This window comes from Lysinibacillus sp. FSL K6-0075 (genome assembly GCF_038592945.1).
Taxonomy (GTDB): Bacteria; Bacillota; Bacilli; order Bacillales_A; family Planococcaceae; genus Lysinibacillus; species Lysinibacillus fusiformis_F.
In genome coordinates this window covers 1,612,115-1,669,785 of the sequence record NZ_CP151947.1, presented here as the reverse complement: position 1 = coordinate 1,669,785, position 57,671 = coordinate 1,612,115, and the positions used below count along the sequence as shown (strand labels likewise).

Annotated in this window: 57 protein-coding genes (2 of these 57 running past the window's edge); 7 read left to right on the top strand and 50 right to left on the bottom strand. The window is 39.4% G+C overall.

Features of this window, described 5'->3' with window-relative positions; all coding sequences use genetic code 11:
• The 5 genes from MHB65_RS08030 to MHB65_RS08010 form a co-directional block, all read right to left on the bottom strand.
• Positions 1-273 carry the 5' portion of a DUF378 domain-containing protein gene (locus MHB65_RS08030; RefSeq protein ID WP_205442399.1) on the bottom strand. It extends 45 nt beyond the left edge of the window, so only the first 273 of its 318 coding nucleotides appear in the window; the start codon lies at positions 271-273; its stop codon lies beyond the left edge, outside the window.
• Between the two features lie 182 nt (positions 274-455).
• Entirely contained in the window at positions 456-941 is a 486-nt protein-coding gene (locus MHB65_RS08025; RefSeq protein ID WP_342443043.1) for a methylated-DNA--[protein]-cysteine S-methyltransferase, read from the bottom strand.
• The gene (locus tag MHB65_RS08020; RefSeq protein WP_342443042.1) at positions 928-1,842 is read right to left on the bottom strand and encodes a DNA-3-methyladenine glycosylase; all 915 of its coding nucleotides are present in this window, start codon (positions 1,840-1,842) and stop codon (positions 928-930) included. Before MHB65_RS08020 ends, MHB65_RS08025 begins: the two co-directional genes overlap by 14 nt.
• A 14-nt stretch (positions 1,843-1,856) precedes the next feature.
• Positions 1,857-2,414 carry an Ada metal-binding domain-containing protein gene (locus tag MHB65_RS08015; protein ID WP_342443041.1) on the bottom strand — a complete coding sequence of 186 codons (558 nt, stop codon included), beginning with the start codon at positions 2,412-2,414 and terminating at the stop codon, positions 1,857-1,859.
• Between the two features lie 25 nt (positions 2,415-2,439).
• On the bottom strand, positions 2,440-3,207 hold the full coding sequence (locus MHB65_RS08010; protein WP_342443040.1) for an isocitrate lyase/phosphoenolpyruvate mutase family protein: 768 nt from the start codon (positions 3,205-3,207) through the stop codon (positions 2,440-2,442).
• Between the two features lie 175 nt (positions 3,208-3,382).
• Here MHB65_RS08010 and MHB65_RS08005 point away from each other — a divergent pair, with 175 nt between their 5' ends.
• Entirely contained in the window at positions 3,383-5,203 is a 1,821-nt protein-coding gene (locus tag MHB65_RS08005; protein WP_342443039.1) for a diguanylate cyclase, read from the top strand.
• A 626-nt stretch (positions 5,204-5,829) separates the two neighbouring features.
• Here the strand turns inward: MHB65_RS08005 and MHB65_RS08000 are convergent.
• Positions 5,830-7,275, bottom strand: a complete 1,446-nt coding sequence (locus MHB65_RS08000; protein ID WP_342443038.1) for a M20 family metallopeptidase — start codon at positions 7,273-7,275, stop codon at positions 5,830-5,832.
• Between the two features lie 30 nt (positions 7,276-7,305).
• Positions 7,306-8,526, bottom strand: a complete 1,221-nt coding sequence (locus tag MHB65_RS07995; RefSeq protein WP_342443037.1) for an MFS transporter — start codon at positions 8,524-8,526, stop codon at positions 7,306-7,308.
• Between the two features lie 183 nt (positions 8,527-8,709).
• On the opposite strand from MHB65_RS07995, the gene MHB65_RS07990 reads away from it, so the two are divergent.
• Positions 8,710-10,017, top strand: coding sequence for a winged helix-turn-helix transcriptional regulator (locus tag MHB65_RS07990; RefSeq protein ID WP_342443036.1), 1,308 nt, complete (start codon positions 8,710-8,712; stop codon positions 10,015-10,017).
• Positions 10,018-10,120: 103 nt separating this feature from the next.
• On the opposite strand, the gene MHB65_RS07985 is transcribed toward MHB65_RS07990, so the two are convergent.
• Together MHB65_RS07985 and MHB65_RS07980 are read right to left on the bottom strand one after the other, a co-directional pair.
• On the bottom strand, positions 10,121-11,419 hold the full coding sequence (locus tag MHB65_RS07985; protein ID WP_342443035.1) for an MFS transporter: 1,299 nt from the start codon (positions 11,417-11,419) through the stop codon (positions 10,121-10,123).
• A 22-nt stretch (positions 11,420-11,441) separates the two neighbouring features.
• Entirely contained in the window at positions 11,442-13,475 is a 2,034-nt protein-coding gene (locus MHB65_RS07980; RefSeq protein WP_342443034.1) for a CocE/NonD family hydrolase, read from the bottom strand.
• A 293-nt stretch (positions 13,476-13,768) separates the two neighbouring features.
• On the opposite strand from MHB65_RS07980, the gene MHB65_RS07975 reads away from it, so the two are divergent.
• Complete coding sequence (locus MHB65_RS07975; RefSeq protein WP_342443033.1) at positions 13,769-14,452, top strand: TetR/AcrR family transcriptional regulator; 684 nt, start codon at positions 13,769-13,771, stop codon at positions 14,450-14,452.
• A 598-nt stretch (positions 14,453-15,050) separates the two neighbouring features.
• On the opposite strand, the gene dinG is transcribed toward MHB65_RS07975, so the two are convergent.
• The 5 genes from dinG to panB all read right to left on the bottom strand — a co-directional run bounded on the left by dinG (position 15,051) and on the right by panB (position 22,439).
• A complete protein-coding gene (dinG, locus tag MHB65_RS07970) occupies positions 15,051-17,822 on the bottom strand; it encodes an ATP-dependent DNA helicase DinG (RefSeq protein ID WP_342443032.1) in 2,772 nt (923 codons plus the stop codon).
• Positions 17,823-18,001: 179 nt separating this feature from the next.
• Complete coding sequence (locus tag MHB65_RS07965) at positions 18,002-20,134, bottom strand: 5'-nucleotidase C-terminal domain-containing protein (RefSeq protein WP_342443031.1); 2,133 nt, start codon at positions 20,132-20,134, stop codon at positions 18,002-18,004.
• Positions 20,135-20,363: 229 nt separating this feature from the next.
• Positions 20,364-20,747, bottom strand: a complete 384-nt coding sequence (gene panD, locus MHB65_RS07960) for an aspartate 1-decarboxylase (RefSeq protein ID WP_205442390.1) — start codon at positions 20,745-20,747, stop codon at positions 20,364-20,366.
• A 1-nt stretch (position 20,748) separates the two neighbouring features.
• On the bottom strand, positions 20,749-21,603 hold the full coding sequence (panC, locus tag MHB65_RS07955) for a pantoate--beta-alanine ligase (protein ID WP_342443712.1): 855 nt from the start codon (positions 21,601-21,603) through the stop codon (positions 20,749-20,751).
• The gene (gene panB, locus MHB65_RS07950) at positions 21,603-22,439 is read right to left on the bottom strand and encodes a 3-methyl-2-oxobutanoate hydroxymethyltransferase (protein WP_342443030.1); all 837 of its coding nucleotides are present in this window, start codon (positions 22,437-22,439) and stop codon (positions 21,603-21,605) included. The genes panC and panB overlap by 1 nt, the downstream gene beginning before the upstream one ends.
• A gap of 429 nt (positions 22,440-22,868) precedes the next feature.
• Between panB and MHB65_RS07945 the strand changes: the two genes are divergently transcribed.
• From MHB65_RS07945 to MHB65_RS07935, 3 genes are read left to right on the top strand one after another with little or no spacing between them, the layout of a single operon-like run.
• Positions 22,869-23,189 carry a PadR family transcriptional regulator gene (locus MHB65_RS07945; protein WP_036124518.1) on the top strand — a complete coding sequence of 107 codons (321 nt, stop codon included), beginning with the start codon at positions 22,869-22,871 and terminating at the stop codon, positions 23,187-23,189.
• Positions 23,182-23,787 (top strand): DUF1700 domain-containing protein, encoded by a 606-nt coding sequence (locus MHB65_RS07940; protein ID WP_205442388.1) that lies wholly within the window; start codon positions 23,182-23,184, stop codon positions 23,785-23,787. The genes MHB65_RS07945 and MHB65_RS07940 overlap by 8 nt, the downstream gene beginning before the upstream one ends.
• A complete protein-coding gene (locus MHB65_RS07935) occupies positions 23,788-24,624 on the top strand; it encodes a DUF4097 family beta strand repeat-containing protein (RefSeq protein ID WP_342443029.1) in 837 nt (278 codons plus the stop codon).
• A 661-nt stretch (positions 24,625-25,285) separates the two neighbouring features.
• On the opposite strand, the gene MHB65_RS07930 is transcribed toward MHB65_RS07935, so the two are convergent.
• The 6 genes from MHB65_RS07930 to MHB65_RS07905 all read right to left on the bottom strand — a co-directional run bounded on the left by MHB65_RS07930 (position 25,286) and on the right by MHB65_RS07905 (position 30,321).
• Complete coding sequence (locus MHB65_RS07930) at positions 25,286-26,269, bottom strand: biotin--[acetyl-CoA-carboxylase] ligase (RefSeq protein WP_342443028.1); 984 nt, start codon at positions 26,267-26,269, stop codon at positions 25,286-25,288.
• Positions 26,270-26,426: 157 nt separating this feature from the next.
• A complete protein-coding gene (locus tag MHB65_RS07925) occupies positions 26,427-27,599 on the bottom strand; it encodes a CCA tRNA nucleotidyltransferase (protein ID WP_342443027.1) in 1,173 nt (390 codons plus the stop codon).
• Positions 27,586-28,731, bottom strand: coding sequence for an N-acetyl-alpha-D-glucosaminyl L-malate synthase BshA (gene bshA / locus MHB65_RS07920; protein WP_205442383.1), 1,146 nt, complete (start codon positions 28,729-28,731; stop codon positions 27,586-27,588). Before bshA ends, MHB65_RS07925 begins: the two co-directional genes overlap by 14 nt.
• Before the next feature lie 33 nt (positions 28,732-28,764).
• Positions 28,765-29,169: a methylglyoxal synthase gene (gene mgsA / locus MHB65_RS07915; protein ID WP_342443026.1), complete on the bottom strand. Its 405-nt coding sequence runs from the start codon at positions 29,167-29,169 to the stop codon at positions 28,765-28,767.
• Positions 29,170-29,188: 19 nt separating this feature from the next.
• The gene (gene dapB / locus MHB65_RS07910) at positions 29,189-29,986 is read right to left on the bottom strand and encodes a 4-hydroxy-tetrahydrodipicolinate reductase (RefSeq protein WP_342443711.1); all 798 of its coding nucleotides are present in this window, start codon (positions 29,984-29,986) and stop codon (positions 29,189-29,191) included.
• Positions 29,986-30,321, bottom strand: coding sequence for a nucleotide pyrophosphohydrolase (locus tag MHB65_RS07905; protein ID WP_036077682.1), 336 nt, complete (start codon positions 30,319-30,321; stop codon positions 29,986-29,988). The genes dapB and MHB65_RS07905 overlap by 1 nt, the downstream gene beginning before the upstream one ends.
• A gap of 115 nt (positions 30,322-30,436) precedes the next feature.
• Between MHB65_RS07905 and MHB65_RS07900 the strand changes: the two genes are divergently transcribed.
• Positions 30,437-31,306, top strand: coding sequence for a YitT family protein (locus MHB65_RS07900; RefSeq protein ID WP_342443025.1), 870 nt, complete (start codon positions 30,437-30,439; stop codon positions 31,304-31,306).
• A 55-nt stretch (positions 31,307-31,361) separates the two neighbouring features.
• On the opposite strand, the gene MHB65_RS07895 is transcribed toward MHB65_RS07900, so the two are convergent.
• The 30 genes from MHB65_RS07895 to MHB65_RS07750 all read right to left on the bottom strand — a co-directional run.
• The gene (locus MHB65_RS07895; RefSeq protein WP_342443710.1) at positions 31,362-32,042 is read right to left on the bottom strand and encodes a zinc metallopeptidase; all 681 of its coding nucleotides are present in this window, start codon (positions 32,040-32,042) and stop codon (positions 31,362-31,364) included.
• 54 nt (positions 32,043-32,096) lie between these two features.
• On the bottom strand, positions 32,097-32,693 hold the full coding sequence (locus tag MHB65_RS07890) for a DUF1405 domain-containing protein (protein ID WP_342443024.1): 597 nt from the start codon (positions 32,691-32,693) through the stop codon (positions 32,097-32,099).
• A gap of 263 nt (positions 32,694-32,956) precedes the next feature.
• Entirely contained in the window at positions 32,957-33,730 is a 774-nt protein-coding gene (locus MHB65_RS07885; protein ID WP_205442378.1) for a menaquinol-cytochrome c reductase cytochrome b/c subunit, read from the bottom strand.
• 41 nt (positions 33,731-33,771) lie between these two features.
• On the bottom strand, positions 33,772-34,446 hold the full coding sequence (locus MHB65_RS07880; RefSeq protein WP_036123184.1) for a cytochrome b6: 675 nt from the start codon (positions 34,444-34,446) through the stop codon (positions 33,772-33,774).
• Between the two features lie 19 nt (positions 34,447-34,465).
• A complete protein-coding gene (locus MHB65_RS07875; RefSeq protein ID WP_205442376.1) occupies positions 34,466-34,972 on the bottom strand; it encodes a ubiquinol-cytochrome c reductase iron-sulfur subunit in 507 nt (168 codons plus the stop codon).
• A 154-nt stretch (positions 34,973-35,126) separates the two neighbouring features.
• Positions 35,127-35,576, bottom strand: a complete 450-nt coding sequence (locus tag MHB65_RS07870) for a DUF2487 family protein (protein ID WP_342443023.1) — start codon at positions 35,574-35,576, stop codon at positions 35,127-35,129.
• A gap of 142 nt (positions 35,577-35,718) precedes the next feature.
• Entirely contained in the window at positions 35,719-36,276 is a 558-nt protein-coding gene (locus MHB65_RS07865; protein ID WP_205442374.1) for a ReoY family proteolytic degradation factor, read from the bottom strand.
• A 14-nt stretch (positions 36,277-36,290) separates the two neighbouring features.
• Positions 36,291-37,559, bottom strand: a complete 1,269-nt coding sequence (locus tag MHB65_RS07860; protein ID WP_205442373.1) for a tetratricopeptide repeat protein — start codon at positions 37,557-37,559, stop codon at positions 36,291-36,293.
• Between the two features lie 96 nt (positions 37,560-37,655).
• Positions 37,656-38,942, bottom strand: coding sequence for a 3-phosphoshikimate 1-carboxyvinyltransferase (gene aroA, locus MHB65_RS07855; protein ID WP_342443022.1), 1,287 nt, complete (start codon positions 38,940-38,942; stop codon positions 37,656-37,658).
• A gap of 59 nt (positions 38,943-39,001) precedes the next feature.
• A complete protein-coding gene (locus tag MHB65_RS07850; RefSeq protein WP_342443021.1) occupies positions 39,002-40,099 on the bottom strand; it encodes a prephenate dehydrogenase in 1,098 nt (365 codons plus the stop codon).
• Positions 40,096-41,196 (bottom strand): histidinol-phosphate transaminase, encoded by a 1,101-nt coding sequence (hisC, locus tag MHB65_RS07845; RefSeq protein WP_342443020.1) that lies wholly within the window; start codon positions 41,194-41,196, stop codon positions 40,096-40,098. The genes MHB65_RS07850 and hisC overlap by 4 nt, the downstream gene beginning before the upstream one ends.
• Positions 41,197-41,214: 18 nt before the next feature.
• Positions 41,215-41,583: a chorismate mutase gene (gene aroH / locus MHB65_RS07840; RefSeq protein ID WP_342443019.1), complete on the bottom strand. Its 369-nt coding sequence runs from the start codon at positions 41,581-41,583 to the stop codon at positions 41,215-41,217.
• Positions 41,580-42,671 (bottom strand): 3-dehydroquinate synthase, encoded by a 1,092-nt coding sequence (gene aroB, locus MHB65_RS07835; RefSeq protein WP_342443018.1) that lies wholly within the window; start codon positions 42,669-42,671, stop codon positions 41,580-41,582. Before aroB ends, aroH begins: the two co-directional genes overlap by 4 nt.
• A 3-nt stretch (positions 42,672-42,674) precedes the next feature.
• A complete protein-coding gene (gene aroC / locus MHB65_RS07830; protein WP_342443017.1) occupies positions 42,675-43,856 on the bottom strand; it encodes a chorismate synthase in 1,182 nt (393 codons plus the stop codon).
• A 287-nt stretch (positions 43,857-44,143) separates the two neighbouring features.
• A complete protein-coding gene (locus tag MHB65_RS07825; RefSeq protein ID WP_205442364.1) occupies positions 44,144-44,917 on the bottom strand; it encodes a protein-glutamate O-methyltransferase CheR in 774 nt (257 codons plus the stop codon).
• Positions 44,918-45,001: 84 nt separating this feature from the next.
• Positions 45,002-45,232 (bottom strand): hypothetical protein, encoded by a 231-nt coding sequence (locus tag MHB65_RS07820; protein WP_205442363.1) that lies wholly within the window; start codon positions 45,230-45,232, stop codon positions 45,002-45,004.
• Between the two features lie 125 nt (positions 45,233-45,357).
• Positions 45,358-46,983, bottom strand: a complete 1,626-nt coding sequence (locus MHB65_RS07815; RefSeq protein WP_342443016.1) for a long-chain fatty acid--CoA ligase — start codon at positions 46,981-46,983, stop codon at positions 45,358-45,360.
• A 71-nt stretch (positions 46,984-47,054) separates the two neighbouring features.
• Positions 47,055-47,822 (bottom strand): 3-hydroxyacyl-CoA dehydrogenase, encoded by a 768-nt coding sequence (locus tag MHB65_RS07810; protein WP_342443015.1) that lies wholly within the window; start codon positions 47,820-47,822, stop codon positions 47,055-47,057.
• A 15-nt stretch (positions 47,823-47,837) separates the two neighbouring features.
• Positions 47,838-48,989, bottom strand: a complete 1,152-nt coding sequence (locus MHB65_RS07805; RefSeq protein ID WP_342443014.1) for a thiolase family protein — start codon at positions 48,987-48,989, stop codon at positions 47,838-47,840.
• 239 nt (positions 48,990-49,228) lie between these two features.
• Positions 49,229-49,645: a nucleoside-diphosphate kinase gene (gene ndk, locus MHB65_RS07800; RefSeq protein ID WP_004232627.1), complete on the bottom strand. Its 417-nt coding sequence runs from the start codon at positions 49,643-49,645 to the stop codon at positions 49,229-49,231.
• An 86-nt stretch (positions 49,646-49,731) separates the two neighbouring features.
• Positions 49,732-50,706 carry a heptaprenyl diphosphate synthase component II gene (hepT, locus tag MHB65_RS07795; protein WP_205442358.1) on the bottom strand — a complete coding sequence of 325 codons (975 nt, stop codon included), beginning with the start codon at positions 50,704-50,706 and terminating at the stop codon, positions 49,732-49,734.
• Positions 50,707-50,725: 19 nt separating this feature from the next.
• Positions 50,726-51,430, bottom strand: a complete 705-nt coding sequence (locus tag MHB65_RS07790; protein ID WP_342443013.1) for a demethylmenaquinone methyltransferase — start codon at positions 51,428-51,430, stop codon at positions 50,726-50,728.
• 15 nt (positions 51,431-51,445) lie between these two features.
• Complete coding sequence (locus tag MHB65_RS07785) at positions 51,446-52,213, bottom strand: heptaprenyl diphosphate synthase component 1 (protein WP_342443012.1); 768 nt, start codon at positions 52,211-52,213, stop codon at positions 51,446-51,448.
• Positions 52,214-52,477: 264 nt separating this feature from the next.
• Positions 52,478-52,696: a trp RNA-binding attenuation protein MtrB gene (mtrB, locus tag MHB65_RS07780; RefSeq protein ID WP_004232621.1), complete on the bottom strand. Its 219-nt coding sequence runs from the start codon at positions 52,694-52,696 to the stop codon at positions 52,478-52,480.
• Positions 52,697-52,758: 62 nt separating this feature from the next.
• Entirely contained in the window at positions 52,759-53,328 is a 570-nt protein-coding gene (gene folE, locus MHB65_RS07775; RefSeq protein WP_205442354.1) for a GTP cyclohydrolase I FolE, read from the bottom strand.
• A gap of 222 nt (positions 53,329-53,550) precedes the next feature.
• Positions 53,551-53,823 (bottom strand): HU family DNA-binding protein, encoded by a 273-nt coding sequence (locus MHB65_RS07770; protein WP_004232618.1) that lies wholly within the window; start codon positions 53,821-53,823, stop codon positions 53,551-53,553.
• Positions 53,824-54,021: 198 nt separating this feature from the next.
• Complete coding sequence (gene spoIVA, locus MHB65_RS07765; protein WP_342443010.1) at positions 54,022-55,500, bottom strand: stage IV sporulation protein A; 1,479 nt, start codon at positions 55,498-55,500, stop codon at positions 54,022-54,024.
• A gap of 92 nt (positions 55,501-55,592) precedes the next feature.
• A complete protein-coding gene (locus MHB65_RS07760; RefSeq protein ID WP_342443009.1) occupies positions 55,593-56,375 on the bottom strand; it encodes a hypothetical protein in 783 nt (260 codons plus the stop codon).
• A gap of 22 nt (positions 56,376-56,397) precedes the next feature.
• Positions 56,398-56,610: a DUF2768 domain-containing protein gene (locus MHB65_RS07755; protein WP_004232605.1), complete on the bottom strand. Its 213-nt coding sequence runs from the start codon at positions 56,608-56,610 to the stop codon at positions 56,398-56,400.
• Between the two features lie 224 nt (positions 56,611-56,834).
• Positions 56,835-57,671 carry the 3' portion of an NAD(P)H-dependent glycerol-3-phosphate dehydrogenase gene (locus MHB65_RS07750; RefSeq protein ID WP_342443008.1) on the bottom strand. 180 nt of this gene lie beyond the right edge of the window, so only the last 837 of its 1,017 coding nucleotides appear in the window; its start codon lies off the right edge, out of view; the stop codon is at positions 56,835-56,837.

Below are 57,671 nucleotides of genomic sequence, written 5' to 3'. Positions count from 1 at the left end.
ATCTGCTTCCTCCCCAGCCTCCATACCATAGCTAGGATTTCTATCCATACGAGTGAATGTATCCACATCATCCTCGTCTTCAAATCGCTTTACAAGAATTGGTATCGTAATCAGCCCAGCAAGCCCAACGAGTGCATAAATCCATCGAGATAAGACCGCCGTTTGTCCACCAAATAAATAAGCCACTAAATCAAATCTAAAGAATCCAATGAGTCCCCAGTTGATTGCACCTATAATGACTAATACTAAAGCGATTCTATAAAGCACGCTCATGTGTACACCTCCTTTATCGTCAATACTCCAAGCTATATTTCTTAGCAGGGAGGTGTCATAAGAAGCGATAAAATGACAAAGACTAGTCATTACAACCGCCATTTTGACGGTCTTATTTTTTGCAATAACGTCTTTTTTATACTGTGTACAAATGGCGTAAGGATATACGCCGATGAACGGCATTACTTGGATGGATTTTTATGTGTTTGCTCGTGCTGAAGCAACCATTCTTTGCGCCACATCCCGCCACCATAACCTGTCAACGTTCCATTGGAGCCGATAATTCGATGACATGGCACAACAATGCTGATATTATTTTTACCATTTGCACTACCGACAGCCCTTACAGCTTTTTCATTGTTAATAGCAATGGCAATATCCTTATATGAAGCCGTTTCACCAAAGCCTACACTCGGCAAGACATGCCAAACAGCTTGTTGAAAATCTGTACCTTGAAATACATAAGGAAATGAGAACTCCTGACGTTCACCTAAAAAATACTCGTGCAATTGCTTAACACATTCTAATAAAACTTGAGGTGTGTCTTGCTGAGGAATATTGATCATCTGCTCTCGTTCTGCAAAGTTAATGGCATCAATTGCAGTAGCACTTCCCTCTACTTCAATAATTCCAATGGGTGATTGATAATCTAATTTATATCGTTTCATACAGTGACCTCCATAAATAAAAAGTGGCATAAGCTTGCCAGCCTTGCCAATGTTTCGCATAGTTCTTCATTTCTTCAATCGTTGGTTTTCGTTCTAATGCTAGTTGGATTTTCAAAGCATTATGCAGACCAACATCTGCTATTGGAAATGCAGTCGGTTGTTGTAAACATTTCATAAGCACATAATCTGCTGTCCATGCACCAATTCCTCGAATGTCCATTAAACTTTTTTTCATGGCTTCGTAGTCTTTTTTTTGACGCAACAAATCTTTTGTCAATTGACCATTTGCTATACTCTTGGCAATATCAATAATATATTCTGATTTCCTTAGTGTAAATTGGAGTCTTTGCAAATCATCCGTCTGAATAGCAGCTATTTTTTCTGGGGTTGGAAATAGCCAGTAGCTTTGTCCTTCAAAGTGAACATGCTCTCCAAAATGCTCGACAAATCGCTTTTTTAACGTATAGGCGAATGTTAAATTAATTTGTTGTCCGATAATGGCCCAAACCAAGGCCTCAAATAAATCAGGAATTCCGATTAATCGTAATCCTGCATATTTTTTCGTAAGTGGCTGCAAGATTGGATCTTTTTCAGCCATCTGATAATAGCCCTGCAAATCCTTTGTGAAATCAAACCACTCTGTGACATATTGTACGATTGTTGCGTGTTCATGGCTAGACGGCTGATTCATCGGAAATATCACTTTTATATTATTTGCTTGCTCCGTTATTTTACATAAAATTAGCTGCTCATTAATCTTTAGTAATTTATAGAGCACATCATCTTTCATATGATGAAGAACTTCTTGATTTGAACGCTTTAAGAACTGCAAACACTCCGTATAATTGAATTCTTTTGGTGGCTCGATGACTATACAACAATCTTCATTCTTCCATTTCATCTCATGGTTCCTTCCTATGATAGGTTTCGATATTCTGTAGGGGAGCAATTTTTCAACCGTCGAAAAACTTTATAAAAGTTAGATGGACTTTGAAAGCCTGCTTCATAACAAATTTCTAAATTTGTATAGTCTGTATGTTTTAATAGATGTGCAGCCTTATCAATTCGTATTTTCTCTAAATACGTTCGGGGTGTTTCAGCAGTTTCTTGCTTAAATAGACGTTCAAGATGAAATGGACTGATGCCTACATGCTCCGCCATATCCTGCAATGTCACGCTTTGCTTATATTCGTTAATGATAAAAGCTGTCACATTTTTAATCAATTGCGTATGTGGTGAATATTCGATTTCAGGTTGACATCGTTTACATGCCCGATAGCCAGCCGCCTCTACCTCTCGGATATCTTCATAAAATTCAACGTTTATCTTTTTTGGTTTTCTGGATTTACAAGAAGGACGGCAATAAATTTTAGTAGTCTTAACCGCAGTATAAAATAGCCCATCATAGGTTTGATCACAAGCGATGATTTTTCCCCACTTCTCCTCAAAGGATAAATTGATTGCATTGTCCACGAATATATCACCTCATTTTCATCGATTATACATATAAAGAAGAAGTATCTTGTTCTTTTAATAATTGTGCGGCATGCTGAGTTAAATGCGCAATGATTTTATCTGAAAGTGCATTGCCAAAACTAAAACGCTTTACCCCTAATTCTTTTAATAACTTGACATCCGATAAACCAGGTAAAGAAAGGAGATTAATAGGTGCATTTACAGTACGAGTCATCGCCCTTATTTCATTGACATCTGTTAAGCCAGGGATAAATATACCACTTGCTCCACTCTCAATATACGCTTTTGCTCTTGTTATTGTTTCCTCAAATGGTTGCTCCAACTGAAAATACGTATCTGTTCGGGCATTAATAAAGAAATCTTTATAGCCATGGTTATCTAATTCTTTCCTCATGTTTGTTAACAAATGACCATGTTTAGTTATGCTTCTTAAGCCTGTTTGCTGTTTAAGGGAATCTTCAATGTTAATCCCTGCTACCCCAACATCCGCCGTTCTTAAAACATTGTCGATAATACTCTGTTCATCATGACCATACCCCGCTTCAATATCTGCCGACACGGGTATGTTCACTTGCTCTGTAATCGATTGAATAATGGTTAGATGTCGTTGAAAATCAATCTGTTCACCGTCCGCATAGCCAAGCGAGTTAGCTATACCCCAGCTTGTTGTGCCAATTGCTTGAAAGCCTGCTTTTTCTAATGTTAATGCCGATAACACATCCCAGGCATTCCCTATAAATAATAGCTCTTGTGAAAAATGTAAGTCATTGAATTCCAGAATTTTTGACATAATGAAAGCCTCCATACTGTTTGTTAGACCTCATATTATCAGGAACTATCCGTTTATTTCGTCCTCAATCTTGCTGTTATGGTCTATAATAATGTTGTGATAATTTTCTTATAATAGACTATCCAGTTGTTTGCATATAATCTAGTAACTGTAGAATAGGAGCAATTGCCCTTTCATGGAAAACAAAATAATCAGAAAAATAAATTTCTTTATTCTTTTTATCCTATTCATGTTCGCCCTGATCCCCCCTGTCAGCGCAATGAGCCCAACGGATGAACTGCTCGATCCTATTATTTTAGGACAACATTATGATATTTTTCGAGACACTTCCAAAAAGGTCTCCATCGAAGATTTATTAAGTGGTGTCCATGACCATTCTTTTGTGGCTAGTAATCATCCATATCCATTCTTCTGGCATACAAAGGATACCATTTGGTTACGGTTATCCATGGATAACATTTTAATAAATAAAGAGGAATCCTATTGGCTAGAGGTAACAGATAAATTAGATCGCATTGATATGTATGTAGTGAAAGCAGATGGCACCTACGATGTGCAAAAAAGAGGAATCGCCAATCTTGGGGAGCAATCGATTCCCTCACGATCTAATTTATTTCAAATCAATGATCCTGCTGTTCGTGAAATTTATATGAAGTTAGACGGGGCTTTACCATTAAGTTTAACATCCTATCTTTATACTGAAATCAGTTTTACCAACAAGATTAGTGAATATAAATTTTTAACAGGGATCTTTTATGGTTTTTTATCCGCCCTCTTAATTTATAATTTATTTTTATATTTTTCATTAAAAGATAAGGCGTATTTCTTCTATGTTTTATATATGCTGAGCTTTATTTTCTATCAAGCTACGTTAAATTCATTAGACATCGAATTATTGGGATCATGGTTGCCTCAAGTGTTCTTTATCAAATCTTTAACAGTCAGTGGGAATCTTTTGCTTGTATTTATGCTTCTATTTTGCATTCAGTTTCTAGAGTTAAAAAAATATTTACCGTTGTTCCATAAAATAGGGAAATTGCTTTTATGGATCACACTCTGTTCTTTAATGGCCTCTTTTATCATTCCTGATGTGTCCATCACCAATAATTTTACAACTAGCTTTGCTGTTGTTATCTTTATCTTTTTATGGTCGTCAGGCATTTTCGTTTTAGTAAAAGGCCAAAAAATGGCTCGATTTTATTTAATTGGTTGGACGGTTTTACTAGGCTCCATTATCGTTCAAGCATTAGCCTTTTTAAGTGTGATCCCGTTCCATCCACGTATATTTGAGGAGGTTCCGGCCATTGGAGCTATTTTTGAATCGATCTTTTTATCTTTAGCTTTAGGAGATAAAATCAACATTATTAAGAAAGAACATCAAATCATGCAAGAAACGTTAAATGAGCAACTTGAAGAGAAAGTTCAAGAACGCACTCAAGAGCTTGAATTAGCAAAGCTTAAGTTGGAAGCATTAGCTAACACGGATCGTCTGACACAAATTCCAAATCGTGTACGTCTAGATGATGTATTAGAAAAAGAATTGGAACAAGCTAAAAGAAATGGAACACCACTCTCTATTATTCTTTTAGATATTGATTACTTTAAAGCCGTCAATGATGAATATGGGCATCAGGTAGGCGATATCGTATTACAAAATGTAGCAGAGCTATTGAAAAATAATGTACGAGCTGGAGATATCGTTGGTAGATGGGGTGGTGAAGAGTTTTTAGTCATTTGTCCGTATACTCGTTTAAAGGATGTTGTGCAGCTGTCTGAAAAGCTAAGACAGCTACTTGAACAGCATTCATTTCCAGTTGTTCGTCACAAAACGAGTAGCTTTGGTGTGACATGCTTTGTGATGGGTGATACAATTCATTCCTTATTATCAAGATGTGATAAAGCTTTATATCAGGCCAAACACCATGGTAGAAATCGTGTAGATTTTTTACTGGATGATACAAATTTCGAGACAAAAACAGAGGCGTCATTATCGTGACGCCTCTTCATGTTGTTGAAAAAAGATCATGTCATTAGTAGAAAAAGACCTTTTAGCAAGGTGAGGGGTTGATTTCCGTTCCGCCAGCGTCCTTTCCAGGGGGCGTCCGATGAGCCGCTTCACTCACTTCCGTTCGCTCCAGGGTCTCCTCTGTGACGCTAAATCCCCTAGGAGTGACGCTGGCTCCACTCCAATCAACCATTCTGCAAAGTGTCTTTACTTTTTTCATAGTAGCATAGCGATTAAATAGCCCATTATTTGTATTTTTAGAGGGGATAAGCTCTTATTTTCAATGTGGAGAAGTGATGCGTGACAACACCTCTTCATAAAGAGTCGTGAACACCTTCACTTTATGTGAAAACCTTTGCTAAAAAGGTAACACTTTTGTGGGTTGGAGTGGAAGGCTACTTGACTCCCGTGGGATAGCGAGACAGGCAAGCCACTAAACGGAGCGGTAGCAGAGGAAGCGATTCGGCGCTCGCCCACAGGAAAGCAAGTAGCCTGCAACGGAAATCCGTTTTCACCTTTCACAAAAATTCTATTGTTAGTTTTGTTTTTCAACACTATGCAGAGGCGTCATTATCGTGACGCCTCTTTGTCTTTGTTTACTTATTGATTTAAGATGCCTATTGTTTACTGTGTAAAGGTTTTATTTCTTTAGGAATTGGATTTTGATAAACCTCATTCCCTAAGCGCTCTTTTAGCTCTTGCTTAGCTTGTTCCATTAATTGTGGTTGAGCAAGCATGGCAGCAGCGGTAGCAGCCATTACTTTTCCTGCGTGGAGCATCCCTTTATGAGCAATGGACGTTGTGCCCGTAGCAACGGCCTGCCAAGAATGAAGCTGCGTTCCCTGTGCATGACAGGTCGTTGTACACTGTACAGTAGGAACAACCCAGCTTACATCCCCAACATCCGTTGAACCCGGCATCGTAATATTGGTAAATGCCTGATAATAAGGGAATAAAACGGTCGATAATGGTGAATCTATTTCTTTCGCCATTAATTCTTTATAAGCTGGAATAGCAGCTAGTCCTCCCCCCTGTTTCTCTTGTTCTGAAAGTGTCTCCCTAATGGTAGAAGCAAATTCGTAGTCCTCTTCGCTAAACGTCGGGGTACCTAACTGTGTAAACTGTTCAAACATCACCTGCTGCATGGTATGATTCGGAACGAGATTTGAGCAGGCTTTATCAAAGATTACTTCCACCTTTGTTCCCGTCATTAATGCCGCTCCTTCGGCAATTTGACAGACACGCTCATAAATTTCATTTACTTGACTTGTTTTTGGTGCACGTACTAAATAGAGAACACTGGCATCAGCCTGCACAATATTTGGCGAAAGTCCACCAGTATGGGTGATAGCATAATGCACTCGTGCTTCAGGAATAATATGCTCTCGAAGATAGTTAACCCCAACGTTCATTAATTCAACGGCATCTAGTGCACTACGTCCTAAATGAGGCGCTTGAGCAGCATGTGCTGAACGTCCTGTAAATTTGAAAGATGCTTGTATATTAGCTAAGGAGCTTGTACACATCATTAAGTTTCGATCGGCTGGATGCCAGCATAAGGCGAAATCTACATCATCGAAAAGCCCTGCACGCACCATCAATGTTTTACCTGAGCCTCCTTCTTCTGCTGGACAACCATAATAACGGATGGTACCTGGAATATTGTGCTTTTTCATATGCTCACGTAAAGCTATTGCTGCCGCAAGTGATCCTGTCCCAAGTAGATTGTGCCCACAACCATGTCCATTTCCACCTTCTTGAATAGCTTTCTTAGTGGCAGTACCTGCTTGTTGACTTAAACCTGACAATGCATCATATTCTCCAAGGAAGGCTATGACGGGCTTTCCGCTCCCATAGCTACCAATAAAGGCTGTTTCAAGTTCAGCTACTCCTTTTTCAACATGAAAGCCCTCACTTTCTAAAGCCTTACATAGTAGCTCAGCCGATTGAAATTCCTCAAAGCGAATTTCAGCAAAATTCCAAATTTGATTGCTAATATCTATCAATTGTTCACGTTTTTCTTCAATAGTTTTAGAGATTTCCTCTAGAAAAGTAGACATCATCTTTTATCACTCCATTGTTGTATGTTTTCATTATTGAACAGAAACATTTGTTAATGCTTCATTTTTTGTACGTAGCGTCATAGCTGTCACGATTGGAATAATAATCATCACCATTAAGAACAAAAATGCTGCTGAGTAAGAGCCATTAAATAAAGTAATCACAAATCCCATGACAGATGGAGAAATGGCTCCTGCCATTTGACCTCCGAAATACATAAAGCCAGTTGCTGTCCCAATAACATCATGAGAAAAATATTTAAGTGGTAATGTGAGAATCGTTGTTGTAGCAAATAGGCATCCTGCAGTAGTGATTGATTGGAATAACACGACCATGACAATGGAAGAAGCATTTGTCATAAAAAATAAACTAATTCCTGCAATGAAGGCACCGCCCATTATTAAATACTTCTCCTTGCCCACTGCATGTTTATCGATTAACCAACCTGTAAGCACTACAGCTACAAGAGCTGCTAGCGCAGGAATAATCGATACTGCCCCCATCGCTACCATATCCAAATGTTTCGCTTTTACCATATAAGTAGGCATCCATGAAGTGAGTCCCCAATTGACAATACTTACGCCAAAATACATCAGCATTAACTGCCACAGCATGGGCATTTTGAGTAATTTCTTTAAAGGGACTTTTGTTTTTACTGTCTGTGTGTTTTCCCTATATTGCGTATTTGGCTTTAATAAAAAATAAAGCGCAATGGTTAAAAAGAAGCCTAGTGTACCAAAAATAAAGAACAAATTTCGCCATCCAATGGACATGATTAAAGCGGCAGCTACAATAGCTGAAATCATACTACCTACTGTTGTAGCGGCAGTAAGTGTTGACTTTGCCCGACCGCGCTCTGCTTTCGGAAAATTGTCTGCAATGGCTAACGAACTCGCTGCAGGAAAACTTCCTTCTCCAATGCCGAATAATAAGCGGATGGCAATAAGAGAAATGAATGACCAAGCAAACCCAGTCATGATTGTAAAAATGGACCATAATACAACTGAAATGAGAATCATACTTCTCGCCCCATATTTATCTGAAAGAAAGCCCCCCACTAATTGCATCACCGCATAACTCATGAAAAAAACACTAATAACTAATCCTGCTTGTGTTTCATTTAAGTGAAATTCCTCCGCAATCGGAATAATCGCCACATTCATAGATAACTTATCTAAATAATTTACGATCCATGTAAAAAACAAAATACCTAGAATTATGTACTTCTGTTTACTTACAGTTGATTTTTCCAAAAAAAGTCCCCCTTTGTGAATGTTCTTTTATTTTTGGACATATTTAAGACTGTCCTTAAATGATTATAGTCGATAGTTATTTAAAAAATCAACAAAATTCAAAAAATTCACTTCAATATTGCTATCAACTGTGACTGTCCAATATACTAGAGCTAATAGAAAAACCTAGGAGGAGAATTCATTTTGATTCGAATCGGTGTGATTGTGGCGCATAATTCGCTACAAGATGTTTTACCAGTTAAAGAAAAATTAACAGATCGTTGCGAGCTAACTTTTTTTACATATAAGAAGCTATCTGAAATAAAGCCACTCTATTTAGAAAACTATTTATTTTTCGATGCCATTGTGATGAATGGACTTGCACATTTAGTCCTACAAAATGCAAACGTACATTATCAAATTCCCACTCATTATTACATGGCCAATGAACGAGATTTTTATAAAAAGCTCTTTCATATCAGCAGAAAATATCCTAATCTAGACTTCTCTAAAGTAACGTTTGATTTTAGTGGCTATACAGGTTTAATTAAGCTTGAGGAACTCTACGCTAAAGACGAAGAGGCACATCTGATTCATTTAGATATAACAGACAATTTTTATGAGGAGTTATTAGAGAGGCATATTGAATTAAACCATTCAGGGAAAGCGGAATTATCCATTACAGCTTTTAGTAATATATTGGATAAACTTTCCGAGCAAGGTGTGAAAGCGGAGCTAATTACTGCTTCACCTGAAACGATTTTGGAGATATTTGAAAAGGTTATTCTAGAGGTACGTCATAAACAATTGACTGAAAGTATTATGGTGATTGGTAAATTGACAAGTGATGCATTAATTCCTAAAGAAGAAAATACACATGCGGAACTGAATCAGAGCCTTTTGCAAACTGCCTTATTGGAATATTGTAAAAAAAATCATCTAACAATGATAATCCAAAAGCAAAGTGTTCATTTTGAAATCATTACCTCACAAAAAGAATTACTTTTTATCACTAATAATTTTGCTCAGGATACATTAATCGATACTTTATCCGAGCATTTGTCTTTTAGTCTTCATCTTGGCTGGGGAGTTGCACAAAATATTGATGATGCGCGTAAAAAAGCACACACTGCGAATCATGAGGCACAGCAACAAGACATATCATCCTTGATTATTACAGAAGATGGTCAATTTATTAGTCTAGATACAGAGGAAAAAGTTGTTTTACAGAAAATAGAAGATACACCTGAACTGCAACGACTAAGCGAAAAATTAGATATCTCTATTTTGTTCATTCAAAAAATCCTTGCAGTCATTGAAAAAACAAATACCAATGAACTTTCTTCCGCAGATATTGCCCAGCATTTAGGTATTACAATCAGAAGCTCTAATCGCATCTTGAACGAGTTAGAAAGTAAAGGTATTGCCGAACTAATCTATAAAAAGCATGAGAAACTTCGAGGAAGACCAAAAAAGTTTTATAAAATAAATTTTCACAAAAATAAATCTTGATAGCTTCTAAACGTAAAAAAAGATGACCTCGGTTCAAACCAAGGTCATCTTTTTTCTTATAAGAAGGTATCCCTTTATTTTGGACATACCTTTTGAAACTAAATTAAGTAAGGGCCTGTTCCTTCGCAAGCTTTCGCTGTAAGGCAATTTCTTGCCGCTTTTCTTTCGTTACACGTTGCCAAATGACTACTGTAATGAATCCAATAATAGCTAAGCCTAATAAAATACCGAAGAATACTTTATAGCCCGCTGTGCCACCCCAGTAATCTAAACAAGCGCCTGCAATAATCGGCATAAAGATTTCACCACTATAACCAATTATCATCAGTGGCATGGAAACAGTTCCTGTTGATTCTACAGGATAATCGCCTTCTACTAGAATCGCAAAATGCATAGCTTGCAAAGCATACATAGATGTATAGATAATCCCAATGAACACTAAAAGCATAAGGATTAAAGAAGCTTTGCCTGGCAATAGAATAAGCCCTACTAAACCAAGCGCTAATAAAATATAGCCAATTAACACCATATTCGACACACCAATGCGATCGCCTATGATTCCTGCACTAAAACTACCAATTGGACGACAATATTGTGAGAAGTAACCCAAAGCTGCAGCAATTAACGTAGAGGCACCAAATGCGGCTGTTGCATAAGGTGTGATGTAATAATAGCTAATAATCATCGCATAGGACGTAAAGATAAGGATCGTTGCAAGCCAAGTAGTTGGCATCTTCAACACTTTCCAAAGAACTGCCCAATCAAACGATTTACTGCTTTCCTTGTCTTCGGAACTGACAGTTGCTTGGTCAGGATCTTTATACAGCATCATTATCATGAAGCCCAACAAAAGACAAATAACAGAATACACCGTAATAACTGCTGAGAGAGCCATTTTATCACTCATATGTTTCGCAAAAAAAGCAAAGATTCCTAAAATCACAGCAGATTGAATGATATTGGTTACGCCACGTCCACCTTCAAAAAATCCAAAAGCTTTTCCTTGTTCATTTTCAGAGCCTAAAGAACGAACTGCTTTTACTAATGCTCCCCAGAATGTCATAATCGACGTGATTCCCCAAGCAGCATGAATCAATAGAAGGACAGGATATGGTGGATACAATAATAATGTAAACCCTAATAATCCTGTGGCTACTAAAGAAATGGTTAATAAATATTTCGTTTTCCAACGATCTGCACAAAATCCTCCAAAAATATAGGAAATTAAACAACAAACACCATACGCACTACCAAGTGTCCCCATTTGTGTATTGGTTAAATGAAACGCATCCAGAAAGACATCATAATAGTAGTTTCTAAAATAAGGCAATGCGTAAATTAATGCACCTGAAACAGCTAAAATAACTAAAGTAGCTGTATTCTTTTTTAACTTAGCCTCCATATGTTTACCCCTTATATGTTATTTACAAGCCATGACGTTTAATTTTTTGATCCCATTCCTTATGGAAGACCTGTTTATCATTTTCTTTAATAGCCATTTCCCCAACAATTTGGAAGTTTTCTTGTTCAGATTTTTTCGTAACGGTTATATCTGCGTCAATCCACCAGCCTTCACGACCAATTTTCATCTTTTGATAGATTGTATACTGTGCTGACAGTGGATCAGCATTCGTTAATGTTAATTCTCGTTTCAAATTATGTTCTACAGTGATATCAATATCATCAAAGCGATAGATACCTTCACCAAATACGCCTCCAACCCCATCTGTAATACATGTCCATGTATCAGTTAAAATATCATAGGATATAGAACGATCGACTCTTCCTTCTTGTAGCGTTGTGATTGGTGTTAACGGTGCACTTTCAGGATTCATATTAGGTCCTACTACTTGCTGACCATGGAAGGTTGGCAATGATAAGGTAGCCGTTTCAAGATTCAATGTCAATGTAGCATCTTCCGGCATTGGCCAAAACATCGGCCAAAACGTTGTCGCTAAGGATAAGCGTAAACGATGCCCTGCTTTAAATTGATGTCCACAGCAATCTAACTGAACAAAGGCCTTCACTTTTTCACCAGGTGTTAACAGGTCAACACGATCATGCCCATTTAAGTGTGTTAAATTCATCACGCCATAGGATACACGTGTGACAGCTCCATTAGGCGCTACATCTGATAGCTGTGCAAACAGCATTGCATGTGGTTTGTCACTCATTAATTCCACTTCAAATTTTGGATAGCCCACAATCTCTAATGCATTCTCTAGCCTATCCGTTTCAAAAACCATTGCCATTCCATCATCTAATCGTTGGTCTGCTGGACTTTCTCCTAATACGCCAGCTCCCATCCATTCACCTGATAAAAGACCATGATTTTGAGGAGTTTTTAAGAGAACTTGCTCTTGTTGATCGCCGCGATTTTCTACTAGTTTGCCATGTGTCAGTTGATATCCCTTTGTTTGTACCGCTTCCGCAGTTGGCCACGATTCTAATCCAACCCAATAGCCTTTGCTGATTGGTTTCTTAACGGATGGCTCCATGCTTTCTTCTACCCAGACATTCACCATTGGTCCATCCATTACATCATTGTCTATTCCTTTTAACCAATGATCCCACCATTTCACAGCTTCTTGCAGAAAGCCCATTGCTGGACCTGGCACGCCATCATGTGGATAAACATGTGCCCATGGGCCAATGATGCCTTTTCTAGGAACAGAAAGCCCTTCCATTAAACTTAAGACTGTGTTTGTATAAGAATCTTCCCAGCCATCTAACGCAAAAACAGGGATTTCTATGTCATTATAATTCTCACAAACCGAACCATGTTTCCAATAGTCGTCTCTTGTTTGATGCTCCATCCATTGTGCCATCCACAAAGGCATATTTTCTAATCGTTCCATCCATTTATCACGCCAGCTATCGCCAACAATATGTGGATCAATCGGACGAAGCTGGTAGGCTAACATAATAGCGCCCCACCAGAAGTTATCGTTTAATAAACAACCGCCCTTATAGTGAATATCATTATTATAACGATCATCTGTAAAGCCTACTGTAATAATCGCCTTTAACGCCTTTGGTCGACGAGCTGCTACTTGTAGAGAATTAAATCCGCCCCACGATTTCCCCATCATCCCGATATTGCCATCACACCAGCTTTGGCTAGCAATCCATTCAATGACTTCAAGAGCATCATCCTGCTCTTGCTTTAGATATTCATCTTTTAATAAACCGTCTGACTCACCTGAACCGCGCATATCTACTCGCACAACAGCATAGCCATGTCCTGCAAAATAACCGTGCATAGGTTCATCTCTCGCTCTTGTCCCATCTGTTTTACGATAAGGAATATACTCTAAAATGGCTGGTACTTTCTCTCCTGATTTCACTGTCGGAAGCCAAATACGACTAGAAAGCTTTGTGCCGTCTGCTAATTCGATCCATGTGTTTTCGATTGTTTCATATGTACACTCAAATTGTGTCACAATTTTTTTACTCATTGCATAATCCTCCCCTTGTGTCTAAGCACATGATTCTTTGTTCCAACATCCTCTTCGTCTAATTATTCCGAATCTTGATTATTTAGTAATCATGATTATAAAATAATTGTGATTAGTATATCACCTGAAAATCTAATGCACAACTCTGAAATTGACAAAAGCTAATGCTATAATGGAAGCAGGAAATTAAAATTGTTTTGCTATAATAAGTTTAAATTAGCTATAATAAGGTAAATATATACATTTAATTAATGATTTTACATTACTTATTTGTTCGTTAGGGGGATATTACTTTGAAAAAAAAGGAAATACAAAGGAGTCGTATGTGGAAATACTTTGTAGACGCCACTGCGGAAATAATCGAAGAAGAAGGACTGGAAAACGTTACGATCCGAAAGGTTGCCGATAAAGCTGGTTATAACAGTGCAACCATCTATAATTATTTTTCAGAAATCTCGCATCTTCTATTTTTTGCATCGATGAGATGTATGCAAGAATATACTAACGAAGTTGCTCACTACATAGAAAAAGGCAAAGATCCCATTGATAAATACCTATTGGCATGGGAATGCTTTTGCCAGTATTCCTTCAAACAACCTCAGATTTTTCACGCGGTCTTTATCATGGACTTAGGGGAAACACCAGAAGCACTATTGGAAAACTATTATAATTTTTACCCCAATGATTTAATCAATATTCCTGAAGATTTAAAGACCATTTTATTTCAACACAGTCTGACAAAACGAGGACGTTCAATGTTAGAGATCGCTTTAAAAGAAGGCTACTTAACCGAGGGTAATGTAGATGCCATCAATGAAATCACATTATTAATTTGGCAAGGCATGTTTACGAACCTATTGAATAATCGTAAAAGTTATGATGCCGAACAAGCAACGGAAATCGTCATGAAATATATTACTGAAATTGTTCGAAACGCCAACCTTTTTGATGAGCAAAATAAAAACAAGCAACGATAATCATGCTAGCAATATAACATTTCCACTCTTTAACTGCTTAGTATGTATGAAAAAAGATGATATCAACGACAGAAAAAGCAACTTTGCAAGGCGAGGGGTTGATTTCCGTTCCGCCAGCGTCCTTTCCAGGGGGCGTCCGATGAGCCGCTTCACTCACTTACGTTCGCTCCAGGGTCTCCTCTGTGACGCTAAATCCCCTAGGAGTGACGCTGGCTCCACTCCAATCAACCATGCTGCAAAAGTGTCTTTACTTTTTTCATGCTAGTATAGCAATCAAATAACCCATTATTTGTATTCTTAGAGGGGATAAGCTCTTATTTTCAATGTGGAGAAGTGATTCGTTACGACACCCCTCAAAAAATGAGTAGTGAACGCCTTTGCTAAAAAAGTCAGTGGGTTGAAGTGGAAGGCTACTTGACTCCCGTGGGATAGCGAGACAGGCAAAACTCTAAACGGAGCGGTAGCGGAGGAAGCGATTCGGCGCTCGCCCACAGGAAAGCAAGTAGCCTGCAACGGAAATCCATTTCTACCTTTCAATTGACTGTTTTGTTTTTCAACACTAAGAAACCCCTTCTAGCAATGCTAAAAGGGGTTTCTACTATTTTTGCCAATGATTTAGTTCTTTTAACAATTCGGGTAGCTGTAATTTCTTTACATCGATAGGTGGCAATGCTTTAATAAATTCTTTCCCATACGACTTACTAGTAATTCGTCGATCTAGGACAATAAAGGCGCCCTTATCCTGAGAAGAACGAATTAATCGACCAAAGCCCTGTTTAAAGCGCATGATGGCTTCTGGTAAAGAAAGCTCAGTAAAGGAATTGCGCCCTTGAGCAGTTAGATGCTTAGCCCTTGCCTTAAAGACAGGCTCTTCTGGTGAAGAGAATGGTAATCGTACGACAATGACAGAGGCAAGGGCATCCCCTGGAACATCTACACCCTCCCAAAAACTGTTTGTACCAAAAAGAACGGCATGACTAAATTTTTGAAACGATTTTAGAATACGCATACGGCTACCGCCTGTTACACCTTGTGCAAATAGCATGTAATCATCTAAAAGTTCACTATCTTGGATAAGCTCGACTGTTTTTCGTAGCATATCCTGTGCTGTAAAGAGCACAAAGCAACGTCCCTCTGTCATTCGAACAGTCCGCGTAATTGCATGGGCAACAGCCTCAATGTATTCTTCCTGGCTGACATGCTGAATATCTGGCATATCGGTGACAATAAATGCCTTTGCTCCAGCATAGTAGGCTGGCGGAGCTTGCAGTTTCAAGACTTCGACATTATCAGCGATACCTAACTGGCGTGTAACAAAACGCTCATTGCCTGGTACCGTTAATGTGCCGGATGTCCAAACAATACTTGCTTGTTGACGTAATGGTGCTAATACTTGTTCAATTATCGGCGTGACATTGACAGGCTTTTTAAAGACATGGAGACTACCAGGAACACTCCGTACATCAAATTCTAACCAAACAGAATTGCCTTCCTGTGGTGATAGAAAAATATCGTCCCATTCAGCAATTTTTATCTTCACTTCTCGAATCCAATATTGCCATTCTGATAATACATATTGATCGTTTTTATCTAGCTGCTCAATCGCATTTTCGAATGACTGCGTAATGCTAGTAGCGAGATCCAGCCATTGCTGGGTTAGTTTGCTTACTTGTGCAAACGATTCTTTCGCAAGTGAGACATCCTCTAAGAACAAGGTGCATTTACTACCTGCTTGTTTGCCTTTCATTTGCTGTTGCATTTTTTGAACAGCCCTCTGAATGGTTTCATCAAATGTCCGCTGTAAACGTATAAATTGTGCGTCTAGATGCTGCAAATTTTGCATGGCCACTCGCTGTTTTTTCTTCGCTGCTTGGCAAAATTGTTGAAATAGAGCGGTGTCCTCCATCGTGCCAATTTGCCCAAAAATATACTTCCACTGTGTATAGGAGAAGACCACTTCATCCTGCTGCATAGCAGCCTGAATAAATTGATGCGCCTCGTCAATAATCCAGCCATCTATTTCTGTAAAGAGTGGTGTTTGACGCACTAAATCACTTAACACCATGGCATGGTTCGTTACAATACAGTCAGCAACTGCACTGTTCTTTAAAGCTTGCTCATAGAAATCAAAACCCTTTGAAGGCTTGTCATTCGGTATTTTTCGAATTTTTTCTAAAAATAGTTGTCCGCCACCAGAAACATTGAGCTCGCTCAATACACCTGTCTCTGTTTTTGTCAGCCAAACGAGTATTTGTAAAATAGTAAATGTATCATCATAGGATTCATCAGCATGTGCCATACATTGCTCAAAGCGTTCGAGATCAATATAATGCTGCATGCCCTTTAGCACACACAAATTCACTTTTGTTCCAAGGATTTTTTCGATCTTTGGTAACTCCTCTTCTACAAGCTGTTCTTGTAAATAGGAAGTATAAGTGCTGATGGCAATCTTTTTATCGACAGCACGGGCAAATAAGATCGCAGGGAGTAAATAGCCAGCAGTTTTACCAATGCCCGTAGAAGCTTCAATCACGCACTCCTGTTGTTCATGGAATGCCTGCCAAATCGTGTCCATCATGTCAAATTGTGCAGGACGTTCCTCAAAATTCGGCATTGCCTTTGACATTAAAGATATTTTCTCAGCTACTGATTGAGGGTAGGGAATCGTTTCTGTCATATGTTCATGCTTATTTCGGCCATTGCCAATCGCAAAATTACGATAATAATGCACATTCTCACGGCCTGTAATATGCTGGCGTTTAATTTGCAACGCCTCAAAAAAAAGCTGAGAAATATTTGATTTCAAGCGAAATGAACGCTTATGCATCTGTTCAAGCGTTAGCTGTGGCAGACTTAACAGCTCCTTCCAGCAATGCCTGAATAGCTCTGCTGTCGCGCGTGCATCGTCATCCGCTCGATGTGCATTTGCTAGCTCGATATTTAAATCAGCCGCTAAATCCCCTAGCTTAAAACCGAGAGACATAGGAAACAAAATTTTAGCCAGCTCCACCGTATCCATTTTTTTGCCTTGCCATTTCGGAAGTCCGGCACGTTTAAACTCTGCTTGTAAAAAGGATAAGTCAAAATCTGCATTATGTGCGACAAATACACAGTCAGCAAGTAGCTCATATATGTAATCCGCATGCGCTTCAAATGGTAAAGCATCCTTTACATCCTCATTCGTTATATGCGTTAAATCTTGAATGAAAGTTGGAATTGCTTTCCCAGGATTAATGAACTTAGTATAGGTACGCTCAATTTCCCAATCCTTCATAATAACAACGGCAATTTGAATCATCCGGTCCCCATTGGCTGGTGAATGACCAGTTGTCTCCAAATCTACAATTGCATATTTTTGACTTTCCATCATACATCTCAACTCACAGTTCACATTAGATAAGTTGAATTTTATCATATAATTGGCTCCTAGGCATCCTTTCTCCCCTTTGTTAAATCACTGCATCCATACAAAAAAACGCAGCCTTAGAGAAAGCCTCTAAGGTTGCGTAAATGAATAGTACTTGATTGTTTACTTAAAGAATGTCAAGCTTATTGTTTTTTTGCAACATCAACAATACGACCTTCTGATGTTGTTTTCACTTCTTTAAGTGATAGTAATTGCTCTTGAAGGTTTTCCCAATCAGATAAGCCTAAATCTGTAACACGACCTTCTTCATATGCTTTAGCAAACATATCTAGGCCATCTCCACCTTTAGCAGTATAGGCATTTGTAGCTACTGTGTAAGTTTTACCATCTTCAATAGCAACGTATTTACCTGTTGCTTTATCTAAATATTCGATAGATACAACACGTGAGCCTACTTCTTTTGACGAATCATATTGTAATTTCGCTCCAGCAATGTGTAAGAAGCCACCATTTTCTTTAGGTGCATTTTTCAAGGACACTTCAAATGCTGCTTTTAGCTCAGCACCTGTTGCATCCATTAATGCTAAAGTGTTACCGAATGGTAATACTGTAATTACTTGACCAACTGTAATATTCCCAGCTGGAATTGCTTCACGAATACCACCGCCATTTTGTAATGCCATTACAACCGTTTTATCAGTATATTTTTGTGCCTTTGCTAGCATACCGTCTGTAATGATATTACCTAGGGCTGTTTCATTACTACGCACACTTTCAAGACTTGTTTCACTTGCACGTGGGTTAGCTAAAGCTTCTTTTAGTGTTACACCGATTTCTTTGTTGTTCACTTCATCTACTTTTGCTTTATAAGGTGCTAGTAATTTCACTAATGTCTCGTCTTCAGCTACCTTACCAAGGTCGATTAACTCGCCACCATATTCAGTAACTACACCATCTCCATCAAATGTTACATCAAGCGTACCTAAGTATTTTACATACTCATTGGCCTGTACAATTAATGTAGCATCCTTTGCTTCACCTACTGTATTTGTATCAACAACAAATGGCTCGTCTAATTTTGTATGATCATGTGCACCAACAATGACATCAATGCCTGGTACATTTTTAGCTAGTAAAATATCATTATCAACATTCGGATTATCATTGTAGCCAATATGTGTTAAAGCGATAATTTTGTTGACACCCATTCCTTCAAAGGCTGCCACTGCTTTTTTCGCTTCCTCAATATAATTTGTAAATGTTACTTTATCAGGAGAAGCAATATCAACCGTTTCCTCAGTCGTTAAGCCGAAAATACCTACTTTTTCTCCATCAATTTCTTTTACAATACCAGAATAAATTTTACCATTTTCAGGCTCACTTGAAATTAAATCAGTAAATAAACCTGTGAATTTAGCATCTGCTGAGAAATCAGTATTAGCATCTACAAATGGGAATTTAGCCCCTTTAACAAAATCCGCTAATGCTTGATGACCTTCAGGAGAGGCACCTAAATCAAATTCATGGTTACCAAATACCATTGCATCAAAGCCAATTTCATTTAATAGCGCTAGGTCTGCTTGTCCATGGAATTCATTAAAATATAAAGTACCATTGAATGCATCGCCAGCATGTAATGTTAAAACATTTTTCTTTGCTTCTCTTTGTTCTTTTACAGCTGTCGCCAATTTAGGTAATTCATTTGCACGAGCATGTGTATCGTTCACGTGTAAAATCGATAATGAGAATGCATCTTCTGGTGTTTCAGGAGTCTCTGGTGTTTCTGGGTTTGATTTTGTTAGAGCTTCTGCAATGAACGTTGCCAGTTGTCCACGTGTAACTTTTTCACTAGCCTCATGATTTTTTGCACTTTCTAGCTCTGGTAATGTTGGAATAGATGCTAAGATTTTTGCTAAATCACCATGTGTAATAGTTTGGTTTGGACGGAAAGTATTATCTCCATAGCCTGTAATGACATTTAATCCTACAAGCGCTGCAATCGAGCCATAATAAGGATTTGATGCACTAATATCCGTAAATTTTGGATCCTCTACTTCTTTAGTATCCAATTTTAATGCGCCTGCAATCATTTTTGCAGCTTGTCCACGTGTGACATTTGTATCTGGTTTGAATGTACCATCTGGGTAACCACTGATAATCCCTGCTGCATAAAGTGTAGCAATGCCTTCAAAATCTGCATGACTTTCCTTTACATCTGAAAAAGGACTTGCTGCCGATGCTGGTACTACCGCTACCGCTGTTACGGCTAATGCTGCCGCAGTAACTGTTAAAAATTTGTTACGTTTATTTTCCATGACAAATGATACCTCCACTAGTAAAATGATGTACTAACAACTAAATTCTACATAAATATTACACAAAATACTAGAACATTTGTAAAATTATAATTTTAAAAACTAGTTTAATAGTAATGAAAGCAAAATTTTACCAGTTGCTTTTATTACAAATTCAATCGTAAAAAAGGAGGATTGGCTATGATTTGCCATCCTCCTCTCTGGTATTAAATTTATACTATGGCTGAATTCACATCACTGTTGCCTCTGGTTCGTGTGCAATCATTTCCTTAATCGTATTGCCCTCTCCCATGATGGCTACAGTTGGTTGATGATCTTTAGCCTCCTGATTATCTACATACACATAGGAAATAATGATGACAATATCACCACGCTGTACAAGTCTTGCTGCTGCGCCATTGACACAAATCACACCTGAACCTCGTTCACCAGCAATAATATATGTTTCAAAACGAGCGCCATTATTATTATTAACGACATGTACTTTTTCGTTTGCCAGCATACCTACTGCATCTAAAATATCTTCATCAATTGTTATGGAGCCTACGTAGTTTAAATCCGCCTGTGTCACTGTTGCACGGTGGATTTTACTATTCATCATCATACGTAACATTTTATAGTCCCTCTTTCACAGTAAAAATACAATTGTCGATTAAGCGTGTTTTACCTATATAAACAGCTGCTGCCAACAGAACTTGCTGTGTTGTAGCTGTCACTGGTGTTAAATCGGGGTATGCCAATAATTCTATATAATCAATTCGTCCATGTGTTCTTGCATGAATATGAGCTTTTGCTTTTGCAAGTGCGCTATCAGCATCACCATTCGCTAAAAAGCTATCGCGTGCCAATTGTAATGCTTCATTGATCGCTGGAGCCTCTTGTCGCTCTGACGCACTTAAATAGACATTACGTGAAGATTTCGCTAAACCGTCCTGCTCACGCACAATTGGGACAATGCGCATTTCTAAAGGGAAATTAAAATCACGTATCATCGTCGCAATAATCGCAACCTGCTGTGCATCTTTTTGACCGAAATAAGCCCGTGTTGGCAGTGTTAAATGGAATAATTTAGAGACAACCTGTAAAACACCGTCAAAATGACCAGGGCGACTCGCACCACAAAGAATCGTGGCCTGCTCACCTGCATGTAGACGAATGCCTCCATCTTGGGGATACATTTCGTCCACACTTGGCGCGAACACAATATCAACACCGACAGATTCAGCTAATGCCGTATCCCTTGGCAAATCACGAGGATAACTTTCAAAATCTTCATTTGGCCCAAATTGCGTTGGATTGACGAATATACTCATCACAACGACATCATTTTCTACACGAGCTGTTTGTGCTAATGTTAAATGACCTTCATGTAAATAGCCCATCGTTGGAACAAGTCCAATCGTTTTTTGAGCCTGCTTAGCTGCTTGAATTTCTACGGCTAATGCCTGTATAGTCGTGACGACTTTCATCATTTAACGCCTCCATATAGCTGATCTAACGCTTCCTCTTTCATTGTGAAGAAATGCTTTGGAGCTGGGAAAGTACCCGCTTTCACCTCTTCTACGTAACGAATCATACCCGTGCTTGCTTCTTTGCCCATATCAGCAAATTGTTTAACAAATTTCGGTACATGGTGCGAACCGTAGCTTAGCATGTCATGATACACCAGCACTTGTCCATCAGCCTCTACACCTGCGCCTATGCCAATGGTTGGAATAACAAGACTAGCTGAAACAATCTCTGTTAGCTGATGAGGAATACATTCTAACACGACTGCACATGCACCAGCCTCTTCGCATTGTTTTGCTTCTTCGATCAGTGTAGCCGCCTGTTCAGCTGTTTTCCCTTGCACCTTATAACCACCAAGCACTCCCGCTGATTGTGGCAATAAACCTAAATGAGCTACTACTGGAATACCAGCTGACGTTAATTTACGAATGACAGGTAGAACCTCTCCTGCCCCCTCAACCTTTAAAGCATCTGCTCCTGTTTGTTGCATCATCGCAATGGCTGTTTTTAGTGTCTCATTGACATCGCCATGATAAGAACCAAATGGCATATCAACGACCATAAACGTATCCTTTGCCCCTCGTCTTACTGCTTTTGCATGATGAACCATATCCGCTACAGTCACGGGCATTGTAGAATCATAGCCGAGCACAACCATTCCAAGTGAATCTCCGACTAGTATCATCTCAACACCAGCGTCTTCTGCGAATTTAGCAGCTGGATAATCATAGGCCGTCACCATCACGATTTTCTCGCCCGCCGCTTTCATCTTTAAAAAATCTGTCGTCGTTTTCATTTTGTAGTCCTCCTTTTTTCAAGGAAGAAAACAGAAAAACCCTTCTGTGCCGAAAATGGACAGAAGGGTAGTGTGTCGTTCAATGATAAAAAGACCCCATGAAGAGGTAATAGCTTGTAAAATAAAAGCTATATTTGAACGTATCGTTTTCTTCCGTCCCTGTCTGAAAAGATCAAGGCAGATATTTGTTCGTATAGTCTGTTGCGTTTTTGAAGGTGCCGTTCACAATGGATACTGCCCTTCGCACATACTATAACAGATTTTCCTACTAATCTTCAAATATTATTTTCTTACAATATCTTCGTCTAACCACATTGGAAAAAATTATCTTTTAGAATTGACAATCAATGCTATACGTCATATACTATCCACATACTATATGTCATATAATATAAAATGAAGTATAGGTATTACATGTGAGGTGAAAAGATGACATTTCAGCTTGGTTCAGCTTTACTTGATGCTTGTGTACTGGCTATTGTCGACAAAGAGGACGCCTATGGTTATTCTTTAACGCAGCAGGTACAATCAGTCATGGAGATTTCAGAGTCTACACTGTATCCTGTATTACGCCGCTTACAAAAAGCGCATTATTTAACAACATACGATCAGCCTTATCAAGGAAGAAATAGACGCTATTATCAAATTACAGAACAAGGACGTATACGATTATTAGAGCTATTAAAAGAATGGCAAGTGTATAAGGAAAAGGTTGATTGTGTACTTTTAGGAGGGAATTTAGATGGATAGAGCAAGCTATTTGAAACAGCTACGAGGAAAATTACGTCGGCTTCCTGCGCATGAGTTAGATGCTGCGCTTGCCTATTATGAAGAATACTTTGAGGAAGCAGGAGAGGAAAATGAGCATCAGGTCATTTCACAACTTGGCTCTCCTTCACATGTTGCCTCGCAAATATTAGCTGATTTCGCATTAAAGGATTTGGAAACCTCCTCGGCAAAATCAACCAAAAAGAATATGTCTGCTATTTGGCTCATTATTCTAGCTATACTGTCTGCGCCCCTTTCATTGCCATTACTTGCAACAGCCATTGCACTTATCTTTTCATTTGGCGCAGTTATTATCAGCTTAATCTTTGCTATTGTCGCAACAGTTATTAGTATTTTTGTCGGTGGCGTTGCGGCTATGATTTCAGGTTTCTTAATTTTAACAGAGCATTGGCCAACTGCGTTGCTCTTTATGGGTGTCGGGTTAATCGTAACGGGCTTAGGTGTCCTACTTTTCCCAATTGTAGCTCGTGTTATCAAGAAAACCGTTGTTGTCTCTGTTGAAACATTAGGAAGACTATTCCACAAAATGACAAAGAAGCGAAAAAAGGGGGACTTCTAAATGACGTCAAAAAATACCCTTATTGCCATGACAATGATTGCATTAGGCATTCTACTCGCATTGATTGGCTATTTTTCAGGGGGCCGCTGGCTGATTCTAAAAGATTCAGAGGGTCTTTACGTCCCAAGCAATACTAAATTAGTAAGTCAGTCTCATACTTTAGATGCGTTCACAAGTATTAATATCGTAAATGATTATGGAGATGTGGAAATTGTTGCAAGTGATAGTGACTATAAATTAGACACAAAGGTCCTTAAGCAAGAAGATGTAACCTATCATATTGAAAATGGCACTTTAACCATTGAAACAATGGCAAAGAAAAAGAATGATTTTCAATTTGGCTTTGGAAACTTTTCTTCCCCTTCAATCAAACTCTATGTCCCAAAAGATACAAAAATAGAGACAATTGTGATCGACAGTAATTTTGGTGATACAGCCATTCATGGGCTACAGTATCAGCAGCTTAATCTCATCCAAGATTACGGAGATATTACTTTCAACAACACGACTGGTGACAAAACAGAGATTAGGCAGTCCTTTGGTGATTTGACGCTTCAGCAATTTGCTAGTAACGGCTTCACCGTTGAGAGTGAGCATGGAGATATCGATATAGCTGGCACATTAAATGGCCAAACAACGATTACCTCAAGTTTTGGCGATACAACGCTTCACTTACAAAACAAACAAAGTGATTTAGGCTATGACCTCAAAACAAGCTTTGGTGATGTTAGCATTAATGATGAGGAACAAAGTGGCACAGTGACTCAAGTAACCAATGGGGAGCACCAACTGAATGTATCCTTATCACATGGTGATATAGATGTGTCACTAAAATAATGAATAGACTATAAAAGAAGCTGCAAGTACAGGACGGTACTTGCAGCTTCTCATATTGTTAAAAAACAAAACCATCAATAGCATTTTTGTGAAAGGTGAAAATGGTTTCCGTTGCAGGCTACTTGCTTTCCTGTGGGCGAGCGCCGAGCCGCTTCCTCCGCTCCCGCTCCGTGCAGGGGCTCGCCTGTCTCGCTATCCCACGGGAGTCAAGTAGCCCTCCACTCCAACCTACAAAATGTTAACTTTTTAGCAAAGGTTTTCAAATAAAGTGAAGGTCTTCACTACCCATTTTATGGAGGGCTTTTGATACTCATCACTTCTTCGCAATGAAAATAAGAGTCTATCCTTTCTCTAATCATACAAATAATGGGCTAATTTGATTACTACGGCTAGCTAGTATGAAAGATAAGGAAAAGCCACTTTTGCAGAATGGGTGATTGGAGTGGAGCCAGCGTCACTCCTAGGGGATTTAGCGTCACAGAGGAGACCCTGGAGCGAACGTAAGTGAGTGAAGCGGCTCCTCGGACGCCCCCTGGAAAGGATGCTGGCGGAACGGAAATCAACCTCTCACCTTGCAAAGTTGCTTTTTCTGCCGTTAACATCATCTTTTTGCAACAACATGAGAAGCTGCAAGTTCAGGATGTTACTTGCAGCTTCTTTTTTATAATATTTTAATATCTCCTGCATAGATCGTGCGAATCGTTCCATCGTCCTGCGTCAGCTGCAGGACACCATCGTCTGTAATGCCACTCGCAACCCCTTCAAACCGTTCACGTATCGTCGTTACCTCGATACGCTGGCCAATTGTACAGGACAATTGCTGCCATAGTGTCTTTAGACTGGCAAAACCTTCTTTGACATAAAGTTCTGTAAATTGTTCTAAATAGTGTAAGATAGAGGCCACAAGTGCCGCACGATTGATTTCTTCTCCTGCTTCTAATTGTAGTGAAGTGGCAATATCGGCAATTTCAGGTGAAAAATCAGCTGCTACTTGGTTTGCATTTATGCCAATTCCAACAAGTAAAGCTTGCACAAGATCAGCCTCTGCCTGCATTTCTGTTAAAATTCCTGTACATTTTTTTCCATTAATCAATAAATCATTGGGCCATTTAATCGCTAGCTCTATATGTTTATATAAGGTTTTAATGGCCATCGTGACAGCTACTGCCACCACAAGTGTATAGGATGAAGCCTGCTGTGGCGTAACATCTGGCCGCACGATAACGGTCATCCAAATACCTGTGCCCTTTGCAGACTCCCAAGGACGCGCCATACGACCACGCCCAGCTGTTTGCTCCTCACCAATAATAATCGTACCGTGTGGGGCACCTTCCTGTGCAAGCTTATGCGCAATGGTTTGTGTAGAATCAACTACATCGTAATAATGGATTTCACGTCCAAAATGCTCTGTCTTTAAAAAAAGCTCAATTTGTGTAGGGCTCAAGCTATTTGGTACACCTGTCAATACATACCCCTTTTTCTTAATTGTTTCAAAAGTATACCCTTCCTCTTGTAATGTTTGCATATGCTTCCAAACAGCGGTCCTTGAGACACCAAGAGAATCTGCTAATTCCTGACCAGAAACTGCTTCTCCGGCAGCAGCCAATATTCTTTTTAAAATTTCGTCCTTCATGGAAATTGTCATCTTCACATCAATCCTTTAGTTAACTATACTCTTGTTATGTAACTTATTTTGTCTTAATCATACTGTAAATTAGCGTAAATGACCACCAACGATGGGGAAATTAATAAAAGCCGTCTCCCGAAAAAAGAGACGGCTTTTGACTATCATGTATTTGGCTTTAAGTAAGATCATGCTGCTCTAGCCAGCTTTTAATCTGTTGTCGATCATTTTGAAGTTCCTGATGAAGAATGGCTGTCAGCATATCCTCCAACGCGGCTTTTACCCACGGTCCACCTTTTTTGCCAGACCATTTCAGTAAATCAGCCCCATTCACCACTAATTCTTGCTTATGTTTTATCGGTAACTTTGCCTGTAATTCTTGAATAGATTGCTGCGGTATCGAGGCGTTCAATTGGCGAAGCTGAGCAAAATATTGTGCAGCCTCTAGTTGTTGCTCTGTGTAGATAAAATAATGACGATTTGTCCATCCATCTTTTAAAGCCTCATAAGCGGTTAAAACGGATTTAACAAACGCCAATTCCTTATTAGATAATCGATATTCACGCACTATCTCTCGCCATGCCGTTCCTTGTAGTAAGGCAAAGTAGGCCCAGCCAAGGAGAGCGTCCTTTGTTTGGAAATCATGCCATTGCTCAGCCTGAAAATCACCTGCTAAATAGGCCGTCAAACCACTATCCTCTAGTTTTTGTAGCCCCCCAAAAACTGTTTGTCCTACCCAAAGCTTATCAAGCTCTGCTTTAATGCGTTCTTTTGCAATAAAGACCAAATCAGCAGCTCTTTGTTGGATGGCTGTGAATGTATTCGCCTCGATCGTAAAACCAAGCTGTGCTGAAAAACGTATAGCTCGTAGCATCCGTAAAGCATCTTCTGCAAACCGTTTTTGTGCCTCTCCTACCGCTCGTATAAGGTGCTTTTCAATGTCTTGACGTCCATCATAATAATCTACAAAAGAGCCATCACGACGCATGGCAATGGCGTTCATCGTAAAATCACGGCGTTGTAAGTCCTCTTTTAGTGATCGAACAAAATGCACATTCTGTGGTCTTCGATGATCTGTATATTCCCCGTCTGTCCGATAGGTTGTCACTTCCACAGGTCCAGTGGGTACGATAACAAGTACCGTCCCATGCTGAATCCCAATATCTACAGTTTTTTGAAATACCGTTTTTACTTCTTCAGGCAAGGCATTTGTAGCAACATCTACATCATGGGCAGGACGATCAAGTAAAGCATCTCTTACCGCTCCACCGACAATAACCGCCTCAAAGCCTGCCTGTTCTAGTTGTTCAATAACTGAATAGGCTGTTTGCCATTCTTTATTGTTTTGCATGATTTCTTTCCGCAACCTTCTCGTACAGATTTTCATATTGTTCCACAATTTTGGACGAGTGGAATTTATCACCTACTGCAAGGATGGCCGCTTCTCGGAAACGCAGTAATTGTTCCTCGTCTTGCAATAAATGAGTTGCATACTCCGCCACTGCATCGGTATCCCCTAATTCCACGATATAGCCATCTACACCATGCTCAATGACTTCTGGAATACCACCTACGTTTGATCCAATACAAGGTACACCACAAGCCATCGCCTCTAATAAAACCAGTCCAAACGATTCCTGCTGTGATAGTAATAGTTTTAGGTCACTAATCGCATACAATTCAGCTAAGTTTTCTTGTTTCCCTAAAAATAAAACATCCTTCATATATGGACTTTCCTTTACTTGGTCCATGACACGATGCTTTTCTGGGCCATCTCCTACTAATAAGAGCTTTGCCTTCATGTTGGCACGAATTTTCATAAAGGCGTCTACAATATGTGGAAGGTTTTTAATTTTACGGAAGTTTGATACATGAATGAGGACTTTTTCATCTTCTTCAATACCAAATTGCTCTTTTAAGTTTCCTGAATTTCGTGGGAAGTATTCGCGTTCGTCCACAAAGTTATAAATCGTTTCAATTGGTTTTACTGTATCAATTAGTTCATAGGTTTGTTCTTTTAATGCTTGCGACACGGTTGTCACAATATCAGATTTATCAATCCCATACTTAATGGCCTGTGAGAGCGTAGAATCCTGCCCAAGCACCGATATATCTGTGCCATGAAGGGTTGTGACGATGCCTATGTCTCGACCGCTCATTTCACGTGCTAGCACCGCACACACTGCATGTGGGATGGCATAATGCACATGCAGCACATCCAACTCTTCATCCTTGATGACGTCTGCCATTTTACTCGCTAATGCAATATCGTATGGAGAATATTGAAACACTGAATAATTACTAACTTCGACTTCATGGAAAAAGACGGTTGGATAAATTTTATTCAATCGAAATGGTACGCTTGAGGTAATGAAATGAATTTCATGTCCTCTTTCTGCAAGCATTTTGCCTAATTCTGTTGCAATGACACCAGAGCCACCAACTGTAGGATAACAGGTAATGCCGATTTTTAGCTTTTTCATTCGATGATCATCCTTTCTGAATCACGTCTTTTGTTAATTGCGTCTTTCTTGTATCAGTCTCCAATCCACAAAGCCTTCTTGTAGGCCTTTTAGTAATATTTCTGCTGTTCCCATATTTGTCGCCAGTGGCACTTGGTAAACATCACAAAGACGGATTAGTGCAGAAACATCTGGCTCATGTGGTTGTGCTGTTAACGGATCACGGAAAAATATCACCATGTCCATATCATTATTGGCAATCATTGCGCCAATTTGTTGATCGCCACCAAGTGGCCCTGAACGAAAACGTGTCACTTCTAAACCAGTAGCTTCGATGACACGTTGTCCTGTTGTGCCGGTAGCATATAGCGTGTGTTCAAGTAAAATATTTTGGTAAGCAATAGCAAACTGTACTAAATTATCTTTTTTACGATCATGTGCAATCAATGCGATTTTCATATAGCTTCCATCCCAATCTTTAGATGATGTTTTCTAAACCATAAACAAGCTGATCCATTTTCATAACCTCTTCTATGCAAAACGCAACACCAGACATAAAAGAATTACGGTTTAATGAATCATGGCGAATCGTTAGTAGCTGTCCATCCCCTCCAAATAATACTTGCTGGTGTGCCACTAAACCAGGTAAACGTACGGAGTGAATACGCATGCCATCAAAGTCTCCACCTCTTGCACCTTTAATGGTTTCTTTCTCTTCTGGATGTCCTTGTGCCTTTGGCGTACGGACCTCTTGTATTAACTGTGCCGTTTTCACCGCTGTACCAGATGGTGCATCAAGCTTCTGATCATGGTGCATTTCTATAATCTCTACATCTGGTAAGTATTTGGCCGCTTCTTTTGCAAACTTCATCATTAGGATAGCACCAATCGCAAAGTTCGGTGCAATAATGCAACCTAACTCTTTCTCCTTGGCCATGGCTGATAATTCCTCTAGTTGTGCATCTGTGAATCCTGTTGTACCAATTACAGGTCGTACATTTAAATTCAGTGCTTCCTTCGTATGATTGTAGACTGCATGTGGATTGGTTAAGTCCACTAGTACATCCGGTGCAGTTGCTTCTACAAGATCATGCATTTCTGTAAAAATAGGCACTGTATAGCTTGCTGGAAACATATCTAAATCAGCTAGTGTTTTTCCTACTTCCTTATAATCTAGTACAGCTACTAATTCCATTTTGTCATGTTTCATGACCGTATGTACAGCCTCAGCCCCCATTTTTCCTCTTGCTCCTGCAATGGCTACACGAATCGACATCATTCTTCATCCTTTCTAGTCCAACGATCCTTATCTCTAGTTTCAAATTTATGTATGACGCGTAATAGTGCTTCATCTAGTTTAATACCTTGTGCATTGGCAAAACAAACTAATACAAAGAAAAAGTCCCCTAGCTCCTCTTCAATACTGTTTGTATCCTCTGTACTCTTTTTCTTTTTTTGTCCATACACATCCTGAACTTCACGTGATAGTTCACCTAATTCTTCTGTTAGACGCGCAAGTAATTCGAATGGTGGAAAATACCCTTCTTTAAATTGTCCTATATAGTCATCGACACGCTGTTGTAATGCTTGCATTGTTAGTTGATCTGCCATAAAAATCACACTCCTATTTACCATCGTATAAAATTTACACCATTGTTGTCAAAACCAATAAAATGTCAGATAATAGATTACACTACTTCATTTGTTTGGAACTACAGGAGGTCAAATGCTAAAACAGATTAAAATTCGTAATATTATCGCAATAATGCTCGGAGCAGCCGTTTTCAGCTTCGGCTTTGTTCACTTCAACATCCAAAATCAGCTGGGTGAAGGTGGACTAAGTGGGATTACACTCATACTATACTTTACATTAGGTTGGGACCCCGCTTTAATGAACCTGTTATTAAATATTCCCATGTTTATCATAGGTTATCGATTACTTGGAAAAAAATCATTTGTCTATACACTTGTCGGCACTTTATCCGTATCTCTTTTTCTGAAAGTTTTCCAAAAGTATCAATTTACCATTCATTTAGAGGATGACATGTTGCTTGTGGCACTGTTTGCTGGTGTCTTCGTCGGACTGGGACTTGGGATTGTCTTTCGTTTTGGCGGCACTACAGGTGGTGTCGATATTTTGGCACGACTAGGGCATAAATATTTTGGCTGGAGTATGGGGAAAACCATGTTTGTCTTCGATGCCATCGTCATCCTCCTGTCTTGGCTAACGTTCTTAGATGCACGGTCGATGATGTATACATTAGTGGCCGTATTTGTTGGTGCCCGTGTCATTGACTTTGTTCAAGAGGGAGCCTATGCTGCTCGTGGTGCGCTTATTATATCTGAAAAGTCTGGTGCAATTGCTGAAACAATCGCTCTACGAATGGAGCGAGGTATCACCATTTTAGAAGGTCATGGTCATTTTACCAAACAACCGAAAGAGGTAATCTATTGTGTGATTGGTCGCAATGAAGTTGTACGGTTAAAATCTATCGTGCATGAAGTAGATCCGCACGCATTTGTTTCCATCATAGAAGTACGGGATGTGGCAGGAGAAGGCTTCACACTAGACGATCAAAAGCAGCCGCTTCATTAAGCATACGAAGATAAAAAACTTGCTATAGTGGTGCTCCACTATAACAAGTTTTTTCTTAGTCGTCGCTACGCATATTTGTAAAAATTAACACTAAACGTAATAACTCAAGTACAGCTACAGCTGCTGCTGCTACATATGTGAGTGCTGCTGCGCTTAACACTTTTCGAGCAGGACGTTCTTCTTCGTTTGAAATAATACCTAGTGAATTCATTTGCACTAAGGCACGTTTCGAAGCATCAAACTCCACTGGCAGTGTCACTAATTGGAAAACAACACCTGCTGCTAATAATATGATACCTAATAGCAAGAAATTCGTACTACTGGCAAAAATACCAATCATCACGAAAAACCAAGACGCATTAGAAGAAATGTTTGCTACTGGAACGAGCTTACTACGTAATGTAAGCATAGAATAAGCTTCTTTATGTTGGATGGCGTGACCTACCTCATGGGCAGCAACCGCAGCACCTGCAACACTCGCTTCATAAAAATTACTTTCTGATAAAGCCACTGTTTTTGTTGCCGGATTATAATGATCAGACAACACACCTTGCGTTGGCACAACTCGTACATCATATAAGCCGTTTGCATCTAAAATCGCACGCGCTACCTCTGCACCAGTTTGCCCCTTCATTGTACGTTGCTTTGCAAATTTATTATACGTACCCTTTACCTTCATTTGAGCATAAAGTGGAAGCAGCATAATAATCGCAAAATATACAATATACATGCTCATTGACAATTTTCTAACCCCTTTCTACCTCGATACTATAATTCTATAATTTATACCCTAATTCGGCAAATATTTGCGCCACCTAATTGAGAAAATTGCAAGTAAAATACATGCAATTGATAACCAAAATGTAAAGTAACCAATATAGCTTGTGTAATTCGCTAAATCTCGATACATAGGCATTTGACCAAATACATAGTCAATGACATCATTATGCAATGTCCAAACAGCTGCTATCACAACATGCCAATAAGTGAAAATATATTTCTTCATGTACAATACAGCTTGCACTGCCATAGCAAAGTGTGAGCCGACTAGCATCCAGCCCTGCCAGCCAATAGATCCTGTTTCAACTAATGTCCAAATATTCATCACATCTGCCCATAAGCCATATTTCACCAATGTAACAAGGGCGAGCACTTCCATCAATGGCCAGCTTTTCCCCATAATCCAAGCGATCAACACAAAGCAAAAGAATAAGCTAGCTGTCGGGCTATCTGGCACAAAAATATAAAAAATAGGCTCTGTGATGGCTAGCTGCCACCCATACCAATAATAGCCATAAATTGTACCTAGTAGATTAATAATAAGCAGCGCTATCAAGAAGGATTTATGGGTCAGAAGGTACCAAATATGTGCTTTTGTGATTTGCATGATGTCAACTCCTTCCGATAAAAACAATCCATGATTATGTATAGTTCTGAAATCCTAGAGCTTTCCCTCTATACTTCAAGTGTACCTCAACATCAATATGTGTTATTTTATTGATTTAATCCGCTTATTTGATTCAAGAAAAAATGTTTTTTCGACATCTTTCGCTAAATTTCATGATACAGGGGAACCTTTTTGCATAGCTTTCAGTCCCAATAGTATAACAAGGTAGAAAAAAAAGAGCCAGTTTCCTGACTCTTTTACTATTACTCTGCTTTTAAGCTTTCGATGAATTCAGCAAGTTTTTGAAGATCTTCATCTGAACCTGTCCATAATCCTGGTGGCATTTTACCACTCTCAGAACCATTATGAGCAATGTCCTTAATTTGATCAACCGTTAAACCTGTGTTCATTAGAGATGGCGCACCAGCCCCACCTTCTAAACCTTCACCGTGACATGTAATACATGCAGAACCAGCGTAGATTTTATAACCTTCTGATTCTTTATCGAACTCAACTGTTTCTACGATGGCACCCATAGCTTTTTGAGCTTCCCAGTCATGGTTAACAACTGACTCCCAAGTTAGGTAGAACATAGCAGCTAAAGTTAATAACATAAACGCTGTTGGTAATGGACGTTTAGATGGACGACGTTCTGGACCCTTGTCTAAAAATGGCATTAATAATAGCGCTCCAAATGCAAGACCTGGAATTACAATAGCTCCGATTACATTGTATGGACCAGAAGCAAATGAGTATTTTAAAAGTTGATACATAAATAAGAAGTACCAGTCCGGTAGTGGTGTATACGCTCTAGTTGGATCTGCCGGCCCTTCAAGTGGTGACGGGTGAGCGACAGTTAGTAATAAGTATCCAATTAAAAATACAGCACCTACCATCCATTCCTTCAGTAAGAAGTTCGGCCAGAAAGCTTCCGTCTTACCTGGATATTCGGAATAATCCTTTGGAACATTCGGCATTCTGTGATTCGCTTTAATACGAGAATCGCCGACAAATTTCATTCCTTTTCCGCGATGCATAGTGTCCCCTCCTTTTAAAGATCATCGAACCGTCAAGACAATTACAACGGTCCTGAAATTCCTTGACGACGAATCATGATAAAGTGCGCTGCAAGTAACCCAAACAATACTGCAGGTAAGAAGAATACATGAATCGCAAAGAATCGAGTTAACGTTTGAGCACCAAGAATCGTAGTGTCACCCGCTAATAATATTTTAATCATCCCACCGATAAACGGTACAGATGCAGCAATTTCGATACCTACTTTAGTAGCGAATAATGCTTTCATATCCCATGGTAATAAGTATCCTGTAAAGCCAAGACCCATCATTACACCAAAAATACCTACACCAACCATCCAGTTTAACTCACGAGGTTTTTTATAAGAACCTGTGAAGAATACACGAAGTGTATGTAAGAACATCATTACGATAACTAATGAAGCTCCCCAGTGGTGCATACCGCGTACGATTTCACCAAATGCTACTTCGTTTTGTAAATAATAAACTGATTTCCAGGCATTCACAACGTCTGGTACATAGTACATTGTTAGGAACATACCAGATAGAATTTGAATTACTGTGATGAAGAATGTTAATCCACCAAAGCAGTAAACGAATGCTGAAAAATGATGTGCAGGGTTAACGTGCTCTGGCACTTCGTGGTCGGCAATATCACGCCAAATCGGTGTAATATCTAGGCGTTCATCGACCCAATCATAAATTTTATTTAGCACAGTTGTCGTACCCCCTTACTTATTTAACTAGAGTATTTGCTTTTGCTGGACCAATCATTAAATAGCCATCTTGTTCTTGTACTTCAAATTCATCCAACGGACCTAGAGGTGGTGTACCTGCAACGTTTTTCCCGTTTTTCTCATAACGACCTGCGTGACATGGGCAGAAGAATTGTTCTGGGTGTCCAGAATCTCCATTCCAGTCAACCATACATCCTAAATGCTTACAAACAGGTGATAGAGCAATGACTTGATCGCCGTTTTTATATACCCACGCTACGTTTGTAACATTCGATTTGTACCATGCGTCAACTTGTTCGAATGAAAAGTCAACTTTTACAGGTTCTTCAGTGAGGTCAGCGACTTTATGCTCTGTTTTGACAAAATCTCCACCATCATGCTTTTGTAACACTGGATCAATTGCGAATCGAAGCATTGGCATTAGCATGCCTGCCGCCATAAATCCACCTACACCAGTAAGTGTATAGCTTAGAAATTGACGACGTGAAACTCGATTATTACTCATTATTTTCCCCCCTCTAACTTAAAGGTCAGTCCAACGGACATACTTTTACAAATAGTAATACTAGGACATATATATGATATATCAAGTCCATAGCTTGGTCAATATAGCATTCTGTGGAAAGCTGGAGAATGTGAACATTTATTGAAACTAATTGTTAAATCTGTGCCCATTTAGTCGAAAGCATTGGAATCACTTGTCGTAATTGATCTTCTAGAATGGATTTTTTCACACTCGCATCCATACTTTCTAACGGAATCGCTGGTAACCAAATCATATTGACTATCTCTCCACTCTTTGTCCAATAATGGTCACAAGTAATGAAGAACACATGCTTAAATCCAGCATTATGTAATTGTGCTTCTAATTGCTGTGGTAAGTCATCGTTTTTTAAAGTTGTCATATAAGAAAATGGTGGCATAACTAGTAGTCGGCCTTTAAACTGCTGCTCTATAAAAGAAGTTAAAGACATGACAAAATCTACCTCGGCACCACTCTGTTTCATTTTTTCAGCAGATAGATCAATGGATACAAGTGGAACAATCGCGGTATCAATAAAATCTCTTTGTGCCATAAACGATGTTACATCGTTTGCATTAAAATACATTCAACAAACCCTCCTTTTATTGCAAAATAAAAATGTCCTTTTCCACTCTTCAATAGGATACCCAATTAAAAGTGAAAACAATCATTCACTAGTAATGTTACCATATTGAAATGGATAAAGGACATTCAATTTTTACCTATAATTAACGTAAATTAGCCGTTTCCTTCAATGCTTGTAACAAATTAGACAATTCATAAAAACGCGCTTCATCTCCCTGGTCGAGGGCTTCATCAATTTGTGCGAGTAATTTCTCCTCTTGGAATACGAGTAAGCTATTGGAAAGCAGCTCTTCTGCCAGTAAACGATCCTTTTCACTGACTAGCAGTGTTTCTGGCATATAAGGGTTTTCTTCAAGAACTGCTAAGTATTGTGCACTTGGTGGTATATTTGGAAAATTCAATTGTATATACATATCTTCTTGTTCATGTAAGCGTAAATCATGGAAAGACTTCTCAGCATCTGCCGTCATTACATTACCTTTATAGAAACGAAAAGGCACACCTGTTGAGTCTACTGTCGACATCACCATCGCCCTAGGACAATAGTGAGCTTCTTCCACAAAACGGATTCTTTTTAACAAGTCATCATTACTTAATAAGTAATTTAAAATCCATACACACTCACGACGTTTCAATTGATAATTTTTTAAAAACCATCGAACAAATGCTTTTTTATCAACAACTGATACAGAAGCAGTCATACCCACTCCCTCCTTTACTCAAATTCTAAGGTTTCTAACTTCTCCTGCCACTCTGGTTCACCCGGTTGAATGTTGATTAATTGTCCAAGAACCTCTCTTGCCTCTGAACGCTTTCCTTCCTCTAATAAGAAGTAAACATATTTTTCTAAAAATGTTGCATCTTCCTTAAAATCATTATATGCCAAACGGTAAAATTCGTATGCACGGTCGTACAATTCTAAATTTTCATATGCCTCTGCTGCAAAAGGATATAAAGTGCTCCATTCAAAATCATTTTGCTGTAATGTCTCAAATAACTCAATTACATCCTCATGACGCTCCTGTTGTCCAAACACAGAAATAAGTGCCAGTACCGCTTCCATATATTCAGGATCGAGCGCTATAGCTTCTCTTAGATATTGCTCAGCTTCTTCTGGCAAACCATTTTTCAACGCCATTTTCCCAGCAAACAAATAAAGTGATTTATCATATTCATCGCGCTTTAACCCCTCTTGAATGGCAGCATAAGCTTTTTGATTATCCTCTGTCATTGCATAGCTTTCCGCAAGCAATAAATAGGCTGAGAAGTAATCAGGATCTAATTCTTTCAATTCCTCTAGTTGTTTAATAGCCATCTCGTATTTTTTTGACTGGAAGGCTGAATAAGCAGCTCCAAATAAAATATCGGGCTTTACTTCCTCTTCAAGGGCTTTGACATAATAATCGAATGCCGTCTCATAGGCTGCCCCTGCACGATACACCTCTGCTAATCGTTCGACAAGTTGAATACCAGCAAATTCATTTTGCTGCTCATATAAGTCCTCATACAATCTTGCTGCCTCTAAAAAACGACCCGTTTCAAATAAAAGCTCTGCTTTGGCAAAATGTAATAATGGCTCGTCTGGTAAAATTGCTAATGCTTCATTTATACGCTTTTCCGCAACCTCAAATAACCCTTGCATTTGATAATAATCAGCTAAAACCAATAAAGCTTGTGGATATTCTGGTGAGGTTTCTTCAATTTCTAATAATAAATCTAATGCATCATCTTCATTACCAAGCTCCATTAGGACATTGGCACGATCTATTTTTAACTGTGCTTCTTCTGGGAATAAAAATTGTAAATGCTCCAGCACACGGTCAGCTTCTTTCATGTACCCATACTGCATAAAAATCTCAGCAAGTGCATAGATCTCCTCGGGTAGCTCCTTCATTAAAAATGATTCTAGTAGCTGATCTATTAATGCTAAATCCCCTTGTTCAAGTGCTTGCATCATTTCAGTCATCGCATTGTTCACAGTCATTCACCTATTCTTTCGTTGATACCTTTATGCTACAAAACATTTACCTCTGAAACAAGAAAAAACTCCCCAAAAGCTTGGAGAGCCTCTCTTTAATTGTTACTTCACTGCCTCAATATGCTCAAAGAACGATGGGTAGGATACAGCAATACATTGTGCATCATCTAGTGTAATAGCACCATCTGTTATTAAAGCTGCGACAGCACCCATCATGCCAATACGATGATCGCCATATGTTTGAAGACTTGCACCTTTTAATGGCGTGGGTCCCTCAATAATCATCCCATCTTCTGTTGCTTCAATTTGGGCGCCAAGCTTTTTCAATTCATTCACAACAGCTGTGATACGGTCAGTCTCCTTGACCTTTAGCTCCTCAGCATCTTTAATGATCGTTTGACCATGTGCTTGCGTAGCGAGTAATGCAAGGATTGGAATCTCATCAATTAAGCGAGGTATAATGTCCCCTTCAATTGTTGTACCGGTTAAAGTAGATGTTGCGATTTGAATTGTTGCTGTAGGTTCAGCTTGATTGTCATCTTTTGGCGTTACCCTCATCGTGGCGCCCATTTTTTGCAGCACCTCAATCATGCCGTCACGTGTTGGATTAATACCTACATTATTTAGTGTCAATTGACTATTTTTGCAAATCGCTCCTGCCACTAAGAAAAATGCAGCGGATGATATATCTCCTGGCACAGAAACATGCGTCCCCTTGAGAGCTTGTCCTCCTTCAATGGATACAATGCCATTATCTACTTCTACATGTGCACCAAATTGACGTAGCATTCGCTCTGTATGATCTCTAGATACATCCATTTCTCTCACAATGGTTGTTCCTTCAGCACGCAAGCCCGCTAGTAAAATAGCAGATTTCACCTGTGCACTTGCTACAGGCATCTTGTAATCAATGGCTTGTAATTTTGTACCTTGAATGGCTAACGGTGTATATTGCCCGTCGGCACGCCCTGTAATTTGTGCCCCCATCTGACGCAGTGGATCTATAACACGTCGCATTGGTCGCTTTCCGATGGATGCATCACCAGTCATGACTGAATGAACATTAGAACCAGCTAAAATGCCTAGCATTAAGCGTGTTGTAGTACCAGAGTTACCCGTATACAACACTTCTGTAGGCTCCAGCCAACCATCGATCCCTGGACTATGAATGGTTACATTTGTTCCTTCCACCTCAATTTGAACGCCAAGTTTCTGGAAGCAATCAATTGTGCTTAAACAATCTTCACCTAATAAAAAGCCCTCTACTGTTGTTGTCCCACTAGCAATGGCCCCAAACATCACGGAGCGATGAGATACAGATTTATCGCCTGGAATGGTTAAAGCGCCCTGTAAAGAAGGTTTGTTGTATTGCAATACTTTTTCACTCATGAACTTTATTCCCTCCAATATGAAGATAGAAAGCGCCGAAATACCGACGCTTTCTTATGCTAAGAAATATACGTTTCGAAATTTGCTCGTTTTTGAATACATGCTGCAGCACGTTCGCGATCATTTTCACTTTGGAAGCTAATGACTAGAATACCGAAAACATCTTCTCGTGATTCGACGATGCGTAGATTCGTAATACTAATCGCTTCATCTGCTAAATAGCCTGTCACTTCTGAAATAACACCTGGATAGTCAGGAACATCAACATATAAGTCGAAGGGTGTATACATAGCCCCTGCACTAATCGGTAATTCATCTCTCAGTTCTTTGGCAACAGCAAAATAGTTTTCAATATCCTGTGAAGAACCATCTGTCAGCAGTTCCTTAATGCGTGTCATTTCTTTTTCCCAGCCATCTAATTGCGTGAGTAGCTCCTCGCGATTTTGCAGCGTAATATCTCGCCATAAAATGGGATTAGAAGAGGCTATTCGTGTCACATCACGGAAACCTCCTGCCGCAAGAGAACGTGTCATTGGGTACTCGCCATTTTCTCCACCTAATTGATGGACAAGTGAGGCAGCAATAACATGTGGGAAATGACTCACCACAGCAGTCATGTGATCATGTTCACCGGCAGATACACTGACTACTTTTGCATGTGTAAATTTTAGCAAACTTTCAAGCTGTGCCATATGAATAATTTCTTCTCCAGCAAGCGGTGTAAGCATGTAATATGCATTTTCAAAAAGATGGGCCTTTGCAGCCAAAACACCACTTTTATGAGAACCCGCCATTGGATGTCCACCAATAAACGTTATGCCAAGTTCACGTAATTCGCCGGCCTTTTGCATAATTAATTTTTTTGTACTCCCTGTATCTGTTACGATGACTTTATTTTTTAAAGGCCATGATTTTAATTGCTCCATCCAATCCAGTGTTGCATTAACGGGCGTCCCAAAGATAATAACATCAACATCAGCCGCAACAGCCTGTGGATCTGTGACAATATCATGCACAATATTTAATGTTTTCGCATGCTCACGTGTTTGAGCATCCATATCGTAGCCAATAATTTTTGTTTCAGGTGCTTTTTGCAAAGCAAGGGCAATGGAGCCACCGATTAATCCTAGCCCTATAACGAGTACTTTGCGTGTCATGCAAATACTCCTTGTTGTTTTAACACTTCGTCAAGTTGGCTAAGTAATGCGGCATTTTGAGCCTCTGTTCCAATTGTGACACGGATAAATCCTGGTAATCCTAGCGCATTACCACTGCGCACAATAAAGCCTCTTTTCATCAGCTCTTGGAATACAACATCACTATCAGCATGGGTATCAAAGAAAATAAAGTTTGTATCAGATGGGAAGTATTTTAGATTATGTTTTTTACAAAATTCTACATATTGTTTTTTGCCTTTTTCGTTGGCTTCACGGCATGCTTCAATATATTCTTGATCACTGAGTGCAATGGCAGCAACAGCTTGACTCAAGATAGTATTATTAAATGGTGCGCGGACAGGATCAAGCTTAGCAATAACATCAGGTTGGCCAATTGCATAGCCAACGCGGAACGATGCTAAACCATATGCTTTAGAGAATGTACGCAATAAAAGAACATTCGGATATTCATCAATGATTGGTAACGTATCCTTGTGGTCTGGATGTGTAACATATTCAATGTAAGCCTCATCTAGCACGACAAGGACATCGCTTGGAACCTTTGCAAGAAAGGCACGCAATGCAGCATCTGGAATGACCACTCCTGTAGGATTATTCGGACTACATACCCAAACAATAGACGTTTGGTCATCAATTGCAGCCAACATTGCCTCTAAATCATGTGCCCCCTCTTGACAAGGCACTTTACGTACTTCAGCACCTTCAATTTCAGCATTGTGCCAGTATTGAGAGAAGGAAGGGTCGGCCATAACCGTGTTTACCCCTGGATACAACAGAGCACGAGTAATAATAGCAATGATGTCATCAGAGCCGTTACCAAAAAGAAGCTGTGTTTCTTTCACACCTAGATGATTTGCCACAGCTGTACGCAAGTTTTGTGCATAACCATCTGGATAAAGTGCATGATTCACTGCATTATTTTGTAAATAAGCTGTTACCTTAGGTGAGCATCCAAATGGATTTTCATTCGATGCCAATTTAATAACTTCCTTTAAGCCATATTCACGTTGTACTTCTTCAATTGGTTTACCTGGCTTATATGCTTGCATACCGTCCAATTGTTGTTTCCACTTCATCTAAAACATCTCCTCTACTTATTTAGCCTGAGCCAAATCTGGTCTTAATTTCACTGCATCATTGAGATACAAGTGCTTTACATCTTTTTGGGCTACCTCTACGTTCGCATGAATTAATATACGAATACATAATGGTAATGCGTCTGGCACATCCATTTCATGTGTACACATAACAGGGACATATTGCCAGCCAGCCATCAAACGTACTGCACGAGCAGGAAATGCTGAGGTAATATCTGGCGTTGTAGAAATAAGGATCGATGCAATATCATCGATCTCCACATTATTTGCTGCCACAACCTCACGCACTAATCTTGCTGTCTCATCCCATACAAGCTCTGGCTTGTCAGATTCAATTGTTACTGCTCCTCTAAGTCCACGAATCATACAAGCACCTCCGCTAATAACTGTCTATATTCAGCATCTATTTCTTTACATTCTTCTATATCAATGGCTTTCACAAAAGGTTTACCAATTTTTTCTAGAAGAACAAATTGTAAAATGCCATATTCCGCTTTTTTATCTTTCATTAAGTAGCTAGTTAATTGTTCAAATGAATAATCATTTACAGCCTCAAAAGGATAGCCATTCTTCACTGCAAACTGTAAGAAAGCTTGAGTGAACGTTCGATCTAGTTCTCCATATCGTTCACTTAAAAGAAGACAGTAGACGAGCCCAATCATAACAGCTTCACCATGTGCCACTTTACCATAACCCGCAGCTGCTTCAATAGCATGTCCATATGTATGGCCTAAGTTTAAAAACTTGCGAACGGATTGCTCTGTTTCGTCCTCGGCTACAATTTGCGCTTTCACTTCAATACCCTTTTTCAGCTGCTTTGCTAGTTCATTTTGATTAAAATGAATTACAGAATCCGCTGTCATTAATTCCTCTAACCAAGCTGAGTCAGAAATCATGGCGTGCTTAATTAACTCCGCTGTTCCTGAACGTACCTCACGCTCTGATAAACTTTCTAAAAGCGCTGTATCATAAATCACACCTTCAGGCTGATAAAATGCGCCAATCATATTTTTTCCTAGTGGATGATTAATAGCTGTTTTTCCACCGACTGCGGAATCATGCGCTAGAATGGTTGTTGGAATTTGAATAAACGGAATCCCCCGCATATAGGTTGCCGCAACAAAGCCAGTTAAATCACCAACTGCTCCTCCTCCAAAGGCAAAAATAAATGATTTTCGTGAGCATTTTTGTTCCAATAAAAATGTTTGAGCAGCATTATATTGCTCAAAGGTTTTGCATGCTTCACCACCAGGCAAAATAAAGACCTCAAAATGATAAGGGAAATTTGCTTTAAAGTACTCTCCCTGTGCAGCCCATACATTGCTATCTGTAAACACAAAGAGCTTATCTGCTTTTTGAAGTTTATCAACAAATGCCTCCACAGCTTCAGTTAGAAATTGATGACCAAGAACAACTTCATATTGATGCGATTTTGTTGCCACTGGTACACGCATAAATCAGAACCCCTTTGCATATTGACGATGCTCGTCAATTTGAGCTTGTAATTGAGGTAGTTGATCACTATGGAATTGCTCCAAAATAGCATTCGCTATTTCCCAGGCAATAACATGCTCTGCAACTACAGATGCTGCAGGTACTGCACAGCTATCAGAGCGCTCTACGCTTGCTTTAAATGGCTCTTTTGTTTCGATATCTACACTTTGTAATGGTTTATATAAAGTAGGAATTGGCTTCATCACACCACGTACTACAATAGGCATACCTGTAGACATACCGCCCTCTAAGCCACCAAGTCGATTGGTTGCACGTGTATAGCCTTCTTCTTCAGACCAAATAATTTCATCATGCACTTCAGAACCTTTACGACGTGCCATTTCAAAGCCAAGTCCAAATTCTACACCTTTAAAAGCATTAATGGATAGCATAGCTGCTGCAAGTTTCGCATCAAGCTTACGATCATAATGTACATAAGAACCTACACCTGCTGGCATGCCTTCTACAATAACCTCTACAACTCCACCAATAGAATCACCAGCTTTTTTCGCTTCATCAATGGCCTCAACCATTTTGGCAGAGGCTACTGGATCTACACAGTAACAAGGATCAGCTTCAACTATGGCACGAATTTCTTCTGTTGTTTTTCCTTCTACTAAAGATGTATCTGCCTTAATTCCCACTATCTCTGTAACATGTGCAACAATGGAAATGCCTAGTTCATTAAGTAAAGCCTTTGCCACTGATCCAACTGCTACACGTACAGTTGTTTCACGTGCAGAGGAACGCTCTAATACATTCCGTAAATCACGGTGACCATATTTCATGCCCCCAACTAAATCGGCATGACCTGGTCGAGGTCGTGAAATTTGACGTTTGATATCTTCAGGATTGATATCATCAGCCAATGGCTCAGCTCCCATAATTTTAGTCCAGTGCTTCCAGTCATCGTTTGTGACAACGAGTGCAACAGGAGAACCAAGTGTCTGACCATGACGAACACCCGCAACAATCTCTACTGTATCTGTTTCGATTTGCATGCGGCGCCCACGTCCATGACCTCCTTGGCGTCGTTTTAAATCGTGGTTAATTTTTTCTGCTGTAATGGGTAAGAGTGACGGTAAACCTTCAATAATTGTCGTTAATTGAGGTCCATGTGACTCACCTGCTGTTAAGTAACGCATAAACACTTTCTCCCTTCAACTCGCTAAAGTATGTATTTTTCACTATAACATATATTCTTTAAAAAAACAGTCCTTTTACAAATGTCTTTTAAGTACCTACCATTTTCATAGATCTAAATGTGAATATTCTGAACGGCAGTTATAAAAAAACACTAGCTAAATTTTATAAAAAATACGCCTTTGCTTATGATAAGCGAAAAGCGTATGAAATATCTATGTTTAATGCTTGGCCAACTTTATGTACATGACTAATTGTGTCATTTGTACAAAGCTTTTCATCCATATTATTAATTATTTTTGCGATAGAAGAATGTGTCTTCTACATCAAACTCATAACGTGCTGGATTAAAGATTTGCTCTGTCGATCCAACAAATAAAACGCCGTCCTTGCGTAGTGCTTTACTAAAATTATTATAAATTTGATCTTTCGCTTCTTCTGTAAAATAAATCATGACATTGCGACAAACAATTAAATCATAATTGCTGTCATAAGAGTCATTCAATAAATTATGTTTCTTAAAGGTTACACAACGCTTAATTTCATCCTTCACACGATAGAAGGAGCCTTCTTGTTCAAAATACTTTGCTTTAATGTCATTTGGCACCTCGGCTAAAGAGCGTTCAGGGTAGACACCTAACTTCGCTTTTTGTATCACATTCTCATCTAAATCAGTGGCAATAATTTGAATTTGAGATAAAGGCACCAATTGAGATAATACCATTACTAAAGAATATGGTTCTTCTCCTGTTGAACAAGCAGCACTCCAAATTTTTAAACGCTTATTTGTTTGTAAGAGCTTCGGAAATATTTTCTTTTGTAATACTTCCCAGCGCTTTCCATTGCGATAAAATTCAGAAACATTGATCGTCATACGATCTAAAAATTCATTCATTAAATCACGATCTTGTTCAAGTGCCTTTAGAAAGTCTACAAAATTACGATAGCCCTTTTTCTCATAAAGAGAGGTTAATCGTCTTTTCATTTGCGCTTCTTTATATAACGCTAAATCTATTCCTGTTTTGCGCTTAATACCTTCTATAAACTGTTCATAATCAGACATATGGTCATCTTCCCCTCTAGCGTCGTATTACCATTATAGCGGAAAAGTCCCAATCCTGAAATAGTCTTTCTCATGTATACTCATCTACTTGCTTGCGTTTTGTTTTTCCTCTAAAAGTAATACTTTCGACTGTTCTAATTCAAGGCGCATTTTTTCTGTTTCGATCGTATAAGTTTCTAACCTAAGCTTTTCTAATTCTACTTCTTTTTCAACAGCCTTCAGTTTTATTTTTTGTTGTCTTGTAAGAGCGTCTGTAAAAATTCCAGCTAGAGAAATAATGACGCCTCCAATTATCGCTACAATGGCAATTGACAATCCGTCCACATCCTTTCGTTACTAAGATTATACGGCAAAATGGAAAAAATAGTTTCATTTTTCAGGAATTTATTCCAATAAAAAATGAAGGTAGTTTTTCACCACCCTCATTCTATCCATTAACGTTAGACTTGTATGCGATACTCTTTTAAATCTTCTCGTAATTTAGCCTTTAAGAATTTACCTACAGACGTTTTTGGTACTTCGTCAATGAAGACAATATCATCAGGAATCCACGTTTTATGGAATTGTTGCTGTAGACTCTCTAGTAACTCTTCTTTAGTAATCGAATCCTTAAATTCTGGCTTTGCTACAACGCAGGCTAATGGTCGCTCCAGCCACTTTTCATGTGGAATGGCAATAACAGCCGCCTCAAAGACCTTTGGATGGGACATCAATGCATTTTCAAGCTCTACTGAAGAAATCCATTCACCGCCACTCTTAATTAAATCCTTTGTACGGTCAGTGATTTTTATATAGCCATCTGTTGTCATCACGGCAATATCACCTGTGTAGAGCCAGCCGTCCTTAAAGGCTTCTTCCGTTCGTTCATCATGATAGTACTCATTGGCAATCCATGGACCTCTGATCGTTAGCTCTCCCATCGTTTTGCCATCCCAAGGCACTTCTCCATTTTCATTGACAATCCGTGTATCAATAAGAGGCATGGTCATGCCTTGTGTAATCCGAACATTCATTTTTTCATCAGCCGTATAGTCCTCCATATGTGTTAAATACGTGGATAGGCTTACAAGCGGTGATGTTTCGGTCATACCGTAGCCTGTCATGTACGGAATATTGAGTTCTTGTTCAAAGCCTCGGACAAGACCAATTGGTGAGGCAGATCCTCCACAAACAATTAATCGCATAGACGATAGGTCACGAGGATTTTGGCGCTGCTCCTGTAGAACGCCCAGCCATATTGTCGGTACGCCTGCTGTCAACGTGACTTTATATACATCAAATAACTCAAGCAATAGCTGTGGTGTAAACATTGGACCCGGTAAAACCTGTGTAGCACCAAATGCGACACCTGCAAATGGTAATCCCCATGCATTCGCATGAAACATTGGTACAACAGGTAACACCACATCTGACTCACAAATCGCAATACTGTCAGCAAGACCAGCTGTTAAACTGTGGAGTACAATACTGCGATGTGTATAGACAACTCCCTTTGGCATACCTGTCGTTGCACTTGTATAGCACATGCCTGCAGGTGTATTTTCATCTAAATCTTCTGGGAATGTGAACTGTTCATCTGCCTCTGCAAGTAGCGCTTCATAGGAAAGAGCATTGGGAATCGGCATCGATTCTACTGCAACAGCATCGCCCATAATGATAAAATGCTTGACCGTTTTCAGCTGTGATACGATTGGTGCAATCAATGGCACTAGATTATCATCTATTAATAAAATTTCATCCTCAGCATGATTGATGACATAGGCAATATGCTCAGGGGCTAATCGAATATTAATCATATGCAGTACTGCTCCTGCACATGGTACAGCAAAATAGGCTTCTAAATGGCGATGGTGGTTCCAAGCAAATGTGCCCACCTTCATTCCTCGCTCCATTCCTAGCTTCGTCAGAGCATCAGCTAATTGGCGAGTCCGTTTGACATATTCTTTATACGTGAACTCATGAATAGTAGTGGCGCTTGTTCGAGAATAAATTTTCTTTGAGTGAAAAAATCGTTCTGCGCGATTCAAAAAACTTGTTAATAATAAGGGTGTATCCATCATATGCATTATACCGCTTCCCTTCATCTACGATTTTTTGAAACGATCAAGACTAAAACTATTTAATCTAGATTTTGCCGTTACCTAGGTTGCATGCGAATGGCACCATCTAGACGAATGACCTCTCCATTTAACAAGCCATTGTGGATAATACTTTCAACCAAAAGGGCATATTCCGAAGGTTTACCAAGTCGCTTAGGAAACGGTGTCATTTGAGCAAGAGCCGCTCTTGCAGGCTCAGGTAACGAAGCAAACATCGGTGTTTCAATTAATCCTGGCGCAATGGTCATCACACGGACACCGATTTCCGCAAGCTCTCTTGCAATCGGCAACGTCATCGCCGCTACCCCACCTTTTGACGCGCTATAAGCAGCTTGTCCAATTTGGCCATCAAATGCAGCCACAGACGCGGTATTAATAATGACGCCACGTTGTCCATCCTCATTTGGCTCATTATGCTGCATTTTATCCGCAACTAGGCGGATGACATTAAACGTACCAACTAAATTAACAGCAATCACTTTTTCAAATAGAGCAAGGGCATGTATACCACGCTTGGAAATAACTTTACTCGCATCTGCAATGCCAGCACAGTTCACTGCAACATTGACCTTACCAAAAGCTGCAACAGCCTGCTCAAGGCCTGCCGCCACGTCCGCTTCCTTTGTGACATCCACTCGTGCATAAAGGACATTTTGACCTAATTCCTCCACTAGAGCTTGTCCACGCTCATCATTGACATCAAAAATAATCGCTTTGCCACCCTGTCCTATCAGTTTACGAACGGTTGCCTCTCCTAAACCTGAGGCACCCCCTGTTATGACGGCCACCACTTCATGTTCTTTCATCAGACATATCCCCTTTTACATTTTTTCAATGATCGTGGCATTGGCCATTCCCATGCCCTCACAAATCGCCAACAAGCCGTAACGAAAATTCTCGCGCTCCATGCGATAAAGCATCGTCGTTAACAATTTCGTACCCGTTGCCCCTAATGGATGTCCCAGTGCAATTGCTCCACCATCAGGATTGAGTTTCTGTGGGTCTCCTCCTATTTCATGCAGCCATACGAGTGGCACAGGTGCAAAGGCTTCATTTACCTCATATGTGTCGATATCCTCTATGTTGAGACCTGACCGTTCTAATGCTTTTCTAGTAGCCTCGATTGGCCCTGTTAGCATTAATGTTGGATCAGAGCCCACGACCACTCTTGTCACAATTTTAGCGAGTGGTTGAATGCCCAATTCTTGTGCTTTATCCAATGCCATCACGACTACAGCTGATGCCCCATCACTCATTTGGCTCGCATTGCCCGCAGTAATCACGCCGCCATTCTCTTGAAAAACAGTTTTTAATCCATTTAAAATGTCAACGGTTGTTTCTTCACGAGGACCCTCATCAACAGCAAATGTTGTCACAGAGCCATCTTCTTGTGTAACTTGAATAGGTAGTATTTCAGCTTGGAAATGACCCGCTTCAATGGCAGAAAGCGCCCGTTGATGGCTTTGATAGGCATAGCTGTTTAACTGTTCTTTCGATAAAGACCATTGGGAGGCGATTTTCTCTGCTGATAATCCTTGATGGATAATATCATAATTTTCCTGTAAGCGTTTACTAGCATGTGCATGTTGCATGTTTGAGCCCATCGGTACTCTTGACATGCTTTCTACACCACCAGCAATGACAATATCCATATCCCCCGCTAAAATGGCCTGTGCTGCGAAGTGTACGGCTTGTTGGCTTGAACCACATTGGCGATCAATGGTTACCCCTGGCACACTATCCGGGAAACCAGCCATTAATAATGAGGTCCGCGCAATATTTGCACCTTGTTCAGCTGTTTGCGTCACACAGCCCAAAATGACATCATCTACTTGTGCCTTCTCAATCCCTGCACGTTTTACAGCCTCCTGTAACACATCCGCTGCTAAATCATCTGCTCGAACTTGACTTAACGCACCCCTACTTCGACCTACAGCAGTTCTCACAGCTGCTACAATTACCACTTCTCTCATGCTCATAACCCCTTTTCCTCGTCATCCTCACAGTGTATTGACGAGTCTACTAAACTATTCCTAACTTAATTATCAGAATATTACATCATTTATTGTACATGAGTAAGAAGTTTTTAACAATTCTATATGTATCTAGGAATAGATTATTTGTCGGAATAATATGCTGCACACTACCCAGCCCACCTTTTTGACAATAAAAAAAGCAATCCCAAAATTGAGATTGCCTAATCTATTCGAAATTAAACTAAATCTTCACCGAAGAATAAGCCGATTTCGCGCTCTGCAGAAGCAAGAGAGTCAGAACCGTGGATGATGTTGTGAGAAACAGTTGTTGCGTAGTCACCACGGATTGTACCTGGGTTAGATTCTTCAGGTTTCGTTGCACCCATCATAGTACGAGCAAGCTTGATTACGTTCTCGCCTTCCCATACCATAGCGAATACAGGACCAGAAGTGATGAAATCAACTAATTCACCAAAGAATGGACGCTCAGCATGCTCAGCATAGTGCTTTTCTGCTAATTCTTTAGGAATTACCATTAATTTAGCACCTTTCATTACAAAACCGCGACGTTCGAAACGATCAACGATGTCTCCGATTACTTGACGTTCAACGCCGTCAGGCTTAACCATTAAAAAAGTTTGTTCAATTGCCATGTTTAAAACACTCCTTAAATTCGTCTAACAGGTTTTACACCTACCGATAAATATTAACAAAAAATGAGCCTTTGTACAACAAAAAGCTAGAATTTGCGCTTACCCATGAACAATGCTACATCACGCAGTTTTTTCTTTACGGGATGTTTTGGTAAAGCATCAATTTCCTGTAAGGCTTTTTTCAAATATTTATCACTCATACGATTAGCTTGCTCAATTGCATGAGATTTACGCACATATTGCAACATATTTTGACGTTCCGGTTCTGTTAATGTGCCTGCAAAAACTTTGACTAAGTAAGGTTGCATCTCCGGATCATCTTTTAACAATAATATCGGTAAAGTAATATTGCCCTGCAATAAATCACTACCTGCTGGCTTCCCTAGTTCTTTATCGGTTGCCATGATATCTAAAACATCATCGATAATTTGGAAGCTCATGCCCACAAAGTAGCCGAAGCGCTTTAAATGTCGCACTGTTTTAGCATCCACTCCTGCCGCCACAGCCCCTAGCTCACAGCTGGAGGAAATCAGTAATGCTGTTTTTCGTTTTATTCTTCTAAAATAATCTTTTAAACCTTGGTCTAATCTAAATTTATCTTCAATTTGAATGACTTCACCGTTACAAATTTCCACCATCGTACGGGCTAAAATTTGATGAACAAGCGGGTTTTCTAACTTCGTAATATATTCCAGTGCACGTGCGAAAATAAAATCGCCTGTGTACATCGCTACCCTGTTATTCCACTGTGATTTGACAGTAGGGCGTCCTCTTCGCATATTGGAGTCATCAATGACATCATCATGTACAAGCGATGCCATATGAATGAGTTCTAAAGGTACTGCTACATCCTTCATCTTCTCAATGTCATAATCACCAAATTTTGCACCTAGTAACACAAAAATTGGTCGTATCCGTTTGCCACCAGCTTGTAATAAATGGAGAGAAGCATCGTTGATCAAATATGAAGATGAGTCCACCGCTTTTTCTAACTCTCGTTCAATGATATCGATATCTGATTTCAAATCGGAATAGAGTAGTTTTAACTTCATCTTTTCCACGTGTGAAAACCTTCCCCCATTAACGTACCTTTTTAAAGCCCATATGCATTGCCGCAGCCCCGCCACTGTATGCTTTGTACGTTACTTTTTCTAATCCTGCTTGCTGAAACAATGCCGCTAACCTCTTCATACCTGGGAAATCATTCGCAGATTCCTGAAGCCAAGAATACTCCTTATAGCTTTTCGCAAATATTTTACCAAATATCGGCATTATATATTTAAAATAAAAACGGAACAGTTGACGATAACCAGGAATTTCAGATTGTGATGTTTCTAAACACACCACCATACCACCTGGTTTAACAACACGATGCATTTCCTTCAACACTTGTAAATAATCAGGTACATTGCGAAGACCAAAGCCAATCGTCACATAATCAAACGTATCATCTGGAAAAGGTAATTCCATCGCATTTCCATGAATTAGTTCAATTTGTGGGTATGGCTCTACCTTTTTTTCGCCAACTTTCAACATGTTTTGACTAAAGTCCAGCCCTTTTACTTCTCCACTTTCTCCAACAGCCTCTGCCAATGCGATTGTCCAGTCTGCCGTGCCACAGCATACATCAAGTGCCTTTGATCCAGGTTTTACAGCCATGTGCTTCATCGTATCGTTACGCCAGCCAACATGCATCTGGAAACTAATTACACCATTCATTTTATCGTAGTTTTCCGAAATACTCTCAAATACTTCGTGAACATGTTCTTCTTTCGTTTTAGCCATTTTGAAAAACCTCTCTTATCCGTTAGTAGAAGCAATGGATGCCTCTACATGTGCATGTAAAGCTTGTTTGATATCACTTTGTAAAAAGGATGCATGATGAATGATCTGTGATAGCTCTGTTTTTAAATGCACAATTTTTCCTTGGATGACGCTATTAAAGGTTGCGCCATTTTGTCTGACACTATCTTCAAGTGCCTTACCCATTAAAGACATTTGCCCACGTTGATAAGCTGTCCATTCTTTTTCTAAACGCAAGATTAATAAGCTTTTTTCTATAAGTGGTATATATTCACTGAAAGAATAAAGATCAAAAAATTGAGCAATTAACCCGGATTCTATCGTACTCATCGACGCATACCACTGTTCGATTGTACGTTGTTCATTTTCATAAACTTTAATCTGGTTTTCACACCGTGCCACAATGCCTTGTGACAAGTTTCGAATCAATGCGACATTCCCTGACATCGCTAATATTTCATAATAACGACCACTATAAAAATCCCCAGCTAAAACGGTAAGTTGCTGTTCTTTTGATGTTGCATCTATTTCTTTTATATGATCGTGAGCCGCTAATGCTGCGTACACTATGCCAACAGTAATTGCAGCCTCTTGTTGCTCTTGTTGCCACTCTTCACCATTCAAAAACGGGATTAACAAATAAAACAATTGATTTTCATCTAGCACAGGTACACCTGTGTATTTTTGCAAAGTTCTATGACGAACATCCATGAAAATCTCTGTTTTTAACTGTGCAATTGAATTTTGAATGTATGTTGCATTCATAGACCTTACTCCATTTCACTTTCAGATACGTTAGCCCTATCCAAGGCTTAACGCTTGCTTACTGAGTCATTATAGCATACGCAACGATGCGGAATAAAAAAAATTTGCTTTCTTCATAGGACAGGCAGTAAAGCTTTCCCATAATTGAATGTAGGGATGCTAACTGCCCAAAAACCTTATACTCAGTTTTTCACATCTAGTGTTTTTATATGTGCTTGTTATATGCTAAACAGCATTAAAAACGATTGTTAGAAACCAGATTTCTTATTTTTTCGCTTCGCTATTGATCACGCCATGTGCTGTATGAATTTGTGCTTTACCACGTATTTTCATGGCAGACGTGTGTTCTGTAAATTGAGCAATCATTACTTCGCCGGCATCTAATTTCTCTGAATGATGGAATTTCGTATCTGTTCCACGTGTTAATCCAATGACATGTACACCATCTTCTTCTGCTTGAATAACAATATAATCTTGTGACATCTTTGTACACTCCTTAAATCCGACAAATTCTTAGTTCATCATAACATAATTAGACACGCAATTTAAGACATTTGAATAAATGACAGCACTTCTCTACGTTTCACTTCATCTTCCTCATAAATACCGCGTGCAACAGATGTTACCGTCTTGGAACCAGGTTTTTTTAAACCACGCATCGTCATACACATATGCTCAGCCTCGATCACAACATAAACACCTTTTGGCGCAAGCATCTCCATAATTGTGTCCGCTACTGAAGAGGTAATACGCTCTTGTAGTTGGGGTCTGCGGGCAATCGTTTCCACAGCACGTCCTAATTTACTAAGCCCAGCAACAACGCCGTCATTTGGTATGTATGCTACATGTGCTTTGCCATAGAAAGGTACTAGATGATGCTCACACATCGAATAAAAAGGAATATCTTTGACAAGCACTAATTCTTCATGATCCTCATGAAATACCGTTTTAAAATAATCTTTAGCATCCTCATGCAAGCCGCTGAACATTTCAGCATACATTTTTGCTACACGCTTCGGCGTATCCAATAAACCTTCACGATTTACATCTTCACCTACTGCTTCTAAAATCATTTTTACTGCTTCTTCTATTTTCAATAAATCAATATTCGACATTCAAAAAACCCTCCTGCATATCAAAACATTACACATTTCCCTATGCATCGTAGCACATCCAAAAGGTAAGCGCAAAATGACTTACTTGATTCATCAGAAATTCGCTTTTAGAGAAGCAAATCCCTGTATATTATTGTTATGTAAATTTCAAATTGAAGTTAAAAAGAGCAGCCTCCATGTTCGTTAACATGAAGACTGCTCTATGTAACTACTAGACGTGTATTATTTTACCGCGTCTTTAAGCGCTTTACCTGGTTTGAAAGCAGGCACCTTGCTAGCAGCGATTTCGATTTCTTTACCAGTTTGTGGGTTACGACCTTTACGAGCCGCACGTTCACGTACTTCAAAGTTACCAAAACCAATTAATTGTACTTTGTCACCCTTTGCAAGAGCATCTTGAATTGTATCAAATACAGCTTCAACTGCTTTAGAAGCGTCTTTTTTAGAAAGACCTGCAGCTTCAGCAACAGAGTTTACTAATTCTGTTTTATTCACACCATTCACCTCCTCTCAAAGGGTCATGAACCAATTCTGTAAAAAGAGTAACACATAGAAAACCGCTACGCAACTGTATTCATACATGATTATAACCAAAAAATCAGTTTTTCACCCAAAAAACAAAAATAAAAGGACTTTTCGCATAAAAACGAAAAGCCCTGCGTATATTTTTTGCATTTTTTCTGAATTTTATCACTATAAAATAAATGTTACTAAACCACGATCACCTTCGTTGACCATACGTTCAATCGTTTGACGCATCCGTTTTTTGGCAGTAGTTGGGACAGCATCCATTTTATATCGTATCCCTTCTTTTAATACTTCATGCAATGGTGTGCCAAAAAGTTGTGTATTCCATAGCGCATCACGATCATGTAAATAAGCATGATTTAAATCTTTTAGAAGTTGCTGACTATGGAATTCTGAGCCAATTAATGGTGCAAATTCTGACTCCATGTCAACTCGAATAATATGGTAAGATGGTGCTTTCGCCTTCATTCGTACGCCAAAGAAATTATTTTGTTTAATTAGCTCTGGGGCTGTTGGCTCAAATTCCTGCATCATCGGCAATGTCACGCCATAACCCGTCGTATCAGCATCTTGAATAGCACTTTTAAAGCGTTTTTGAGCTTCTTTCGCCTCTGACGCCTCTTTGATAAAGAGTAACCAATCTTTTTTCGTTTCAATCGGCTCCTCTAGCCATTCATTACAAACTGATTTAAACAATTCACCTTGTAGGGATACCCGAATCACAGCCGTTCCAATACCTGCATCTACATGAACAACTTCACTTTGGTCAATAAAGTCAATGGCTTTAAAGGCATCTGACGCCTGTTGCACATCTCGAATTTTCATCACAGAAGAAAGTACTTCCTCCATCGAATCAATCAATGCAACATTTAATGGATGAGTGGCATCTAACACATCCAGCCAGTCTGGTTTCTCCACCTCAATTGTACGAATTGGGAACTCAAATAACGCCTCTTGTAAAATATATTGAATATCCGTCTCTCTCATTTGATCGATGGACATCGCAATAACGGGAACATTGTAACGTTCAAACAATTCATTGCGAAGCTGAACTGTTTCTTCTCTCGCGGGCATTTGGCAATTGAGTAAGATGACAAATGGTTTGCCGATATCTTTTAATTGCTCCACAATTTCCTCTTCTGCCTTCTCTGCGGCACGGCGGCTAATTCCGTTAACCGTACCATCAGTCGTTACGACAATACCAATATTCGCATGATCACGAATTACCTTATCAGTGCCAATTTTAGCGGCTTCCTGAAATGGGATAGGCTCTGTATGCCAAGGCGTATGAACAAATTTTGGTCCATTTTCATCCTCATAGCCTTTTGTCCCATCAATAATATAACCAACACAATCTGCTAAACGAATTTGGAATGGCATTTCATCTTCTCCGACCACAATACGGGTTGCTTGGGCAGGCACAAACTTCGGCTCAGCAGTCATAATGACTGGCCCCGGAGAACTTTGTGGCAACTCATCTTGTGCTCGCATTCTTTCCGTTTCATCCACAATATTTGGTAACACGACTGATTCCATTACCTTTTTTACAAATGTTGATTTACCTACACGTACTGGACCGACAACACCAATATAAACATCGCCATTTGTGCGCTCTGCAATTTCTCTAAATACTGCTTCACTCAAGGTTTCTGCCTCCTTTATCTACGCTTTTTCACTATATGCGAGCCTGTAGACAAATATGAAAAAGCCCCTCACAAATGTAAGGAGCTTGTTTGCTATTGTTCTTTTTTCTCGGCGGCTTCGGCCTCTTGTTTTTGTCGCTCTTTCGCCTTTTTGACATCCGCATTATATGTTTCCATATCATAGATTGGTTCTCCATTCTCGTCCACTGTATAGGGAATAGAATAGGCAGGCACCACAGGATATTTGTCGACAAGTAATTGGCGTATATCATCACCAGGCTTTACATTAGGCTTATCGTCTTTTAAAAGCTGTCCTAAATCCACAGCATAGTCAACATGTAATTCACCATCACCTGTCATGAAAAGTGGTAACTCGACGCCAGAATAGGGGCTTTTTACAGTCACATCTGTTTTATAGCCTAAATCTTTATAATTGATTTGATAAACATTTTCCGCTATCGACCCTTTTATTGGTAAATACTGTGTAGATAGTTTACGAATACCTATTTCACGTATACGCTCTGCCGCGTTTAAATCTACTAATTTGACCGATGCATCATTTTCAGGATCCCAAATGATATATTGATATATACCACCTTTTTCATAGGCATTTCCAGGAATTGTCGTCAAATACTTCGGCATAAGTTTTTCAAAATCGATTAAGTATTTGATATAGATATCTGTATCTAGCTCGCTATTTTTAATTGGTACTAGTCCACCGGTTGCTTCACGGTATTCATTCACGGCACGTTGAACTGCAGCTAGTTGGTCGACATCAGGCGTGACCTTTGCCCTTTTTTCGTCTTCTGGGTACGCACATCCTACTAACAGTATGGCGGTTGCAAATACCCACAGCAAAGCACTTAGTTTTTTCATGTTACTGACACCTCATTATTTTTTATGCTGGCCATGTGGCAACTACTAGTACCATTAAAAATGTGCCAAGTCCAAACAGTATGTATGCACATAAATTTACGACTGTTCGTAAAAATACATTTGAAATCTTATTCCGAGCTAAATAAATTAAGCCGACTGATATAATCATAAATGCGATGCAATAAAATGACACCCACATTACATCCAGTGCAGGCATATGAGCTAACGGGCCCATTTCAAATAACCACCTTTCTTTCAATATCCAGACACAATCAAAGTATATTATACTATGTGCTTTTGCTAAAAAGAAATAGTTGTCCCATAACTATCAAGAAATGGACAACTCTTTTACAATGCATTCCCTATTCAACTAGCAGCACACAATAAGGCGTCTCAACAGATTCGTTGAGACACCTTATTTATGTCCGTTTTATGACAAGTTTAATCAAAAAATTAATATTAATGCTTCATATCATCTATTTCTCGTTTTTTCATCCGCATCATTAAGGCATCGACTGCCACTTTCGGTTCAACATCATTAAATAGAACACTATAAAGCTCCGTGGAAATCGGCATAGCCACATTATATTTTTCTGCTAACTGATAGGCTGCCTTCGTAGTACGTACACCCTCTACAACCATGCCCATTTGATCCAGCACTTCTTGTAGCTTCATGCCTTGCCCTAACAGATTTCCCGCACGCCAGTTTCGGGAGTGGACACTTGTACAAGTTACAATTAAATCCCCCATACCCGTAAGCCCTGAGAACGTAAATGGATTCCCACCCATTTTTACGCCTAAACGTGAAATCTCAGCAAGACCTCGCGTAATAAGTGCCGCTTTCGCATTATCGCCATAATTCAAGCCATCTGTAATCCCGGCAGCTAAAGCGATGACGTTTTTCAACGCTCCTCCTATTTCTACACCAATGATATCCTCATTTGTGTAGACGCGGAAAAATTGATTCATAAATAAATCCTGTACCTTTTCAGCAGCATCGATGTTGGCACAAGCTGCAGTAACCGTTGTAGGATGATGTAACACCACTTCCTCTGCATGACTTGGCCCAGAAAGAACAACGATTTCTTCCACATACTCAGCCGGTAAGCTCTCTGCTAAAATTTCAGATATTCGTTTTAAAGAATCAGGCTCAATTCCCTTTGATACATGGACAAACAACACTTTTTTCGTTAATTCAGCCGTTAATTTCTCGCATACTTCGCGAATTGCTTTTGTGGGAACAGCCACAACAATGGTCTCTGCATGAGTAGCTACCTTCGCCATATCACTCGTCGC

What these genes read in the sequence shown, in the direction of transcription:
- folE (WP_205442354.1), bottom strand. Translation starts at nt 53,328, where the DNA reads ATGTCGAATATTGATTTATTGAAAATAGAAGAAGCAGTAAAAATGATT.
- hisC (WP_342443020.1), bottom strand. Translation starts at nt 41,196, where the DNA reads ATGAAGTGGAAACAACAATTGGACGGTATGCAAGCATATAAGCCAGGT.
- MHB65_RS07985 (WP_342443035.1), bottom strand. Translation starts at nt 11,419, where the DNA reads ATGGAGGCTAAGTTAAAAAAGAATACAGCTACTTTAGTTATTTTAGCT.
- aroH (WP_342443019.1), bottom strand. Translation starts at nt 41,583, where the DNA reads ATGATTCGTGGACTTAGAGGAGCAGTAACAATTGAATCTGACAAGCCA.
- aroA (WP_342443022.1), bottom strand. Translation starts at nt 38,942, where the DNA reads ATGAGTGAAAAAGTATTGCAATACAACAAACCTTCTTTACAGGGCGCT.
- MHB65_RS07885 (WP_205442378.1), bottom strand. Translation starts at nt 33,730, where the DNA reads ATGCATCGCGGAAAAGGAATGAAATTTGTCGGCGATTCTCGTATTAAA.
- panD (WP_205442390.1), bottom strand. Translation starts at nt 20,747, where the DNA reads ATGTTACGTATGATGATGAATAGTAAAATCCACCGTGCAACAGTGACA.
- MHB65_RS07945 (WP_036124518.1), top strand. Translation starts at nt 22,869, where the DNA reads ATGACATTTCAGCTTGGTTCAGCTTTACTTGATGCTTGTGTACTGGCT.
- MHB65_RS07785 (WP_342443012.1), bottom strand. Translation starts at nt 52,213, where the DNA reads ATGAATGCAACATACATTCAAAATTCAATTGCACAGTTAAAAACAGAG.
- MHB65_RS07900 (WP_342443025.1), top strand. Translation starts at nt 30,437, where the DNA reads ATGCTAAAACAGATTAAAATTCGTAATATTATCGCAATAATGCTCGGA.
- MHB65_RS07805 (WP_342443014.1), bottom strand. Translation starts at nt 48,989, where the DNA reads ATGAGAGAAGTGGTAATTGTAGCAGCTGTGAGAACTGCTGTAGGTCGA.
- MHB65_RS07875 (WP_205442376.1), bottom strand. Translation starts at nt 34,972, where the DNA reads ATGAGTAATAATCGAGTTTCACGTCGTCAATTTCTAAGCTATACACTT.
- MHB65_RS07870 (WP_342443023.1), bottom strand. Translation starts at nt 35,576, where the DNA reads ATGTATTTTAATGCAAACGATGTAACATCGTTTATGGCACAAAGAGAT.
- mtrB (WP_004232621.1), bottom strand. Translation starts at nt 52,696, where the DNA reads ATGTCACAAGATTATATTGTTATTCAAGCAGAAGAAGATGGTGTACAT.
- MHB65_RS07790 (WP_342443013.1), bottom strand. Translation starts at nt 51,430, where the DNA reads ATGGCTAAAACGAAAGAAGAACATGTTCACGAAGTATTTGAGAGTATT.
- MHB65_RS08005 (WP_342443039.1), top strand. Translation starts at nt 3,383, where the DNA reads ATGGAAAACAAAATAATCAGAAAAATAAATTTCTTTATTCTTTTTATC.
- mgsA (WP_342443026.1), bottom strand. Translation starts at nt 29,169, where the DNA reads ATGAAAATCGCATTGATTGCACATGATCGTAAAAAAGATAATTTAGTA.
- MHB65_RS07850 (WP_342443021.1), bottom strand. Translation starts at nt 40,099, where the DNA reads ATGACACGCAAAGTACTCGTTATAGGGCTAGGATTAATCGGTGGCTCC.
- MHB65_RS07905 (WP_036077682.1), bottom strand. Translation starts at nt 30,321, where the DNA reads ATGGCAGATCAACTAACAATGCAAGCATTACAACAGCGTGTCGATGAC.
- MHB65_RS07755 (WP_004232605.1), bottom strand. Translation starts at nt 56,610, where the DNA reads ATGGGCCCGTTAGCTCATATGCCTGCACTGGATGTAATGTGGGTGTCA.
- MHB65_RS07810 (WP_342443015.1), bottom strand. Translation starts at nt 47,822, where the DNA reads ATGAAAGAACATGAAGTGGTGGCCGTCATAACAGGGGGTGCCTCAGGT.
- MHB65_RS08000 (WP_342443038.1), bottom strand. Translation starts at nt 7,275, where the DNA reads ATGATGTCTACTTTTCTAGAGGAAATCTCTAAAACTATTGAAGAAAAA.
- aroB (WP_342443018.1), bottom strand. Translation starts at nt 42,671, where the DNA reads ATGCGTGTACCAGTGGCAACAAAATCGCATCAATATGAAGTTGTTCTT.
- MHB65_RS07935 (WP_342443029.1), top strand. Translation starts at nt 23,788, where the DNA reads ATGACGTCAAAAAATACCCTTATTGCCATGACAATGATTGCATTAGGC.
- MHB65_RS08025 (WP_342443043.1), bottom strand. Translation starts at nt 941, where the DNA reads ATGAAACGATATAAATTAGATTATCAATCACCCATTGGAATTATTGAA.
- dinG (WP_342443032.1), bottom strand. Translation starts at nt 17,822, where the DNA reads ATGATGGAAAGTCAAAAATATGCAATTGTAGATTTGGAGACAACTGGT.
- MHB65_RS07940 (WP_205442388.1), top strand. Translation starts at nt 23,182, where the DNA reads ATGGATAGAGCAAGCTATTTGAAACAGCTACGAGGAAAATTACGTCGG.
- MHB65_RS07815 (WP_342443016.1), bottom strand. Translation starts at nt 46,983, where the DNA reads ATGCATATGATGGATACACCCTTATTATTAACAAGTTTTTTGAATCGC.
- MHB65_RS07825 (WP_205442364.1), bottom strand. Translation starts at nt 44,917, where the DNA reads ATGTCTGATTATGAACAGTTTATAGAAGGTATTAAGCGCAAAACAGGA.
- panC (WP_342443712.1), bottom strand. Translation starts at nt 21,603, where the DNA reads ATGAAAGTCGTCACGACTATACAGGCATTAGCCGTAGAAATTCAAGCA.
- MHB65_RS07925 (WP_342443027.1), bottom strand. Translation starts at nt 27,599, where the DNA reads ATGCAAAACAATAAAGAATGGCAAACAGCCTATTCAGTTATTGAACAA.
- bshA (WP_205442383.1), bottom strand. Translation starts at nt 28,731, where the DNA reads ATGAAAAAGCTAAAAATCGGCATTACCTGTTATCCTACAGTTGGTGGC.
- MHB65_RS08010 (WP_342443040.1), bottom strand. Translation starts at nt 3,207, where the DNA reads ATGTCAAAAATTCTGGAATTCAATGACTTACATTTTTCACAAGAGCTA.
- MHB65_RS07860 (WP_205442373.1), bottom strand. Translation starts at nt 37,559, where the DNA reads ATGACTGTGAACAATGCGATGACTGAAATGATGCAAGCACTTGAACAA.
- MHB65_RS07865 (WP_205442374.1), bottom strand. Translation starts at nt 36,276, where the DNA reads ATGACTGCTTCTGTATCAGTTGTTGATAAAAAAGCATTTGTTCGATGG.
- MHB65_RS07890 (WP_342443024.1), bottom strand. Translation starts at nt 32,693, where the DNA reads ATGCAAATCACAAAAGCACATATTTGGTACCTTCTGACCCATAAATCC.
- dapB (WP_342443711.1), bottom strand. Translation starts at nt 29,986, where the DNA reads ATGTCGATTCGTGTAGCCATTGCAGGAGCAAGAGGAAAAATGGGGGCT.
- MHB65_RS07980 (WP_342443034.1), bottom strand. Translation starts at nt 13,475, where the DNA reads ATGAGTAAAAAAATTGTGACACAATTTGAGTGTACATATGAAACAATC.
- MHB65_RS07895 (WP_342443710.1), bottom strand. Translation starts at nt 32,042, where the DNA reads ATGAGCATGTATATTGTATATTTTGCGATTATTATGCTGCTTCCACTT.
- panB (WP_342443030.1), bottom strand. Translation starts at nt 22,439, where the DNA reads ATGAAAACGACGACAGATTTTTTAAAGATGAAAGCGGCGGGCGAGAAA.
- ndk (WP_004232627.1), bottom strand. Translation starts at nt 49,645, where the DNA reads ATGGCAATTGAACAAACTTTTTTAATGGTTAAGCCTGACGGCGTTGAA.
- MHB65_RS08020 (WP_342443042.1), bottom strand. Translation starts at nt 1,842, where the DNA reads ATGAAATGGAAGAATGAAGATTGTTGTATAGTCATCGAGCCACCAAAA.
- MHB65_RS07760 (WP_342443009.1), bottom strand. Translation starts at nt 56,375, where the DNA reads ATGAAAAAACTAAGTGCTTTGCTGTGGGTATTTGCAACCGCCATACTG.
- aroC (WP_342443017.1), bottom strand. Translation starts at nt 43,856, where the DNA reads ATGCGTTACTTAACAGCAGGTGAGTCACATGGACCTCAATTAACGACA.
- MHB65_RS07930 (WP_342443028.1), bottom strand. Translation starts at nt 26,269, where the DNA reads ATGACAATTTCCATGAAGGACGAAATTTTAAAAAGAATATTGGCTGCT.
- MHB65_RS07965 (WP_342443031.1), bottom strand. Translation starts at nt 20,134, where the DNA reads ATGGAAAATAAACGTAACAAATTTTTAACAGTTACTGCGGCAGCATTA.